49 protein-coding genes and 1 other RNA gene (2 of these 50 running past the window's edge) are annotated in these 57,671 nt (G+C 71.4%); 15 read left to right on the top strand and 35 right to left on the bottom strand.

All coding sequences use genetic code 11. From position 1 onward, the window contains the following. From MJ604_RS15395 to MJ604_RS15385, 3 genes are all read right to left on the bottom strand, one after another. Positions 1 to 1,629, bottom strand: partial view of a nitrate reductase subunit alpha gene (locus tag MJ604_RS15395; RefSeq protein ID WP_243059375.1) — the 5' portion only. It extends 2,037 nt beyond the left edge of the window; the window shows 1,629 of its 3,666 coding nt (coding positions 1–1,629); it begins with the start codon at positions 1,627 to 1,629; the stop codon falls past the left edge of the window. Between the two features lie 63 nt (positions 1,630 to 1,692). Continuing rightward, positions 1,693 to 2,208 carry a hypothetical protein gene (locus tag MJ604_RS15390; protein WP_243059374.1) on the bottom strand — a complete coding sequence of 172 codons (516 nt, stop codon included), beginning with the start codon at positions 2,206 to 2,208 and terminating at the stop codon, positions 1,693 to 1,695. Between the two features lie 26 nt (positions 2,209 to 2,234). Further along, a complete protein-coding gene (locus tag MJ604_RS15385) occupies positions 2,235 to 2,720 on the bottom strand; it encodes a hypothetical protein (RefSeq protein ID WP_243059373.1) in 486 nt (161 codons plus the stop codon). A 72-nt stretch (positions 2,721 to 2,792) separates the two neighbouring features. On the opposite strand from MJ604_RS15385, the gene MJ604_RS15380 reads away from it, so the two are divergent. The 3 genes from MJ604_RS15380 to MJ604_RS15370 are packed head-to-tail and all read left to right on the top strand — an operon-like array spanning position 2,793 to position 5,959. Then, on the top strand, positions 2,793 to 4,016 hold the full coding sequence (locus tag MJ604_RS15380) for an NAD(P)/FAD-dependent oxidoreductase (RefSeq protein WP_243059372.1): 1,224 nt from the start codon (positions 2,793 to 2,795) through the stop codon (positions 4,014 to 4,016). 35 nt (positions 4,017 to 4,051) lie between these two features. Next, positions 4,052 to 4,663, top strand: a complete 612-nt coding sequence (locus tag MJ604_RS15375) for a hypothetical protein (RefSeq protein ID WP_243059371.1) — start codon at positions 4,052 to 4,054, stop codon at positions 4,661 to 4,663. 39 nt (positions 4,664 to 4,702) lie between these two features. Further along, positions 4,703 to 5,959 (top strand): hypothetical protein, encoded by a 1,257-nt coding sequence (locus MJ604_RS15370; protein ID WP_243059370.1) that lies wholly within the window; start codon positions 4,703 to 4,705, stop codon positions 5,957 to 5,959. A 57-nt stretch (positions 5,960 to 6,016) separates the two neighbouring features. Here MJ604_RS15370 and MJ604_RS15365 read toward each other — a convergent pair whose 3' ends face one another. Next, the gene (locus MJ604_RS15365; RefSeq protein WP_243059369.1) at positions 6,017 to 8,953 is read right to left on the bottom strand and encodes a S8 family serine peptidase; all 2,937 of its coding nucleotides are present in this window, start codon (positions 8,951 to 8,953) and stop codon (positions 6,017 to 6,019) included. Positions 8,954 to 9,130: 177 nt separating this feature from the next. Continuing rightward, positions 9,131 to 12,100 (bottom strand): MMPL family transporter, encoded by a 2,970-nt coding sequence (locus tag MJ604_RS15360; protein WP_243059368.1) that lies wholly within the window; start codon positions 12,098 to 12,100, stop codon positions 9,131 to 9,133. A gap of 164 nt (positions 12,101 to 12,264) precedes the next feature. Between MJ604_RS15360 and MJ604_RS15355 the strand changes: the two genes are divergently transcribed. Continuing rightward, positions 12,265 to 13,140, top strand: coding sequence for a hypothetical protein (locus MJ604_RS15355; protein ID WP_243059367.1), 876 nt, complete (start codon positions 12,265 to 12,267; stop codon positions 13,138 to 13,140). 61 nt (positions 13,141 to 13,201) lie between these two features. On the opposite strand, the gene MJ604_RS15350 is transcribed toward MJ604_RS15355, so the two are convergent. Continuing rightward, positions 13,202 to 14,074 carry a sigma-70 family RNA polymerase sigma factor gene (locus tag MJ604_RS15350; RefSeq protein ID WP_243059366.1) on the bottom strand — a complete coding sequence of 291 codons (873 nt, stop codon included), beginning with the start codon at positions 14,072 to 14,074 and terminating at the stop codon, positions 13,202 to 13,204. 237 nt (positions 14,075 to 14,311) lie between these two features. On the opposite strand from MJ604_RS15350, the gene MJ604_RS15345 reads away from it, so the two are divergent. Continuing rightward, positions 14,312 to 16,555: a sensor histidine kinase gene (locus MJ604_RS15345; RefSeq protein WP_243059365.1), complete on the top strand. Its 2,244-nt coding sequence runs from the start codon at positions 14,312 to 14,314 to the stop codon at positions 16,553 to 16,555. Further along, the gene (locus MJ604_RS15340) at positions 16,552 to 17,220 is read left to right on the top strand and encodes a response regulator transcription factor (protein WP_243059364.1); all 669 of its coding nucleotides are present in this window, start codon (positions 16,552 to 16,554) and stop codon (positions 17,218 to 17,220) included. Before MJ604_RS15345 ends, MJ604_RS15340 begins: the two co-directional genes overlap by 4 nt. On the opposite strand, the gene MJ604_RS15335 is transcribed toward MJ604_RS15340, so the two are convergent. From MJ604_RS15335 to ftsE, 12 genes are all read right to left on the bottom strand, one after another. Further along, positions 17,221 to 18,129: an LCP family protein gene (locus MJ604_RS15335; protein WP_243059363.1), complete on the bottom strand. Its 909-nt coding sequence runs from the start codon at positions 18,127 to 18,129 to the stop codon at positions 17,221 to 17,223. Beyond that, positions 18,126 to 18,656: a hypothetical protein gene (locus MJ604_RS15330; RefSeq protein WP_243059362.1), complete on the bottom strand. Its 531-nt coding sequence runs from the start codon at positions 18,654 to 18,656 to the stop codon at positions 18,126 to 18,128. The genes MJ604_RS15335 and MJ604_RS15330 overlap by 4 nt, the downstream gene beginning before the upstream one ends. A gap of 161 nt (positions 18,657 to 18,817) precedes the next feature. Next, complete coding sequence (locus MJ604_RS15325) at positions 18,818 to 20,386, bottom strand: N,N-dimethylformamidase beta subunit family domain-containing protein (RefSeq protein WP_243059361.1); 1,569 nt, start codon at positions 20,384 to 20,386, stop codon at positions 18,818 to 18,820. 197 nt (positions 20,387 to 20,583) lie between these two features. Continuing rightward, positions 20,584 to 20,954, bottom strand: a transfer-messenger RNA (tmRNA) gene (gene ssrA / locus MJ604_RS15320). Between the two features lie 81 nt (positions 20,955 to 21,035). Further along, positions 21,036 to 21,896 (bottom strand): S1 family peptidase, encoded by an 861-nt coding sequence (locus MJ604_RS15315; protein ID WP_243059360.1) that lies wholly within the window; start codon positions 21,894 to 21,896, stop codon positions 21,036 to 21,038. A gap of 113 nt (positions 21,897 to 22,009) precedes the next feature. Beyond that, a complete protein-coding gene (locus tag MJ604_RS15310) occupies positions 22,010 to 22,981 on the bottom strand; it encodes an endonuclease/exonuclease/phosphatase family protein (RefSeq protein WP_243059359.1) in 972 nt (323 codons plus the stop codon). Positions 22,982 to 23,053: 72 nt separating this feature from the next. Then, the gene (locus MJ604_RS15305) at positions 23,054 to 23,428 is read right to left on the bottom strand and encodes a DNA polymerase ligase N-terminal domain-containing protein (RefSeq protein ID WP_243059358.1); all 375 of its coding nucleotides are present in this window, start codon (positions 23,426 to 23,428) and stop codon (positions 23,054 to 23,056) included. Next, positions 23,425 to 24,300 carry an amidohydrolase family protein gene (locus MJ604_RS15300; protein WP_243059357.1) on the bottom strand — a complete coding sequence of 292 codons (876 nt, stop codon included), beginning with the start codon at positions 24,298 to 24,300 and terminating at the stop codon, positions 23,425 to 23,427. The genes MJ604_RS15305 and MJ604_RS15300 overlap by 4 nt, the downstream gene beginning before the upstream one ends. After that, a complete protein-coding gene (gene smpB / locus MJ604_RS15295) occupies positions 24,293 to 24,772 on the bottom strand; it encodes an SsrA-binding protein SmpB (protein WP_243059356.1) in 480 nt (159 codons plus the stop codon). The genes MJ604_RS15300 and smpB overlap by 8 nt, the downstream gene beginning before the upstream one ends. A 128-nt stretch (positions 24,773 to 24,900) precedes the next feature. Next, entirely contained in the window at positions 24,901 to 26,160 is a 1,260-nt protein-coding gene (locus MJ604_RS24320; protein ID WP_243059355.1) for a M23 family metallopeptidase, read from the bottom strand. A gap of 53 nt (positions 26,161 to 26,213) precedes the next feature. After that, positions 26,214 to 27,125 (bottom strand): permease-like cell division protein FtsX, encoded by a 912-nt coding sequence (gene ftsX / locus MJ604_RS15285; RefSeq protein ID WP_243059354.1) that lies wholly within the window; start codon positions 27,123 to 27,125, stop codon positions 26,214 to 26,216. Positions 27,126 to 27,162: 37 nt separating this feature from the next. Further along, a complete protein-coding gene (ftsE, locus tag MJ604_RS15280) occupies positions 27,163 to 27,852 on the bottom strand; it encodes a cell division ATP-binding protein FtsE (RefSeq protein WP_243059353.1) in 690 nt (229 codons plus the stop codon). Between the two features lie 143 nt (positions 27,853 to 27,995). Between ftsE and MJ604_RS15275 the strand changes: the two genes are divergently transcribed. Next, on the top strand, positions 27,996 to 29,909 hold the full coding sequence (locus tag MJ604_RS15275) for a fibronectin type III domain-containing protein (RefSeq protein ID WP_243059352.1): 1,914 nt from the start codon (positions 27,996 to 27,998) through the stop codon (positions 29,907 to 29,909). Here the strand turns inward: MJ604_RS15275 and MJ604_RS15270 are convergent. The 3 genes from MJ604_RS15270 to MJ604_RS15260 form a co-directional block, all read right to left on the bottom strand. Continuing rightward, entirely contained in the window at positions 29,896 to 30,801 is a 906-nt protein-coding gene (locus tag MJ604_RS15270; RefSeq protein ID WP_243059351.1) for an oxygenase MpaB family protein, read from the bottom strand. The genes MJ604_RS15275 and MJ604_RS15270 overlap by 14 nt on opposite strands. A gap of 193 nt (positions 30,802 to 30,994) precedes the next feature. Then, positions 30,995 to 32,113 carry a peptide chain release factor 2 gene (gene prfB / locus MJ604_RS15265; RefSeq protein WP_243059350.1) on the bottom strand — a complete coding sequence of 373 codons (1,119 nt, stop codon included), beginning with the start codon at positions 32,111 to 32,113 and terminating at the stop codon, positions 30,995 to 30,997. A gap of 34 nt (positions 32,114 to 32,147) precedes the next feature. After that, positions 32,148 to 32,861: an ATP-binding protein gene (locus MJ604_RS15260; RefSeq protein ID WP_243059349.1), complete on the bottom strand. Its 714-nt coding sequence runs from the start codon at positions 32,859 to 32,861 to the stop codon at positions 32,148 to 32,150. Between the two features lie 217 nt (positions 32,862 to 33,078). Here MJ604_RS15260 and MJ604_RS15255 point away from each other — a divergent pair, with 217 nt between their 5' ends. Beyond that, positions 33,079 to 33,252, top strand: a complete 174-nt coding sequence (locus tag MJ604_RS15255; RefSeq protein WP_243059348.1) for a hypothetical protein — start codon at positions 33,079 to 33,081, stop codon at positions 33,250 to 33,252. Between the two features lie 22 nt (positions 33,253 to 33,274). Here the strand turns inward: MJ604_RS15255 and MJ604_RS15250 are convergent, their stop codons facing one another. Then, complete coding sequence (locus tag MJ604_RS15250; protein ID WP_243059347.1) at positions 33,275 to 33,745, bottom strand: CAP domain-containing protein; 471 nt, start codon at positions 33,743 to 33,745, stop codon at positions 33,275 to 33,277. 389 nt (positions 33,746 to 34,134) lie between these two features. On the opposite strand from MJ604_RS15250, the gene MJ604_RS15245 reads away from it, so the two are divergent. The 3 genes from MJ604_RS15245 to MJ604_RS15235 all read left to right on the top strand — a co-directional run bounded on the left by MJ604_RS15245 (position 34,135) and on the right by MJ604_RS15235 (position 37,663). Then, complete coding sequence (locus MJ604_RS15245; protein WP_243059346.1) at positions 34,135 to 35,988, top strand: PQQ-binding-like beta-propeller repeat protein; 1,854 nt, start codon at positions 34,135 to 34,137, stop codon at positions 35,986 to 35,988. An 80-nt stretch (positions 35,989 to 36,068) separates the two neighbouring features. Further along, on the top strand, positions 36,069 to 36,425 hold the full coding sequence (locus tag MJ604_RS15240; protein WP_243059345.1) for a YciI family protein: 357 nt from the start codon (positions 36,069 to 36,071) through the stop codon (positions 36,423 to 36,425). Next, complete coding sequence (locus MJ604_RS15235) at positions 36,422 to 37,663, top strand: RNA polymerase sigma factor (protein WP_243059344.1); 1,242 nt, start codon at positions 36,422 to 36,424, stop codon at positions 37,661 to 37,663. The genes MJ604_RS15240 and MJ604_RS15235 overlap by 4 nt, the downstream gene beginning before the upstream one ends. Before the next feature lie 164 nt (positions 37,664 to 37,827). On the opposite strand, the gene MJ604_RS15230 is transcribed toward MJ604_RS15235, so the two are convergent. The 6 genes from MJ604_RS15230 to MJ604_RS15205 form a co-directional block, all read right to left on the bottom strand. Next, positions 37,828 to 38,610 carry an SDR family NAD(P)-dependent oxidoreductase gene (locus MJ604_RS15230; RefSeq protein ID WP_243059343.1) on the bottom strand — a complete coding sequence of 261 codons (783 nt, stop codon included), beginning with the start codon at positions 38,608 to 38,610 and terminating at the stop codon, positions 37,828 to 37,830. Then, a complete protein-coding gene (locus MJ604_RS15225) occupies positions 38,607 to 39,989 on the bottom strand; it encodes an amidase (RefSeq protein WP_243059342.1) in 1,383 nt (460 codons plus the stop codon). Before MJ604_RS15225 ends, MJ604_RS15230 begins: the two co-directional genes overlap by 4 nt. A 302-nt stretch (positions 39,990 to 40,291) precedes the next feature. After that, entirely contained in the window at positions 40,292 to 41,341 is a 1,050-nt protein-coding gene (locus tag MJ604_RS15220; protein WP_243059341.1) for a hypothetical protein, read from the bottom strand. Further along, complete coding sequence (locus MJ604_RS15215; protein WP_243059340.1) at positions 41,338 to 41,838, bottom strand: SigE family RNA polymerase sigma factor; 501 nt, start codon at positions 41,836 to 41,838, stop codon at positions 41,338 to 41,340. Before MJ604_RS15215 ends, MJ604_RS15220 begins: the two co-directional genes overlap by 4 nt. Positions 41,839 to 41,894: 56 nt before the next feature. After that, entirely contained in the window at positions 41,895 to 46,775 is a 4,881-nt protein-coding gene (locus tag MJ604_RS15210) for an NAD-glutamate dehydrogenase (protein WP_243059339.1), read from the bottom strand. A gap of 584 nt (positions 46,776 to 47,359) precedes the next feature. Further along, positions 47,360 to 48,166, bottom strand: coding sequence for a tryptophan 2,3-dioxygenase family protein (locus MJ604_RS15205; RefSeq protein WP_243059338.1), 807 nt, complete (start codon positions 48,164 to 48,166; stop codon positions 47,360 to 47,362). Positions 48,167 to 48,186: 20 nt separating this feature from the next. On the opposite strand from MJ604_RS15205, the gene MJ604_RS15200 reads away from it, so the two are divergent. Beyond that, on the top strand, positions 48,187 to 48,669 hold the full coding sequence (locus tag MJ604_RS15200; RefSeq protein ID WP_243059337.1) for a DUF2505 domain-containing protein: 483 nt from the start codon (positions 48,187 to 48,189) through the stop codon (positions 48,667 to 48,669). Continuing rightward, positions 48,669 to 49,151 carry a DUF2505 domain-containing protein gene (locus MJ604_RS15195; RefSeq protein ID WP_243059336.1) on the top strand — a complete coding sequence of 161 codons (483 nt, stop codon included), beginning with the start codon at positions 48,669 to 48,671 and terminating at the stop codon, positions 49,149 to 49,151. Before MJ604_RS15200 ends, MJ604_RS15195 begins: the two co-directional genes overlap by 1 nt. On the opposite strand, the gene MJ604_RS15190 is transcribed toward MJ604_RS15195, so the two are convergent. From MJ604_RS15190 to MJ604_RS15175, 4 genes are all read right to left on the bottom strand, one after another. Beyond that, positions 49,136 to 49,291, bottom strand: coding sequence for a hypothetical protein (locus tag MJ604_RS15190; RefSeq protein ID WP_243059335.1), 156 nt, complete (start codon positions 49,289 to 49,291; stop codon positions 49,136 to 49,138). The two genes, MJ604_RS15195 and MJ604_RS15190, sit on opposite strands and share 16 nt — an antisense overlap. Next, positions 49,291 to 50,919 (bottom strand): L-glutamate gamma-semialdehyde dehydrogenase, encoded by a 1,629-nt coding sequence (gene pruA / locus MJ604_RS15185; RefSeq protein ID WP_243059334.1) that lies wholly within the window; start codon positions 50,917 to 50,919, stop codon positions 49,291 to 49,293. Before pruA ends, MJ604_RS15190 begins: the two co-directional genes overlap by 1 nt. 751 nt (positions 50,920 to 51,670) lie before the next feature. Next, a complete protein-coding gene (locus MJ604_RS15180; RefSeq protein ID WP_243059333.1) occupies positions 51,671 to 52,009 on the bottom strand; it encodes a hypothetical protein in 339 nt (112 codons plus the stop codon). Further along, positions 52,006 to 53,451 (bottom strand): wax ester/triacylglycerol synthase family O-acyltransferase, encoded by a 1,446-nt coding sequence (locus tag MJ604_RS15175; RefSeq protein ID WP_243059332.1) that lies wholly within the window; start codon positions 53,449 to 53,451, stop codon positions 52,006 to 52,008. The genes MJ604_RS15180 and MJ604_RS15175 overlap by 4 nt, the downstream gene beginning before the upstream one ends. 102 nt (positions 53,452 to 53,553) lie before the next feature. Between MJ604_RS15175 and MJ604_RS15170 the strand changes: the two genes are divergently transcribed. Continuing rightward, positions 53,554 to 53,916 carry a hypothetical protein gene (locus tag MJ604_RS15170; RefSeq protein WP_243059331.1) on the top strand — a complete coding sequence of 121 codons (363 nt, stop codon included), beginning with the start codon at positions 53,554 to 53,556 and terminating at the stop codon, positions 53,914 to 53,916. 1 nt (position 53,917) lies between these two features. Then, complete coding sequence (locus MJ604_RS15165) at positions 53,918 to 55,249, top strand: hypothetical protein (protein ID WP_243059330.1); 1,332 nt, start codon at positions 53,918 to 53,920, stop codon at positions 55,247 to 55,249. Here the strand turns inward: MJ604_RS15165 and MJ604_RS15160 are convergent. The 3 genes from MJ604_RS15160 to MJ604_RS15150 form a co-directional block, all read right to left on the bottom strand. After that, positions 55,246 to 55,920 carry a hypothetical protein gene (locus tag MJ604_RS15160; RefSeq protein ID WP_243059329.1) on the bottom strand — a complete coding sequence of 225 codons (675 nt, stop codon included), beginning with the start codon at positions 55,918 to 55,920 and terminating at the stop codon, positions 55,246 to 55,248. The two genes, MJ604_RS15165 and MJ604_RS15160, sit on opposite strands and share 4 nt — an antisense overlap. 170 nt (positions 55,921 to 56,090) lie before the next feature. Continuing rightward, entirely contained in the window at positions 56,091 to 57,317 is a 1,227-nt protein-coding gene (locus tag MJ604_RS15155) for a hypothetical protein (RefSeq protein ID WP_243059328.1), read from the bottom strand. Position 57,318: 1 nt separating this feature from the next. Continuing rightward, positions 57,319 to 57,671: the 3' portion of a hypothetical protein gene (locus MJ604_RS15150; protein WP_243059327.1), read on the bottom strand. It continues 292 nt past the right edge of the window; the window shows 353 of its 645 coding nt (coding positions 293–645); its start codon lies off the right edge, out of view — the gene reads right to left on this strand; it ends in the stop codon at positions 57,319 to 57,321.

Here is a 57,671-nt window from a genome sequence, read left to right as displayed (position 1 = left end):
GGCGCCCATGATGATCATCGAGCGGCCGCCGGACTCCTCGGCGTTGCGCGCGAACTCGCGGGCGATGCGGATGCACTGCTCGGCCGGGACGCTGGTCCGCTCGGCCTGCCACGCCGGGGTGTACGGCGTGCTCGCGTCGTCGTACCCCGCCGGCCACTCGCCGGGAAGTCCCTCGCGGCTCACGCCGTACTGCGCGAGCATCAGGTCGAAGACCGTGGTGACGCGGTGGCCGCCGACGACCCGCGTCGGCACGCCCCGGCGCAGGACCGAGCCCGAGCCGTCGTCCTCGGTGAAGGCCGGGAGCAGCACCTCGACGTTCTCGACCTCGGTGGTCGAGCCCGTCGAGCCCCCGGCGAGGGTCAGGGCCGGGCTGACGCCCTCGAGGTCGAGGTTCCACTTCCCCTTGCCGGACTCGGCGTAGCGGAAGCCCATCGAGCCGTTGGGTACGACCGGCTGCCCGGTGACGCCGTCCATGAGCACGGTCTTCCACGCGTCCTCGTCGGCAGTCGCACCCAGGTCCCGCGCGGTGAGGAACTTGCCGGGGACCAGGCCGCCCTGCTCGTGCTCCTCGAGCCGGATCAGGAACGGCAGGTCGGTGTACTGCTGGATGTAGTCGACGAAGAACGGCGTGCGCTTGTCGACGAGGAACTCCTTGAGGATGACGTGCCCCATCGCCATCGCGAGCGCCGCATCGGTGCCGGCCTGGGCGGGCATCCACTCGTCGGCGAACTTCGTGTTGTCGGCGTAGTCGGGGCTGACCGTCACGACCTTGGTCCCGCGGTAGCGGACCTCGGCCATCCAGTGCGCGTCCGGCGTCCGCGTGACCGGGACGTTGGAGCCCCACATCATCAGGTACGTCGAGTCCCACCAGTCGCCGGACTCGGGGACGTCGGTCTGGTCGCCGAACACCTGCGGGCTGGCGACCGGGAGGTCGGCGTACCAGTCGTAGAACGACGTCATCACGCCACCGATGAGCTGGATGAACCGGGTGCCGACGCAGTGGCTGACCATCGACATCGCCGGGATCGGCGAGAAGCCGGTGCACCGGTCGGGGCCGTGGGTCTTGATGGTGTGCACGTGTGCCGCGGCGATCATGTCGACCGCGTCGCGCCAGCTGACACGGACCAGGCCGCCCTTGCCGCGCGCCCGCTGGTACTTCCGGCGCTTCTCCGGGTCGCCGACGATCTCCGCCCACGCCTCGACCGGGTCGCCCAGCCGCTCGCGCGCCTCGCGGAACATCTCGACGAGCACGCCGCGCGCGTAGGGGTAGCGCACCCGGGTCGGCGAGTACGTGTACCAGGAGAACGCCGCGCCGCGCGGGCAGCCGCGGGGCTCGTACTCCGGCCGGTCCGGGCCCACGGACGGGTAGTCGGTCTGCTGCGACTCCCACGTGATGATGCCGTCCTTGACGTAGACCTTCCACGAGCAGGAGCCCGTGCAGTTCACGCCGTGCGTCGACCGGACGACCTTGTCGTGGCTCCACCGGTCCCGGTAGAACACGTCACCCGCGCGGCCGCCCTCGCGGAACACGGCGCGACCGTCGTCGGTCTCCTCCCACCTCGTGAAGAAACGTCCGGCCTTGAGGAGCGCATCGCTCCCTGGCCCGTCCACACCGTTGGTCCGAGGCATGCCATCAACGTATGGAGGCCCTCACCGCCATGTAAAGGGACCAAGGTCCCCCGAAGCGGGTGATCACGGGCCGGTGTACCGCACGACCTCGTCCTGGTGGGTGAAGCACCACGTCGCGAAGCCCACCGGGACCTGCTTGCGGCGCAGCTCGGCACACTGCGGCACGTCCTGACCGCCGATCACCGTGCGCCAGCGACCGTCCTTCTTGCCCCAGATCTCCCAGTGCCCGCCCTGCGCGCACTTCTCCTCGGGCTCGGCGAACACGCCCATGTTCGTGATCTGCGCCCAGCCGTCGGAGCGCCACCTCTTGATGACGACCAGCGGCGCCGTCCGGCAGTCCGGGTCGTCGTCGGTCCAGCCCCAGAGCTGGTTCAGCTTCTTCTTCGTGAAGGCGCGGAACTCGCTGTCGGTCCTCGCGAGCTTGCGCAGGTCGCCCGAGGCCCGATGGATCTCGACCCCGTCCCCGCGCCACACGACGCCGCGCGTGCCGGTGCCGGCCGCGGTGGCCGAGCTCGTGACCACCATCGCGAGCAGCACGCCCACGGCGGCGACGTACGCCGTCCACTTCTTCCCGGTCATCGTCATCCCCTTCGTCGACGCGCCGCTCAGCGCTGGTGGTAGTGCCGCAGGCGCTGGGCCCGGATGTCGTAGCACCGGTCGCCCGCGATGCTGCTCGGCACCACGTGCCGCTTCAGGACCCCGCAGCTCCAGAAGTCCTGGGTGCCCGCGATCTCCTTCCAGCGGCCGTCCGCCACGGCCCACAGCGCCACGTAACCACCGCAGTCGTTGACGTCGCCGACGGCGTAGCCGTCGGTGCGCAGGAACTCGACGGTCACGCCGACGTAGCCGTCGGTGCAGGTCGAGTGGTCGGTGAGGCGCTGCGCCTTCTTGCCGATGAAGCGCTTGAAGGCCTTGGGGGCACCGCGCAGGTTCTTGGCGTCGGCGCGCTCCTGCACCTGTACGCCGGGCGACTCGCCGCCGGCGTAGGCGATCAGCCTCGGCTTGTCCGGGTCGGCGGTGGCGTGCGCGGGGGCGGGGGTCAGCGTCAGGGCGACGGCCGCACCCACGAGGAGCGAGAGAGGCAGGTTCAAGGTCCCGAGTCGAAGGTTCATGCTCTGTTGACGCAAGGAGCCGGCCGAAGGTTGCGTCGTAGCATCCGAAGCGTGTCTCCACGGATCGCGGTGCTCGGTGCCGGCCTCGCCGGGCTGGCCGCCGCCACCCGCCTCGCCGAGGCGGGCCTGGACGTGACCGTGCTCGAGGCGCGCGACCGCGTCGGCGGCCGCGTCTGGTCGCACATCCTCGACGTCGGCGGCCGCACCTGCGTGGTCGAGCGCGGCGCGGAGTTCGTGCTCGACGGCTACGACACCTTCCGGGCGCTCGCCGCGGACCTCGGCCTTCCCGTGGTCGACAGCGGGATGTCGTACTACGTTCGCCAGCTCGCGGAGACGCCGGACATCACGGTCGCGATGCTCGCTGACGCCGGCCGCCGGGCAGCGCAGCTCGTCCGCGAGCTCGGGCGGCCCGCCTCCGTCGACGAGGTGCTCACCCTGCTCGGGCTGTCCGGCGACCTCGAGGAGGCGCTGCGGGCGCGCATCGAGATCTCGAGCGCCGCGCCCGCCGACACGGTCGACTCCTCGGCCATCGACCACATCGCCTCCTTCGAGCCCCGGCCGAGCCATCGACTGGGCGGCGGCAACCAGGGGCTGGCGCTCGGTCTGGCCGAGCGGCTGGGCACGGCGGTGCGCTGCGGCGAGGTCGTCACCTCGGTCGCCGAGCACGAGGGCGGCGTCCGCGTCACGACCACGACCGGGGAGGCCGAGTACGAGGAGGTCGTGGTCGCGCTTCCGCTCGCGGTGCTGCTGTCGGGTGATGTCGCCGTACCCACCACCGACGCGAAGCGCGCCGCCATGCGGCGGCTCACGCAGGGGCACGCAGCGAAGCTGCACCTGGCGCTGGCCGAGGCGCCCGGGACCAGCGCCCTGCTGTCGGTGCCCGGCCGGTTCTGGACCTGGACCGCGGTCGACGTCGAGGGCACGGTCGCCCCCGTCCTCTCGAGCTTCGCGGGCTCCGCGCCGGGCCTCGCCGCCCTGGACGTCGCGTCCGGGCCCGACACCTGGCGGGACGCGGTGCACGCGATCCGGCCCGACCTGTCGTTCGCCGACGATGCGCCGCTGCTCAGCACCTGGTCCGACGACCCGTTCGCCCGCGGCGCCTACAGCAGCCGGCCGGCGGACCTGAGCGGCGACGACCACCGGGCGCTCGAGGCGTCGGTCGGGGCGGTGGGCTTCGCGGGCGAGTACGTCGACGCCGAGCACGGCGGCCTGATGGAGGGCGCGCTGCGCAGCGGCCACCGGGCCGCCGACGCCATCATCAGGCGATCGCGCTGACCGTCACCTCGAACCCGTTGACCATCGCGTTGCCCGTGACCGGCACCAAGGGCGGGTACGCCGACCTGGCGAGGACCTCGGCCGCGGTCACCGTCGTCCCCGCCACGCTGACCGGCGGGACGCCGACGATCTCAGGGAACGCCAAGGTGGGCGTCGCGCTCATTGCGGACGCCGGCAGCTGGAGCCCGCAGCCGGTGGCGCTCGCCTACCAGTGGCTCGCCAACGGTGCGCCCATCTCCGGGGCGACCGCAGCGACGTACACCCCGTCGGCGGCGGACGCCCGGAAGACCCTGGCCGTCCGGGTCACCGGCACGAAGGCCGGGTACGCCACGCTCACCCGGACGTCGACCGGGCAGCACGTCGCGACCGGCACGCTGAAGGCGGTGCAGCCGAGGATCACCGGCAAGGCCAGGGTCGGCAAGACCCTCAAGGTCGTGACCGGCGCCTGGAAGCCGGCGCCGGTGGCGCTGGAGATCCAGTGGTACGCCGGCGGCGTCGCGCTCGACCACGCGACCGGGCCGAACCTGCGGCTGACCAAGGCGCTGAAGGGCCAGCGGATCAGTGTGGAGGTCACCGGCTCGAAGGCGGGCTACAGCGAGCGAGCGGTGATGTCGGCGGCGACCGGGAAGGTCGCCGCCCGACGGTGACGATCCGGTTCGGCGCATGCTGTGCCTAGGCTGCACGGCATGCGTCGACTCGGGCTCGTGGTGCTGCTCGCCCTCCTGGTGTTCGGCGCCGGAGCGGTGGCCGCGTGGAGCCTGTGGCACGCGGACGGCGAGTACGACCACGCCCTCGAGCGCTACGGGAACGACCGCGGCGAGCCGAACGTCTACGTCGACCTGCCGGACGGCGACGCCCAGCTCGCGCTCGGATCGCCCGACGGTCACGCGCTCGTCGTGCAGTGGCGCGACCCGGACGGGCACGGCTGGACCGCGCCCGAGACCGTCTGGGACGACCGCGAGAACCTCGCGATCGAGAACACCGTCCGGTACGGCGGCGGCACCGCCGCCATCGTGGAGACCTACACCTCCGACGTCCACGACGACAGCGACGGCAGCGCGTCGTACGTCGCTGTCGTCTGCCGCGACCTGACGTGCGAGGCCACCGGGTCCCGGGCCACGGAGGCGCAGGTGACGCCGGACGGGTCGACGGCCTACCTGGGACAGTCCGTCGAGGGCGTGCTGTTCTGGGACGAGTCGGACGGGTTCCACGAGGAGCGCTGGGAGGACCATCCCGGCTTCGACTACCACCGCGCGTCACCGTCGGAGCCCGTGCTCGCGCCCGACGGATCGCTGCGGATGGTCGGCTCGGCGCCCGACCGCGGGTCCTGCACCTTCGCGCTGTACACGAGCGCACCCGGCTCGGCGAGCCTCACCGTCCAGGACCGGCGTACGGAACCGCTGCGCGGCAACCGGACCTCGGACTGCCGCACCTACCTCGCGACCTGGAGCGACAGCTGGGTGCAGGTGAACCCGTCCGACCACCGCGGCGCGACGTTCTGGTTCGTCGCGGACGACGGCGGCTGGACGAGCACGACCGAGGACGCGAGCGGGTTCGACCTCGTCGACGTACGGCGCGGCTGCTGCGACTCCTCGTCGATCGGGTTCGTGCACTGGCACGACGTCACCTTCGGCTCGCCGGACGGGCAGCGGATCCAGGTGCAGAGTCACCTGCTCGGCGACGAGCACTGGAGCGATCCGGTCCTGCTCGAGGGAGCGCCGGCGGGGGCCCGGTGCACGTGGCAGGACGGCTACGAGTCCGGCCCCGCGGGCTTCGCCGTCGTCATGACGTGCCGCGACGGGCTCGCCGTCGCGGCGTCACCCGACCTGCGCACCTGGACGTCGACGTACCTGCCCGGTGAGACGGGGCAGCCGCTCGGCGACGGCGACGGCCTGACGATCGACGACCGCCTGGTGTGGACCCCCGACGGCGGCTTCCAGTGACGACTCCGGCCCCGCCCCGCTGGGTGCGGGACGGGGCCGGAGTGCGTGCTGTTGCTGCTAGTCGACCTGGACGATCGTGTGCATGTCGCGATCGCCGTAGGTGACGTACCCGAACCAGTTCTTCGCCTCGTCGAGTCCCGTCCAGCTCGCGGTGTACGAGAACGGCTCACCGGTCTCGACCGTGAGCGGGTCGGGGTCGAGGTCGAGGTTGCCGGCGTCGGTGCCGTCGGCGACCACCCACTGGTCGTAGCGCATCGTCGCCGCACCCTCGCCGGCGGCGAAGGCGTTGACGTACACCTCGTAGGTGCCGGCCGGGACGCCGATGCCGGTGACGACCTCGTCGGAGCTCGCCGTGGCCGAGTAGCCGATCAGCTCGCCGTCGAGGTAGACCCACAGGTCCAGGTCGTCATCCGGGTCACCGTCGGTGCGGAACCGCACCGAGGAGCCCTCGGGCACCACCACGGTGGACTTGAAGGTGTCCGCGTCGGCGTTCGGCGCCTGGTAGTCGAACCCACCCGCGGGCAGGTCCTGGACGACCGGCGTCGAACCGACCAGGCCCGAGGGCTTGAGGTCGATCGAGCCGGAGAAGCCCGCCAGGCCCTCGACAGTGGCCGTCCCGTTCGGGACCGTCCCGACGACCTCGTCGTCGGCGACCAGCGCCTCCGGCTTGATCTGCACGGGGAGCTGGACCTTGTGGCCGCGGTTCCCGGTCATGGTCAGCTTGCCGGTGGTGTACTCGCCGAACGCGGCGTCGTTCTCCGCGGTCAGCGTGACCTTGAAGCTCCGGGTCGCGCCAGCCGGGACGCTGATCGACGCCGGCTCGGCGGCGACGGTGACGCCGTCGAGGCCGGTCGAGCCGATCGTGTAGGTCTCGCTCTTGCCCGACACGTTGGTCACCCGACGGGTCACCGTCTGGGTGCCGACGAGGTCACCGATGCCGATCGACGGCAGGTTCAGGTCGCTGGCGTCGATGGGGTTCGGCGTCAGCGGCGCACCGGTGGCGGTGGTGACGCCCTGACCGGACAGGAAGTTCAGGTAGTCGGCACCGCGGGCGTCGAACACGATGCCCGGGTCCAGGAACTTCCGCGGGTCGACCTGACCGGCGCCCTGCGCGAACGGGGACGGGGCCTCGTCCTTGAGGTCGTACGACGTCGTCATCATCGCCGACTTGATCATGGCCGGGCTCCAGTACGGCTCGAGCCGGTGGATGAAGGCGGCCAGGCCCGCGATGTGCGGCGATGCCATCGACGTGCCGGAGTAGAGGTCCCACTTGTGCCCGTGGTTGCTGGGCGGTGCGACCGCGGCGACGACGCTGACACCCGGAGCCGCGATGTCCGGCTTGATGATGTCGCCACCACCGGCGCCGGCGGCGGCCGGGCCGCGCGAGGAGAACCCGGCGATCTGGGGCACCGGCGTGTTGTCGGCCAGGGCCGGGTTGATCCGGGCCGTCGGGTTCGCGTCCTCGGTCACGTAGGCGTAGACCGCGTCGGCGTCCGGCACGTTGATGTGCACGGTCGGGACCGCGTGGAAGTCCGCGTCGATGCTGTTGTCGCTGACGTTCAGCAGCACCATGCCGAGACCTCCGGCACGCGCGACCTCGGCGCTCTTGGCGATCCGGTCGTAGACGCCGCGGTCACAGGCGACGATCGTGCCCTCGACCTTCGACGGGTCCAGCGAGTCCGGGCCGCAGAGGCCGTCGTCCTCGGACTCCGGGACCTCCACGTCGGCGGCATACACGAACGGGCTGGTCGGGACGGCCTTGTCACTGACCATCGCGCCGACGTACTTGGCGCCGTTCCCGAGCACCACGCCACCCTGGTAGTTGTACGACGTGCTGGCCGCCGTCGTGGTCAGCCAGGGGCCGTTGTTACCCACGGTCGTGGCGTCCGGGCCGTCGTTGCCCGCCGAGGTCGCCACGAACACGCCGGCGACGGAGGCGTTCATGAAGGCCAGGTTGCTGGCGTCGGTGAAGGCGTCACCGCCGCCGGTGCTGCCGATCGAGTAGTTGATGACGTCCACGCCGTCGCTGACCGCGTCGTCGATCGCCGCGATGATGTCGACGTCGCTGCCGCCGTCCTGGGAGTCGTCCTCGAAACTCCACAGCACCTTGTAGACCGAGATCATGGCGGCCGGCGCCATGCCCGAGGCCTTGCCGAAGTCCTGACCCTCGATCTTGACCTTGACGCCGTAGTTGCCGGCCGCGGTCGAGGCGGTGTGCGAGCCGTGGCCGCCACCGTCGCGCGGCGAGCGGTACTCGGTCTCGGCGAGCTCCTTGCCCTCGGTGTAGGCGTCGTAGTAGCGGGCGCCGATCACCTTGGAGTTGCAGGTCGTGGCCGGGAAGTCCTCACCGGCCTCGCAGGTGCCGTAGAAGCCCGGCACGCTCACGGGGCCCTTCTTGCCCTTGAACGAGGGGTTCTCGGGCCAGATGCCGGTGTCGATGACACCGACGACGACGCCCTTGCCGGCCTTGGCCGTGCCGCCGTGCTTGGCCCACTGCCCCTTCTTGCCGCTCATGTGCAGGAACTCGGGAGTGTGCACGGTGTTGGCGACCACGTGCTCCTGCGGGTTCACCGTCAGGACGCTGGCGTCCTTGCGGAGCGCGAGCACCTGGGCGCCGGTGAGCTGGGCGGAGAACCCGTTGAGCGCCGTGGTGTAGCGGTAGATCGTGGTCGGGTCGCCGACCCGCTGGAGGAGCCGGTCCTGCTGGTTGGCCAGGAGCCGCTCGTACTGCTGCACCGCGGCCGACCGGGGGCTGAACGACCCGCCGGTAGCCGGCGCGGTCCGGGCGTAGCCCTTGCGGCCTCCGGCGTACGACGCCGAGGGAGGAGCCTTCAGGATGACGTTGTAGACGCCCGCCTCCGGGAGGGGCTCGCTGCCGAACGCGGCGCGGGCCGCGTCGACCGGGGCGACGTCCTTCCCTGCGGACTGTGCGGAGGACGTGGGCGCACCCGCCAGGGCGGTGCTGAGCGCGACGACGGGCGTCAGCGCGAGCACGGCAAGCCTGACCCGCCCGAGATGGAACACAGACAAGATTTCCCTCGATTCCCAGAGCAAACCGGACGATCGGCGGCCGGCCGACCGTGTGCCCCCGGAACACCAGGGACCAGAGTGATCCTGTGTGCCAGGGGCCACCCGGTCAAGGCTTGGAAGGGTGAGGAAAGCAAAAGTCCCTCATCTGCGGGGCACCGCTCCCCTGTCGCCCTCCCCGTCGCCCTCGATCGAGACGTGCGGCAGGAGCCGGTCCAGCCAGCGCGGCAGCCACCAGGCGGCCTGCCCGCAGAGCACGAGCACGGCCGGCGCGAGCGTGACGACCAGGATGCCGGCCAGCAGCACCGCTACTGCCAGGCCGACCCCGAACTGCTTGATCGTCGGGTCGCTCTCCAGGATGAAGCTGGCGAACACCGACGCCATGATCAGCGCCGCCGCCGTGGTGATCCGCGCGCTCGCCCCCAGGGCCGAGCGGACCGCCTCGCGAGCGGCCTCGCCGGCGTGGTGGTGCTGCTGCACGTGGCTCACCAGGAAGACCTCGTAGTCCATCGAGAGACCGAACAGGCCGGCGAACATCATCAGGGGCACGTAGCTCGCGATCGGGACGCTGCTGTCGGCGGTGTCGATCCCGAGCAGGGAGATCCCCCAACCCCACTGGAACGCGGCGGTCAGGACCCCGAACGCCGCCGCTGCCGAGAGCAGGTTGGTGATCGCCGCCTGCAGCGGGATCAGCAGCGATCGGAACGCGATCATCAGCAGCAGCATGCCGAGGCCGATGACGGTCCCGATCACGAGCAGCAGCCGGGCGGAGATGAGCGAGGCCAGGTCGACGTACGACGCCGTGTAGCCGCCGACGTACGACGTGATGCCCGCGCCCGCGTTGGTGTCGGGCAGGACCGTGTCGCGGACGAGGCCGACGAGGTCGGCGGTGTCGTCGGAGGCGGGCGCGGTGACCGGGACGGCCGAGAGCAGGACCACGTCGCCCTTCTCGTTCAGCTGGGGCGGGGTCAGCGCGACCACCCCGGGCGTCGCGGTCAGACCCTGCTGGAGGTTCACGACCCGCGGATCCGTCCCGCGCGGGTCGCCGCCGGCAGCGGTCACCATGTCGGTGAGCTCCTGCTTCAGCTTCTCGGCCCGCTTCTTCTCCTGCTGCGCCTGCTGTTGCTGCGCCTTCAGCTCGTCGGCCTGCGCCTGGAGGGCGGCCGCCTGCTGCTTCAACGAGGCGGCCTGCCGCTGGAGCTCGTCGGCCTGCCGCTGGAGGTCCGCCGCCTCCTGCTCCAGCTCGCCCTTCTGCCGCTCGAGCTCGGCGGCCTGCTGCCGCAGCTGGTCGGCCTCGGCCTCCAGCTGGCGCGCCTCGTCGGCGAGACGGCGCGCCTGCTGCTCCAGCGGCGCCAGCCGCGCGCGGACGTCCGCCTGACGGTCGCGCACCCTGGCGAGCCGCTCCCGCAGCCGAGCGAGCCGGTCCGGGTGGTCCTGGGCTCGGTCGATCCGGCGTTCGAGGACGCGCTCGCGCACGTCGAGCAGCGCCAGGTGCCGTACGAGCGGCCCGGCCCGGTCGGCCAGGGCCTCCGCCTGCCGCTCCAAGGCGGCCTTGCGGCTCTCGAGGCGGGCCTGCTGCTCCTCGAGCGCCGCGGCCTCGTCCTCCAGCGCCGCCTGCCGCGCCCGGAGCTCGTCGCGCTGCTGCTCGAGCTCGGCCTGCTCCGACTGGAGTCGCTCCTGCTCCTGTTCCAGCTGTGCCTGCTGCTCCTCGAGCCGCTGCTTCTGCTTCGTGAGCGTCTTCTGCTTGCTCTCCAGGTCTGCCTGGAGCGACTGCGCCTCGTCGTACTTCTGCGTGTACTCGTCACTGGGCGCGGCTACCGGGTCGAGCTCCGAGGCGACCTGGAGCGGACCGTTGTAGCCCACGCCGAATCCGGCGGTGATCAGGTCGTAGGCCCGGCGTTCCGTGGTCTCGGGCGAGGTGGCGCCCACGTCCTCCTGCCCGAGCTCCAGCGAGAACGCCGGGATGATGAGCGGGACCAGCGCCGCCAGCGACACGACGGTCACGACGACCGGGTGCCGGCGCACGACGCCGGCCCACCGCTCCCACACACCGCCCTTGTGCGTGTGCGTCGAGCGCATGAACCCCGGGAGCGCCAACCAGTTGACCCGGTGCCCGAGCAGCCCGAGCAGCGCCGGCAGCAGCGTGATCGCGACCAGGACCGCCGCCACGACCGCGATCGCGGAGGCGAGTCCGAGGGTGCTCACCAGCGGGATCCCGGCCACGCTGAGCGAGAGGAGCGCGACGACCACCGTGCACCCGGCGAAGACGATCGCGCTCCCCGACGTCGCGACCGCCTGAGCCACGGAGTCGTCGGTCGACGCCCCGCTCCGGAGGTTGTCCTGGTGCCGCGTGATGAGGAACAGCGCGTAGTCGATGCCGACGCCCAACCCGATCATCGTGGCCAGGGTCGGCCCGCTCGACGGGATCGCGAGCACGTGGCCGAGCAGCCCCACGACGCCGAGCGCGACGCCGAGTCCGGCCACCGCCGTCAGGATCGGCAGTCCCATCGCCACCAGGCTGCCGAGCACGAAGCTGAGGATGAACATCGCGGCGACGATGCCGACGATCTCGCTGGTCTCCGAGTCGTCGGTCGACAGGGTGGAGCCGATCGAGCCCGCCGCCTCGACCGTGATGCCCGCCTCCTGGGCGGGTGCGGTCGCGTCCACGACGTCCTGGGCCATCTCGACGGTGAGGTCGCCCGACCCGATGTCGAGCAGCACCGGCGCGAACGCGGTCTGCCCGTCCTCGGCCAGGAGGCCGGCGGTCTGGCCGGCGCTGCTCATCGGGTCGGTGACGCTGTGGACGTGGGCGACCTGCGCGATCGCCGTGACCGAGGCCGAGACCGCCTTGGCGTTCGCCTCGTCGCTCAGCGTGCCCGTCGAGACGTCGAAGACGATCGGGTTGACGCCGTTCTGCTGGGGCGGGAACCGCTCCTCGAGCAGGTCCTTGGCGGCCTGGCTGCCGGTCCCGGGCAGCGACAGGTCGTTGTTCGTCTGCGCGCCGACGGTCGACACCGCGACGCCGACGCCGGCCGCCAGCAGCACCCACACGCAGATCACGACGAGTCCGTGCCGGGCGCAGAACAGGCCGAGGGCGTGCAGGAGCCGCGCCATCGCACCATCCCTCCGGGCCGTCCGGTCCTTCGAGGATGGCGCGGTCGGGGGCCGTGCCGGCATCCCCAATAACAGGTATCCGGCCCCCGCGGCTCTCATCATCGCGCGCCCGTGACCGATGCACCCAGCGCAAGTCCAACACCACACCAGGAGTGACCGCATTCATGAAAAAGGCTCTCGGGGCTCTTCTCCTCTGCTCCACGCTGTCCGTCACCACCGCCGCGACCCTCGCCTCCTCCGGCGCGGCCGTCCCGGCGCCGTCCGCGGCTAAGGCCGCCACCACGACGGACCCGAACCCGTCGCCGCAGACGGCCTCCTTCTCCACCACGGGCTCCACGACGCTGAAGACCACGGCCGGCGAGGCCGTCCACGTCCGCTACCCCACGGTGAACGGCGCGATCGCCCCCAAGCGCCCGGTCGTGCTCATCGGGCACGGGATGGGCATGGGATCGAACATGGCGAACGTCATGAACAACGGCGCGTTCCTCAACAAGGCGGGCTACGTCACGGTGAGCTCGAACATGGACGCGCAGTCGTCGTACACGAACAAGGCCCGCCTCATGAGCCGCGCCCTCGACGCCGTGCTGGCCGCTCCCAGCCTGACCGCCGGCGTCCTGCCGAACCGCGTCGGCTACTACGGCGGCTCCAACGGCGCGATCACCGGCGTCACCATGCAGGACCCGACCGTGCGGGACAAGCGCATCAAGGCCTTCGTGCTCCGCTCCCCGTGGGCGCGTGAGGGCAAGCCGTCGTGGACGGACGCCCCGCCGATCCTCGTGATGCTCGGCACCGCCGACACCACGATCGCTCCCGCCAACTCGCGTGCGGTCTACAACGCCATGACCTTCCCCAAGGGCAAGATCGAGCTGTCCGGCGCGAAGCACGACATGGTGCTGTCCGGCTCGAACATCGTGCAGGACTCCTCGAAGGCGTTCTTCGCTCGCTACCTGGGCGGCGTCGCGACCGGTCTCAACACGATCTCGCCGATGATCACCAAGGACACGCGGCTCAACTACGTGTTCGACTGGACGTCGGACTGATCGAAGCGTGACTGAACGAGACGCCCCCGGCCACCTGGCCGGGGGCGTCTCGTCGCTCAGCTCAGGTGGCGGCGAGCTGCGCGACCGACGCCGTCGCGTAGGCCCGCCGCTGCGCGTGCCGCTGGGCGTGCCGCTCGACGACGGCGCCCGCGTAGGCGGCGCGACGCCGGCCGACCACACCCGCCGGTCGGGCCTCCGGCAGCGGCACCTCCGGGTCGAGCGCCGTGTGGAGCGCGTCGCGCAGGAGCACGAGGGCCTCGGCGCGCAGCTGCGAGATCCGTGACTCGGTGACGCCGAGCTCGGCGGCGATCTCGGCCATCGGGCGCTCCTCGAGGAAGTACCCCCGGACCACGGCCGCGAGCCGCTCCGGCAGCTCGGCGATGGCATCGGCGAGGTACTCGACCCGCTCGGTGCTCAACGCGCTCGCCTCCGGTCCGGCGCCCGGGGCGCGCAGGGTGTCGGCGTACGAGAAGTCGGGGCCGGGCTCGAGCGGGAGGACGGTCGCGCGGGCGATGTCGGCGTCGGTCCGGACGACCTCGTCCACGCTCATGCCGAGCTCCTGGGCGACCTCGGCGTCGTTCGGCGTCCCGCCACCCGCGACGGCCAGCCGGGCGCGGGTGTCGGCGACGTCGCGGCTGCGGCGGCGCAGCGAGCGCGTGGCCCAGTCGGTGGAGCGGAGCTCGTCGACGATCGCGCCGCGGATCCGGGTGGACGCGTACCGCTCGAACGGCACGCCGCGGGCGGGGTCGAACGCCCGGGCGGCAGCGACCAGGGCGAGGTTGCCGGCGGAGTGGAGGGCGTCCTCGTCGACGTACGACGGCACCCGGGACATCGTCTCGCGGACCAGGTACGTCACGATCGGGAGGTAGCGGACGGCGAGCTCGTCGGCGTCGTCGTGGGCAGGGGTCTCGGTGGGTGCGGTGTGCGTCGTCATCGCAGACCAAACGGGCCTGACGACCACCCATGACGCGGCTGGCCGAGGAAAAGATCGCTACTCGTCCGTAATGGTCCGACCCGAGGGTCCGACTAGTCCGAACGGGCCATGACCGTAGCCCGGCACGAGGCACCGGCCACGACCCTGCCGCGTCCCGACCGACCGGGACGAATGCCCATGGCCCGTCGGGACTGCAGCGCCTTCCTCCCTGCCGAGGGGCGGTGCACCATAGCCACAATGGCGCGTACGGCTCAGGTCCTGGTGATCGTCGCGGCCTGGGCGATCCCGGTCGTGTGGATCGGCGCGGAGCTCGGGACCCGCCCCTCGGACGGGACCGTCGTCTGGTCGTCCCCGGTCGCCGGCGGCGACGAGTGGGGATCGGCGGTCACGGTACGCCGGACCTACGGCGACTCCCTGCTGCTCCCGGGCGACGTCCTGTTGAGCATCGACGGCCGGCCGCTCGACCACTGGCTCGCAGGCGAGACGTCCTCGGACGTGTCCGTGGGCGAGACGATCCGGTACCACGTCCGGCGGGTCGAGGACGGCAGCCCTCGGGAGTACGACCGGACCGTGACCGTGACCCACTTTCCGCTGGGCCGGGCCCTCGTGGCCGACCTGCCCCAGGTGCTGGTCGCCCTGCTGCTGCTGGTCGCGGGGAGCGTCGCCTTCTACCTCCGGCCGGGGCTGGTGGCCGCGAGGGCGTTCCTCGGCTTCGCCTCCCTGGTGCCGATCGGTCTGGCGTCGTCCCCGTGGGGCCTGGGCGCACTCGACCTGGCCGGCGGCCGCGGCTACTGGCCGCACGTCGTCGCCCAGGTGGTGTTCGCCCTGGGGCTCGGTCTCGCGGTGCTGGCCGCGGCCACGCTGCCCACCCCTCGAGGCTGGCTCTCGCGCCACCCCTGGGTGGTGCCCGCCGCTCTTGCCCTGCCCTTCGCCGGGTACGCCGTGTGGGTCGCTGCGGTTTCGACCGGCGAGGAGGGGGCGGCCCGCACCCAGGCGCTCCTGGCGGTAGCCGCTCCCGCGCTGGTCGTCGTCGTGCCCGCGGCCCTGGCGGTGCTCATCTTCGGCTACCTGCGGGCGAGCTCCCGCGACACCCGCCTCGCGACGCGGCTCGCTCTCATGGTCCTCACTGCGGGTCTCGGACTCCTCCTGCTCCTCGGCGTCCTGCCCGAGCGGGTGGTCGGAGACCCGGTCCTGCCGTTCGACGTCCTGATGCTCCTGGTCGTCCCTCCGATCCTGGCCGGCGTGGTCGTGGCGCTCGTCGGCTACCGGCTCGACGTCATCGAGCCGAACGTTCGCCGGGCGGTGGTGCAGGGAGCGGTCGCGGCCGTGTTCGGGACCGCCTTCGTGGTGGTCGCGGCGACGGTCGGGCGGGCCGCCGACGTGTCGGTCGGGTCGATCCTGGCCGGCGGCGTGGCGGCCCTGGTGGTGCTCCCGCTCGCCGTTGCCCTCCAGCGCAGGGTCCGCCACGTCGTGTTCGGCGACCGCGAGCTCCCCCGGTCCGTCGTGGCCGAGCTGCGCCGGCTCGACTCCTCCACCGCGCCGTCAGAGGCGCTCACCGAGACCTTGAGCGTCCTGTGCCGGCGCCTGCACCTGTCGCACGCGGCCATCCAGCTGCCCGGGACCGACGGGCCGGCCCTGGCCTCGTACGGCGAGCCGAGCGGCGGTGGACGGGTCGTCGTCGACCTCGTCGCGAGCGGCGCGACGATCGGGTCGTTGCACCTCGAGACCCACCCGCTCCGCGACCCCTTCGGTCGTGGCGATCGCCGGCTCCTCGAGGACGTCGGTGCCCAGGTCGGCGCGCTCGTCCAGGCCGTGCTGGCCAATCGTGAGCTCCAGCGGTCTCGCCAGGCGCTGGTCACCGCCCGCGAGGAGGAGCGCCGTCGGCTGCGTCGCGACCTGCACGACGGCCTGGGCCCGTCACTCGCCACGATGATGATGCGGCTGGAGTCCGCCCAGGAGCTGATCGCGACGGATCCCGACCAGGCCGCCGTGGCGCTCGGAGGACTCGCGGACCTCGCCCACGACGACATCGCGGAGGTCCGCCGTCTCGTCGAGGGCCTGCGCCCCGGCGTCCTCGACCAGCTCGGCCTGGTCTCGGCGCTGCGCCAGCGTGCCGCGCAGCACGAGCAGGCGGCGGGCGGCCACGGGCTCGCGTGGAGGGTCGAGGCCGAGGAGGTGGAGCCGCTGCCGGCGGCGGTCGAGGTGGCGGCGTACCGGATCGTGCTGGAGGCCGTCACGAACGCCGTACGACACAGCCACGCGCGCGAGTGCGTGGTGACGTTGCGACGCGACGACGCTCAGCTGCGGGTTCGCATCGGCGACGATGGCGTAGGGATGGCCGAAGGCCGACCCGCTGGTGTAGGCCTGTCCTCCATGAGGGAGCGGGCCGAGGAGCTCGGCGGCACGTGCACCGTCGCCTCCGACGGTCGCGGCACCGTGGTCGAGGCGCTGCTCCCGCTCCGGGCAGGGGAGGACTCGTGACCGGCGCGGTGCGGGTGCTGGTCGTGGACGACCACGAGCAGTTCCGGCACGGCCTGGAGCTGCTGCTCGGCGCGATGGAGGGCATCGAGGTCGTGGGCCGTGCCGGAGACGGGCGCCGCGCCGTCGAGCTCGCTCTCAACCTGCAGCCGGACGTCGTGCTGATGGACCTGCACATGCCGCAGCTCAACGGCGTCGAGGCGACTGCTCTCATCGTCCAGTCCTCGCCGCACATCGCGGTCCTGGTGCTCACCATGATGGAGGACGACGACTCGGTGTTCGCCGCGGTCCGTGCCGGGGCGCACGGATACCTGCTCAAGGGAGCGCGGCGATCCGAGATCGAGCGCGCGATCGAGGCGGTCTGTGCGGGAGAGGTGATCTTCGGTCCCGGCATCGCCGAGCGCGTGATGACGTACTTCCGGCACGCGCGCAGCCGGCCGACCGAGCAGGCCTTCCCGGAGCTGACGGACCGTGAGCGGATGGTGCTCGGCAAGATCGCGGAGGGCATGGACAACGCGGAGATCGCCCGGGATCTCGGCCTCTCGGTCAAGACCGTCCGCAACCACGCCAGCAACATCTTCGCCAAGCTCCACGTCGCGCACCGCGCCCAGGCGATCGTGCTGGCCCGTGAGGCCGGTATCGAGAACCCCGACACGCGACCCGACTAGCTAGCGCGGCTCGCAGCCGCTCTCGAACGTCGCGTCTGCGGCCGCCTCTCGTCCCAGCCGCTCCGCCAGCTCGTCGTCGGGAACGATGATCTGGTTGCCCCGCGCGTCTACGTCCTCCCTGCCGACGACGATGCAGCCCTCCACCTGGTCGGGATCCACGCCGGTCAGCACGTTGAGCAGGCGGTAGAGGTCGACCGGGGAGGCGTCGGTGTCGAGCCCCTCGAGGGCCGACAGGGCCATCAGCTCGACGAAGCCCCGGTCGCCGTCCTGCCGCTGGAGCTGCTTCAGCAGCCCGAGCAGCAGGGCCTGGTGGTTCTCGGACCGGACGAAGTCGCCCGGTACGTCCGGGAACGCATCGCGTGTCATGGCGAAGTCCAGGGCCTCGTCCCCGGTGAACTCGTTCGGACCCTTGTCGACCTGCATGTTCCTGTCGTCGGTGACGAAGGCCTGGGACGAGACGACCGTGACCCCGCCGAGCGCGTCCACCATCGACACGAATCCGTCACCGGCGGTTGCCAGCACGTAGTCGGCTGTGATCCCGACCAGCTCGCGAACCACCTCGCTCACCCGCTCAGCGTCGGCGTCCTCCCCGTAGGCCTGATTGATCTTCCCCATCTCGCCGCCACCGAGGTCGACCCAGCTGTCCCTCGGGATCCCGATCCCGGCGGCAGCGCCGGTCCGCGCATCGATACCGAGCAGCTGGATGGCGTCGGTGTCGTGGACGCTGTCCTCGCCCAGCACGAGGACCCAGACGACGTCGCTGCCGGCGTCGTACCCCTCCGCGGTGGTGACCTTGGTGAGGGTCAGCGTGGTAGGCTGCACCGCCGAGCCCGGGACCAGGACGACCAGCACCAGCGCGATGGGGAGCAGCTGGAGCGCCGTCCGAAGCGCGCGGAGAGCGTGACTCATGGTGTCGTCGCCTCCACCGGCAGTGCGTCGCTGTCGTCCCGGCGTACGTCGTAGGCGAACACCGACCACCGCTCGTTGCGCCGCTCGAGCACGAGCCGTCCGTCCAGCGCCGCGGTCGTCGTGGACTCGCCGTCGTCGACATCGAAGGCGAAGTCGATCCAGGCGGTGGCGCCGAGCGCCTCCCCGTCGACGACGTAGAACGACAGCGCCGCCCCGAGGTCGGTCGCCCGCACCGAGCTCGCGTTCTCGAAACGGGCCGCCGTCAGCACCTCGAGGTCGCCGACGGCCTGCTCCGCTGCTCCGCTGGTGAAGTCCTCGAAGCCCTGCACGAAGTCGTCACGGGGATAGCCCCCGAGGAAGCCGGCCTCGACGTAGCGGGCGACGACGTCGCTGACCTCGGACTCGAACCGCGCCCGGGCACGTTCGTCGAGGCCGTCGCCGTGGACCGTGGCCACCCGGAGCGCCGTGGACGGGGAGTCCGGGGGCTCGGGCTCCTCCCCCGTGCACGCCGCGACCAGTGTCACCACGACCGCCCCCGCCGCTAGGCACGGCAGCAGGCCCGTGGTTCCGAGACGCCGGTGGCGTGCGGTTCCTCGTCGGGCCATGGCTCCATGATGAGAGGTGGCCGGCGCGGTCGACCCGGGACTGGAGTCCCGGGTCGACCGGGAGTTGTTGATCATCGTCGTCGTCAGCTCGCGCCCACCGAGTTGAGGTCGGGCAGGTGGTACCTGGTCACCGTGTCACGGGCCGGGTGCTCGAAGCCGACGGGGCCGGCGGCGTACGTGCGCAGCAGGTTCAGGGTGACCTGGTGCACGAACCGTTGCACGCGCGCGCCGAGCGGGTCGTCGCACCGGTCGATCAGGGCGCAGCCCCACCGCAGCGTGCCCGCCGTGAAGACCCCGGCGCCCGAGTCCGTGGTGTAGTACACCGACTGACTGGTCGTGGTCACCCCACCGCACGGGTACGACGTGTGGCTGAGCACCTCCATGGGCCGAGGAGTGGAGGCGTTGAGGTAGACCCGGTCGGCCTCCGGCCCGACCAGACCCGGCATCCGGTCACCCGATCGGGCGCCGGTGCCGCGGAAACCCCACCACGTCGGCGATGCGACCACGAAGTCGGCATCGACGGGGTAGCACTCGTACTCCATGCCCACCAGCCCCTGCTCGGACTCTGCGGCCGGAGCGTCCCGGAACCGTGACGTCGCCTCCCGCGGGCGCTCCTCGCGCAGCGGGTCGAGATGCGCGTCGGAGCGGTAGCCGGTCTGCAGCCGCGCCTGGCCCGCGTGCGTCTCGTCCAGCCGGATGCGCCAGTACATCGTGTTGGCGCCCAGGAACGCGAGGTTGGTCCCACCGTCGCGGGCCTTCTCGACCGCGCGGCGCATCGCCGGCGTCCAGTACTCGTCGTGGCCCATCGACACGTAGCCCGCAGCACCCTGGAGCAGACCGGGGTCCTGGTGGAGGTCCACGTTGGTGTAGTAGCTCAGCGGGATGCCCAGCCGCTCGGCTCGGACCACGACGGGGATCGCGGCCGTGCGGTAGTCGTTGGCGCCCGTCGCCCCGTTGAACGGGCGGTCGAAGCTCACCGCCCAGCTCCGGCGGTCGCCGTCGGGGCCGTGGTACAGGCTGTAGCCGCCCCACTCGTTGTAGGCCTGCCAGGTCGTCACGGGCGACACCAGGGCGACGGTGCCCTCGGCGGAGGGCGACGACACGACGTACGGGACGAGCGTCTCGCCGCCCGACCCCATCCGGACCTTGAGGACGTAGAACCCCGGATCCCATCCGGTGGTGTCGACCCACTGGCTGGTCCGCCAGGGGGCCACCACCGTCCGGGTCTCGACGGGCCGGAGGACGGCGTCGGCCTGCTGTTGCCCCTCCAGCACCGGCGAGCGCCACACCAGGGCGCCGGTCCCACCGGGGTACCACCCGATGCGGTACGCCGACACTCGGTAGCGAGGCGCGACGGTCGAGACCTTGAGACCGACGCGCGTGCCGGGCGGAGCACTGATGTGGGTCGTGTACGCCGCGATACGACCGGCGGCTGGCTCCCGCAGCCGCCAGTCCTCGCTCCCGCGGGTCCGTGGAGTCGTGGCGGCCGCGAGCGACGGCGGCCGCGCCGTCGGTTCGATCTGGTCCTCGGGGAGGTCCGCCGGCGGACCCTCGGCAGCTTCGAAGGCCGAGCAGGCGGTCGTGATCAGGGTCAGGGCGAGGACCAGCCCGGCGAGGGACGAGGTCCGGCGGTGGTGTCGGTAGGTGCGCATGCCGCACGTTGCGTCGCCGCCGTGTCCCGACGACCGAGCCTGCGATCACGGACGGAGCAGGAGGAATGACCCGTCGTTCCCGGCGACGGGACCGACGTCCCGTCCCGAGCGGGGACACGTGAGTCAAGCCGCGTCGACGGGATGTCGACGCGGCTTGACCTCAAGAGGTGATCAGCAGATCTCACGCGTGAGAGTGGTGGTGGAGCTGCGGGGAATCGAACCCCGGTCCTCGAGCGTCGATCCAGGTCTTCTCCGGGTGCAGTCCGTGATGTCGCTTTTCTCGGCCCCGGGGCTCGCACGGACACGTCCCCGACAGGCTCAGTCACGGAATAGTCCCGCTCACCCTCCGCGACACGGAGTGAGCAGCAAGTCTCCTAGATGACGCCAGGGTCCGGGCCGGAGACGGATACCCGGTCTGACGCTTCGATCACCGCTCAGGCGGCGAGAGCGAAGGAACTGCGCTTAGCGTTGGCAGTTATTGGTTTCCAGCGATCGTTAACGAGATAACGCTGGCTCCTCGACCCGCTTCCCCTGGAACTAACGTCCCAAGTCGAAACCGATCAGCCCCTCTTGAGTTGTACTTCGAGTGTAGTGGGACAACCACAGGCGGGCACATCGGTATTCCGACATGCCCGCCGCCGTGGTCTCGTCAGCCCCCGAAGGTGAGGCCGAAGTCGTCGAGCCAGTCCTGCACGACCTGGATGTCGACGCGCTGGTAGCCGCCGAGGTACCGGCAGTTGTTGGTGTAGCCGTAGCTGGTGACCGCGACGACCTCACCGTTCAGGAACACCGGACCGCCGGAGTCACCGAAGCAGGTCCCGCCGGTGCCGAACGGGTCCTTCTCGTTCCCGTTCGTCTGCAGGATCTGCGGGGTGAGCTTCTGGCCGGGCATGTCGACGTACCGACGGAGCAGCGGGTAGCTCATCGGCTGCGGCTTCTGCGGACCCGAGTCGGGCTTGCGCACCTCGGTGCCGTAGCCGACCGCGGTGAAGATCGTGCGACGCAGCCGGGAGGACGCGATCGCGTCAAGCGTCCCCAGCTCGGCGATCGTCGCCGGCTCGATGTCGGTGACCGGCTCGTCGAGGACGATGACTCCCACGTCGTTCCAGTTGTCCAGGTCGGTGAAGTCGGAGTACTCCGGATGCGTGTACGCCTGCCCGGACAGGTAACCCGCTGCGGCGAGCTCCGCCTCGGTGTAGCCGACGGTGGGGTCGGCAGCCACCGGGAACGGCGACGGCGGCGCCTCGGCGATCACGGAGTCGAAGGTCACCAGCGTCTTGCCGAGAGTGCCGGACGTGCAGTGTGCCGCGGTGAGCAGCACCGTCGGGCTCACCAGGGTCGCGCTGCAGCGGTAGCGGCCGGTGGCGTCGTAGAACAGGATCAGGCCGACGTTGGGGTGGGTCTCCCCGTCAGGGGTGCCACCGGTACTGGCCTGGGCAGGTGCCGAGACGACGGTGAAGCCGGTCGCAAGAAGTACGGCAGCGACCAGCATGAGCAGACGATTTCGCATGGATCAGACTCCCTCGAGAAAGGTCTGTCCCCGGACCGGCTGCTACTCCATCAGCAATTGGCGTCCGTGGGAAGCCCCCTGCAGCACACCGGCGCCTCGTGCGGTGTGTCCGGTCAGCCCTCGAGCGAGAAGCTCGCGAGGACCGCGTCGTGGTCGGAGGTCAGCTCGCGCGTCGACTGCGCGGTCGGGGTGAGACCGGCCGTGTGGAAGACGTAGTCGATGGTGTGGCCGCCGTGGTCGCCGGTGCCGCCGTCCGGCACCCCGAAGGCGTCGTACGTCGAGGTCAGCCCCGCGGTCGCGAGAGCGTCGCCCGGCCAGAGCGGGCCGTGGTAGCCGGCGTTGAAGTCGCCACCGACCAGGACCGGGCCGCGCGATCGGAGCTCGCGGACCAGCACCGCGAGCCCGTCCATGAAGACGGGCAGCAGCCCCGCCGTGCGCCGCAGCGTGGGCGCGGGGTGGGCCGAGACGACGCTGAGGACCTGGCCGGCGGTGGAGCGCAGGGTGACCCAGTTGACCGCCCGTTCCCCCCACTTGACCTTGCGGGTGGTGAGCCAGCGGCTGCCGGCGTCGACCTGGGTCCAGCGGTCGGTGCGCCACAGCACGGGCGTCTCCGCGAGGTACGGCGAGCCGGTGGTCCGGAAGGAGGCGTAGCCCGGCGGCCGGATCTCCGCGTCGCCGCGGTGGCCGGCCTCGTTGAGGGTGATGAAGTCGGGCTCCGTGGAGGCGACGGCGGCCAGGTCCTGGGCGAAGAGCGCCGCGGACATCCCCTGGTAGAGGTTGGCCTGGGTGATCGACACGCTCGTGGGCGTGGGGGCGGCCGGCGCCTTCGCGACGGCCGGCGGTACGACGACGGGCTGGGTGGGGAGCGTCACGACCCGCTTCTCCACCCTCTCGGGGGCAGCCGGAGGCGCCGTCGGGGTCGGGCGGAGCCGGAGGGTCGCGGCCGACCGGACGGGTGCGGGGTCGGCCGGCGGGGGCGGGACCGCGAGGGCGACCGTCGGCTCGGGAGCGAGCACCGCCTGCTGCTCGACCGCCGTGGACGCGACGCGCCAGTCGACGACGTTGCCGCCGACGACGCCTGCCACCGTCACCGTGGAGGCGACGAGGACAGGGAGGAGTACGCGGTCCAGCACATCTTCGACATCGGCAGGTGCGGCTCAGACTTGAGGATCGGCGACCTTCACCAGGATCCAGTTCCGCGGGTCGCCGTTCATCGAGGTGCGGGTCAGCGCGAAGACACCGTCGAGCCGGGCGCCGTGGAGGCGGACCTTGAGGTGCCCGGCCGCGATCGCGCCGGCGGCGTCCGGCTCGATCAGGTTCTCGTACGTGCCGTGGTCCCAGATCGTCTTGTCCGCGTCCTCGTACGTCGCGTGCTCGAGCTCGTGGTCGTCGACCTGGACGGCCAGCCGCTTCACGCGCGGGTCCGTCGTCGGCTCCTTCGGCACCGCCCACGACACGAGGACGCCGTCGACCTCCAGCCGGAGGTCGAAGTGCAGCGTGGTCGCGCGGTGGCGTTGCACGACGTAGATCACGGCCGCGCCCCGAACAGACGGCTGCCGTTCTCCCAGCACACCGCGCGCAGCCAGTCGTCGCCGAGGTCGAGGCGGGCCAGGCCCTCGAGCTGGTGGGCGTAGGGGTACGGGATCGTCGGGAAGTCGCTGCCGAGCAGGACCTTGTGCGCGACGTCGCGCAGCCGCGGCACGAGGTCGGCGGGGTACGCCGGGAAGAAGTCGGTGAACACCATCGTGGTGTCGAGGCGGACCTCGTCGTACCGCTCGGCGAGCGCGAGGAACTCCGCACACTCCGGAGCCCCCATGTGCGCGAGCACCAGCGCCAGCCGCGGATGGCGGCGCAGCAGCCGCTCGGTCGACGCTGGACCGGTGAACTCGTTGCCGACCGGGCCGGAGCCCGCGTGCAGCACGACCGGCGTCCCGGAGTCCTCGAGCTGGCCCCAGACGCCGTCGAGCAGCGGGTCGTCGACGTGGAACTCCCCCACCTGCAGGTGCAGCTTGAAGACCTCGACCCCGGCCTCGACCGCGGCGCCGACGTACGACGCCGCGCCGTCCTCGGGGTAGAACGTCGCCGACCACAGCGACTCGGGCACGTCGCGCTTGAAGCCCGCGGCCCAGTCGTTGAGGTACGCCGCGACGCCCGGCTTGTGGGCGTAGGGCAGCGTCGGGAAGTGCCGCACCCCCATCGCGCGCAGGATCTCGACCCGCTCGGCGTGGTCCTGGCGGTAGCGGATCGGCCACTCGCGGCCGATCTTCGGGCCGGCGGCGTCGAAGACGGCGTACACCGCGCGCTGGATGTTCGGCGGCAGGAAGTGGACGTGCACGTCGAACAGCCCGGGCAGCCCGAGCCCCTGCCAGAACTCCCGGACAGCAGGGACGTCGGGGTCAGTCACGCATGCCCTTCATCCGCCGGCCGATCGCCTGCTGGGTCTCGCGGTCGGCCGTCCGCTCGGCGATGGCCTGCCGCTTGTCCCACGACTTCTTGCCCTTGGCGAGCGCGATCTCGACCTTGGCGCGGCCGTCCTTGAAGTACAGCGCGAGGGGCACGACGGTGAGGCCCTTCTCGTTCACCCGGCGCTCGATCTTGTCGATCTCGTCGCGGTTGAGCAGCAGCTTGCGCTTGCGCCGGGCGGAGTGGTTGGTCCAGGTGCCCTGGGAGTACTCCGGGATGTGCACGCCGTGCAGCCACGCCTCGTGGTTCTCGATGTCCACGAACCCGTCGACCAGGGAGGCGCGACCCTGCCGCAGCGACTTCACCTCGGTGCCCATCAGGACGAGACCCGCCTCATAGGTGTCCTCGATGAGGTAGTCGTGTCGCGCCTTCTTGTTCTGCGCGACCATCTTCTGCCCGGTCTCCTTGGCCATTCCGCCATTCTCTCAGGAGCGGCAAGGTGGTTTCGAGACGGTTGCTTCACAACCACCTCGACCACCGGGCACGGTGGTCGAGGAAGGCGCCCTGGCGCCTGTCTCGAGACCTCCGTGCCTGGGAGGGCCTACGACAGCCAGCCCATCGGGTCGACGGCGTCGCCGTTGACGAGGATCGTGAAGTGCAGGTGGCAGCCGGTGGACCAGCCGGTGTTGCCGACGTACCCGACGGTCTCGCCCTGGGCGACGCGGTCGCCGACCCCGACGCGGTACGACGTGGCGTGGTTGTAGACGGCGGTGACGTTCTTGCCGTTGATCTGGCCCAGGCTGAGGTAGAGCCGGTTGCCGTACACCGCGGAGTAGTACGCCGCGATCACGGTGCCGCCGGCGACGGCCTTCATCGACTCGCCGCAGGAGACGCCGAAGTCGGTGCCGTCGTGCAGGCCCCAGTAGTGGTAGATCGGGTGCTCGCGGTAGCCGAACGGCGACGTCACGGAGCCAGGGACCGGGCGGATCAGCAGCCCGTTGGTCGAGCCGGTGTACCCGCCCTTCGCGCGCGCCGCGGCCGCCAGGATCAGCTGCTTGATGCGGGCCTCGCGCTTCTTGGCCTCGCGCAGGTCGGCGAGGTCCTGCTGGCGCGCGGCGACCGCCTCGACCTGGGCGCCCCGGCGGTTCTCGACCTGGGTGCGGACCGACTCCTTCGCCGTGGCCGCCTCCGCGGTCAGCGTCTGCATGGTCTTCAGGTGCTCGGCCGCGGCCTCCCGCTGCTCCTCGACGTCGTCGCGAGCGGCCTGGACCTCGTTCTCGCGGACCTGGAGCAGCACCTCGGCGGCGTGCAGGTCGTCGTACGCCCGCGCCTCACGGCCGACGATCACGCTGCTGAGCTCGGCCTGACGGGTGAGGTCGGCGGTGGTGCGGGACTCGAGGATGGTGGCGAACGCCAGCAGCTGCGGGTCGCCCTGCTCGTAGATGTCCGTGACGGTGTCGGTGAGCTCGATCCGCTGGTCGGCGAGGTCCTGCTGGCCCTGCTCCAGGTCGGCCTGCGCCTCCTCGAGCCGCTGCTCGGCCTCCTCCAGCTGCAGCTGCATCTCCTGGTCACGGACCTCAGCGGCGTCGAGCTTCGCCCGGGCGGCCCAGTACTGCCCGCGGGCCGACGCCAGGTCGGTGACCGCCTGCTGCAGGGCGCTGCGCGCCGCCTGGAGCCGGCCGCTGGACTCGTCCAGCGCGTGCTCGGCGTGCTCGACCTGCTCCTGGGCCTCGTGCTGCTTGTGCTTGAGGTCCTTGGGGTCGGCACTGGCGAGGGGGACAGCCAGCGCACCGAGCGCGAGCGTGCAGGCCGCAGTGGCCGCCGCAAGACGCTGGCGTGCGGTACGGGGGAAGTGACGCACCGTGTTGCCTTCGTGTTCGGGGAAGTGAACGCGAAGACGTTAACCCGCGCGGATCAGACTTTGAGGTATTTGCGCGTCAACACGAGTGTCGGAAGCAGCGTGAGCACCGGCCCCAGGATCGCGACGACGATCGCGGCGTAGGTGAACTCCTCCATCCCGATCCACGGGATGAAGCCGACGAGGTCCTCCAGCTGCTTGTGCACGCCGAACCACATGAACGCCCCGAGGGCGCCGACGGCGATGCCCACCGCGATCGCCGCGGTCACCAGCGCCTCCATGAGGAACGGCAGCGCGATGTAGAGAGTGGAGGCGCCGACCAGCCGCATGATGCCGATCTCGCGGCGACGGGCGAACGCCGCCAGCCGGATCGTGTTGGCGACCAGCAGCAGGGCCGCGACCACGAGGAACGCCGCGATCCCGAGCGCGCCGATCCGCATCACGTTCAAGCCCTGGAGCACCGGCCCGACGATCTGGCGCTGGTCCCGGACGCTGGAGACGCCGTCGAGCCCGATGATCGCGCTCTCGATGCCTTCGTACTCGTCCGGGTCCTTGAGCGTGATCCAGACCGACTCCGGCATGTCCTCGGCGGTCGCGGCCGGGTTCGGACCCTCGAACTTGTCGGCGCCGAGCAGCTCCTTGATCTTCTCGAACGCCTCCTCCTTGGTCTCGAAGCGGTAGCTGTCGACCTCGGGGTTCTCCTCGACGACCGCCGCGATCCGTTCCTTCTGCGCCTCGGTGACCTCACCGGCACAGGCGGGGTTGTCGTCGCGGTCCTTGCAGAGGAACGCCGTGATCTGCAGCTCCGAGCCCCACTGCTCGGCGGCCTTCTCGGCCTGCTGGTTGAGCAGCACGCCCAGGCCGACCAGGGTCAGCGAGACGAACAGCGTGAGGATGACGGCCACGTGCATGGACAGGTTGCGGCGCAGGCCCTGCCCGAGCTCGGAGAAGACGTAGCGAAGCTGCATGGGTGCGGAGACTCGTTTCGGTGGAGTACGTCGTACGTCAGTGCTGGAAGCCGTAGCTGCCCTGGACCTGGTCGCGCACGACCCGGCCGTCGTCCAGCTCGATGACGCGCTTGCGCATCTGGTCGACGATGCCGGCGTCGTGGGTGGCCATCAGCACGGTGGTGCCGGTGCGGTTGATCCGGTCCAGCAGCTTCATGATGCCGACCGAGGTGGTGGGGTCGAGGTTTCCGGTGGGCTCGTCGGCGATGAGGATCATCGGCCGGTTCACGAACGCCCGTGCGACCGCGACCCGCTGCTGCTCGCCGCCGGAGAGCTCGTCGGGCATCCGGTCGCCCTTGCCGTCGAGGCCGACCAGCTCGAGCGTCTCGGGGACCAGCTTGTTGATCTCGGAGCGGGACCGGCCGATCACCTGGAGCGCGAAGGCGACGTTCTCGCTGACGGTCTTGTTGGGGAGCAGGCGGAAGTCCTGGAACACGGTGCCGATCTGGCGGCGCATCCGCGGGACCTTCCAGCTCGCGAGCCGGTTGATCTCCTTGCCTGCGACGTAGATCCGGCCGGAGGTGGCGCGGTACTCGCGGAGCACCAGGCGGAGGAAGGTCGACTTGCCGGACCCTGACGTGCCGACGAGGAAGACGAACTCCCCCTTGTCGATGTCGACCGACACCTGGTCGAGGGCGGCGCGCGCCTGGCCGGGGTAGGCCTTGACGACCTTCTCGAAGCGGATCACCGGATCGAGGGTAGTCGGTGACCCCACGCCCCCGGCGAACCCGTCCCGGCCGGGAGTGCCGGGTGAAGACTGCTCCGTTCCGGGGACGCACCGTCGATGACACCGCTAGCGTCCCGGGCGGAGGTGGGTCGATGAACCGGAGGATGGGGCGGACTGTGGCGTGCGCCACGGCGATCGCCGCGGCGCTGGCCGCCGTCGGTGTGACGAGCACCTCGAGCCAGGCGGTCGGGAGCGACCGGAAGGCCGCGCGGTACGCCGCGATCGTCCACGAGGACCCCACCGCGTCGCTCGACAGCGACGGCAACCTCTACTACACCGAGCCGGTGCCGAGCGCGGCCGCCGTACGCGCCCGGCAGGCGGTGCCCGCGCTGGCGCCGCAGTTCCCGCTGAGCCAGACGTTCCAGCTGCACAGCCAGCCCGGGTCGGACCGCACGATCCTCCTCGACTTCGACGGCGCGACCGTCTCGGGCACGGCCTGGAACAGCGAAGGACTGCCGAACGGCAGCCACCCCGCCTGGACGCTCGACGGCAACGCGTCGACGTTCAACAACAACGAGCGCACGCTGATCCAGGAGATCTGGCAGCGGGTCGCGGAGGACTTCGCGCCGTTCGACGTCGACGTCACCACCGAGGACCCGGGCACCGCCGGCATCGTCCGTAGCGGCGCCGGCGACCAGGTGTTCGGCGCCCGCGCGCTGATCACGCCGAGCAACGCGGTCGACCAGCTCTGCGACGGCGATTGCGTGGGCATCGCCTACCTCGACGTGTTCGACCAGGTCGGCGGGGACTCGCAGCCGGTCTGGGTCTTCCCGCAGTACTACGAGGACAACGCCAAGGGCATCGCGGAGACCGTCTCGCACGAGGTCGGCCACAACCTCGACCTCGAGCACGACGGGAACAGCCAGGAGGGCTACGACTCCGGCCACGCCCCGTGGGCGCCGATCATGGGCAACTCGGACTTCGAGCCGATCAGCCAGTGGAGCAAGGGCGACTACGACGACGCCGACAACCAGCAGGACGACTTCGCGGTCATCGCGGGGGCCGGGCTGAACCTCCGCACCGACGACGCCGGCAACAGCGTCGGCGCCGCGTCGGCGCTGCCGGACGGCACGGCGTACATCGCCAGCCGCACCGACAAGGACTTCTGGGCGCTCGGCCAGTGCTCGGGCTCCGTGAAGGTCACCGCCACCGGTGCGGCCGTCGGCACCAACCTCGACATCGAGCTGCGGCTGTACGACGCCGGCGGCACCCAGGTCGCGGTCAACAACCCGCTGTCGGCGAAGGTCGACGCCGACGTGGCCTCCGGCATGAACGCGGCGATCACCACGTCGGTCGGCGCCGGGCAGTACGTCGCCGCCGTCGACGGTGTCGGCAACGGCAGTCCCAAGACGGGCTACGACGACTACGCCAGCGTCGGTGCCTACACGCTGACCGTCACCGGCTGCGAGGGCGGACCGGTCGACCCGGGCGGTGAGACGCCGAGCGCTCCGCAGAGCCTGTCGGCCTCGCCCGACCCGTCCGGTACCTCGGCGCTGATCAGCTGGGACGAGCCCGCCGACGAGGGCGGGAGCGCGATCACCGGCTACGAGGTCACCGTCGGTGGCGTCACCGACAGCGTCTCGGCGGCCACGTTCTCCTATGAGGCGACCGGGCTCAGCCGCGGTGAGACGTACGACGTGAGCGTCGTCGCGGTCAACGACGCCGGCGCCGGCGCCGCGGCGACCACGTCGTTCTCGACCGGCGACGTACCGGGACCGCCGGTCATCACCGGCGCCGGCAGCGGTGCGCTCGGCGGCAAGGTCACCGCGAGCGTGCGCTGGGCACCGCCGGCGGACGACGGTGGATCCGCGATCACGGGCTACGTCATCAAGGCGACCCGGTGGAGCGTGCTCGGGTCGGCGCTCTGGTCCGGCTCGACCGACGTGCTGCCGGCCAGCCAGCTGTCGTCATCGCTGCAGCTGCCCAAGGCCGGGATCTGGAGCTTCCGGGTCCGCGCCTTCAACGACATCGGCACCGGCCCCCTCAGCAAGGCCTCGAAGAGGGTCAGGGGCCGCTGACCCGCTCGACCGGGTCCTCGTGCCGCACCGGGCAGCCCTTCACGCCCGGGACGGGGAACGTGCCGAGCTGCTCGACGTCGTAGCCGTCCGGGTAGCTGCGGATCCAGGAGATGTCCTCGATCAGCTTCGGCCTCCGCCTGGCCGGGAAGGCGCGCAGCGCCACTCCCCTGGCCTTGAGCGCGGCCCGGCTGAGACTCTGCACCGCGAGCGGCGGGGCGTCGTACCGGAAGGCGTCGCGCAGCGGCTGGTCCATCAGCGCCCGCGCGAAGAGGCCCGCGGGCTTCTGCAGCGGCTTGGCGTAGAACGTCTGCATCAGCGCCAGCGTCGAGTCGGCCACCTGGCGCGCCCCCTCGTCGTACGCGAAGTGCTCGGCCTCGTAGGAGTCCATCAGCTCCTCGAACCCGGCGTAGGTCTCCGGCACGTCCTTGATGTTCATGTGCCGGCCGAGGACCCGGTAGTACTGCACCGACGCCTCGATCTCGTTGGCCGTGAACGGCCGCTTGCCGTAGTCGTCCATCCACCGCTTCGGGACCACCACGAACGTGCTCAGCACGTAGCGGAACTCGTCGTTGGGGATGTCGTAGGCGCGGTGCATCGCGTTGATCCGGCGGATCGCCGCCTTCGCCTCCGGGTGCTCGAACCCCACCCGCGTCGGCGGCTCGAGCAGCAGCGCCGTGTCGTCGTACCGCTTCTGCACGGCCTCGGTGAACTGCCCCGTCTCGTAGAGCAGCCGCCCGATCCCCGGCACGGCGTAGGTGCGGAACAGCGCGAAGCTCAGCGCCTGGTTCATGTCCCACGGGAACTCGTGCATCACCACGTTGCGGCTGATCTCGACGTAGTCGGTCGCCGGATCGAGAGCGTCGTTGCGGGACTTCCAGTGGTCGCGCCTCATGGCCCGACCCTAGAACAGGTTCCGGGTCCGTGTGAATGCTGACTAACATCGGTGGTCGAGCAGCGAGCGCCAGCGAGCGTCGTCGAGCCCCCGCAACCGACGAGACCACCGTGGTCGTTCGGCTCACCGGGTCTCGACACGCCGGTCGCGGCTTGCTCGACCACCATCATCGCGCCCGCTGTCGCGGCCGCGATCAGTTCTCGGCGGCCTTCTCGGCGCCGCGGCGCCAGCGGATGCCGGCCTCGATGAAGCCGTCGACGTCGCCGTCGAAGACCGCCTGCGGGTTGCCGACCTCGAAGCCGGTGCGCAGGTCCTTGACCATCTGGTACGGGTTCAGCACGTAGTTGCGCATCTGGTCGCCCCAGGTGGCGGCGACGTCGCCCTTGAGGTCCTTGCGGAGCGCGGCCTCCTCGGCCTTCGCCTTCGCGAGGAGCTTGGCCTTGAGGACCACCATGGCCGAGGCCTTGTTCTGCAGCTGCGACTTCTCGTTCTGGCAGCTGACCACGATGCCGGTCGGCAGGTGCGTGAGGCGGACGGCGGAGTCGGTGGTGTTGACCGACTGGCCGCCGGGGCCGCCCGAGCGGAAGACGTCGACGCGCAGGTCGTTCTCGTCGACCTCGATCTCGTCGGTCTGCTCGAGCACCGGGACCACCTCGACTGCGGCGAACGAGGTCTGCCGGCGGCCCTGGTTGTCGAAGGGCGAGATGCGCACCAGGCGGTGGGTGCCGGCCTCGACCGACAGGGTGCCGTAGGCGTACGGCGCGTGGATCGCGAACTCGGCGGACTTGATGCCCGCCTCCTCCGCGTAGGAGACGTCGAAGACCTCGACGGGGTACTTGTGCTGCTCGGCCCAGCGCGTGTACATCCGCATCAGGGTCTCGGCGAAGTCCGCGGCGTCGACGCCACCGGCGCCGGAGCGGATCGTGACGATCGCCTCGCGGGCGTCGTACTCGCCCGACAGCAGCGTGCGGACCTCGAGCGCCTCGACGGACTTCTGCAGGCGGGCCAGCTCGGTCTCGGCGTCGGCGAGCGCGTCGGCGTCGCCCTCCTCCTGGGCCATCTCGACCATCAGCGCGAGGTCCTCGATGCGGCTCCGCAGACCGGTGAAGCGGTCCATCTCGCCCTGGAGCGCGGAGAGCCGGCCGGTCACCCGGGTCGCGTTCTCCTGGTCGTCCCACAGGTCGGGCGCGGCGACGCGCTCGCCCAGGTCGGCGATCTCCCGGCGCATGGCGTCGACGTCCAGGACCTGCTCGATGGTGTACATCGTCGCCTGGAGCTGCTTGATCGCTGCGTCGTAGTCCGTGCCCGCCACAAGGAGCAAGGTTACGGGTCCGCGCCCGGTGGGCCTACTCGGCCTCGCCGACCCTCCGCGGCGAGGGGAGCGCGAGCTCGGCCCAGACCCGCTTGCCGCCGCCCTCGGCGGCCCCCATCCCCCAGGACGTCGCCAGCGCGCTGACGAGGTAGAGCCCGCGGCCGTGCTCGTCGGTCTCGGTCAGCGGCTGCGGCTCCGGTGTGCCGGCCCCGTCGTCGTCGACCTCGATCCGGAGCGCCTGCGCGGTCGCCGACAGCCGCACGCGGTACGACGACCCCGCGTGGGTCAGCGCGTTCGCGGCGAGCTCGCTGACCACCAGCAGCGCGTCGTCCAGCGGGTCGGCGATCCCCCACTCGGCCGAGCGCGCCCGCACGAACTCCCGGGCCCGGCTCACGCTGCTCAGCTCGTGCGGCAGGTCGATGACCGCCGCGGTCTCGTCGACCTCGTCGGGCTCCTCGAGCGACTCGATCAGCTCCACGAGGCGGCCCAGGTCGCCGTCCTCGGGCAGCACGATCTTCGCCCCCGGCGCCGCGGTGCGCACCTGGCCGAGCAGGTCGTCGCCGGCGAATTCGGGCAGGTCGAGGTCCAGGACCACGACGTCGGGACGCAGCAGCGAGGCGAGCCGGACGGCTTCTGCACCGTCGGCGGCCTCGCCCACGACCTCGAACCCGCCCCGGAAACGGAGGGAGGTGCGGACCTGCCGGCGTACCTCGACGACGTCATCCACCAGGAGGACGCGGATCGGCACGATGGGCAGCCTAGGCGTCATCACGGGCCCAAGCACGCACCGTCGGGGGGTCAAAATGGCTCCGGCTGCAGTTTTCTGCAGTTTTGTGCAGCGCATTTACCTGAGCCACGGATTTCGTCCGAAATTGTTGCGGCCCTGCCAATCTCTTCTCACCGGCCCTCCCAGGGTCGCCAGATCGACCCCCGACATTCCCCACCACCGCTCTCGGGAGCACGCCATGATCATCGAAGTCCGCCCCACCCCCGCGTTGCGACGCCACCGCGCGCGCATCGTCGGCGCGGTCGCGGTCGCCGGGCTCGTGGCCGCCTCCCTGCTCTCCGTGGCCCAGCTGGCCAACGCGAGCGACGTCGGACGACCGGACGTCACCGTCTCCGACCGCTCGCACGACTGACCCCCGGTACGCCGCTCAGCCCTCAGCGAGTCCTGCCGCCGAAGACCTGCGCGGCGTACCAGGTACCGTCCCGGCTCTGCCGGGCCCCCATCCCCATCAGCCGGAACCCCGGGTTGAGGATGTTCTCGCGGTGGCCCTCGGAGTTCATCCAGCCGTCGTTCACCACCGAGCGGCCGCTCGGGTAGCCGTACGCGACGTTCTCCCCCGCCGTGGTCAGGTCGCACTGGCGCAGGATCGGGCGCAGCTCCTGGTGGAACATCCGGTCCTGGCGCGCCATCCGTCGCGCCTGGCGCTCTGCGAACCTCTGCAGGCAGTCCTGTGTCCGGAACCCGGCCCGTTCGTGGTGGTGCCGGACCCGGTTCGTCGCCTGGACCGCCTGGTTCTGGTAGCGACCGGCGGTGAGGCCCGTCGGTGGGGCCGATCCGGCCGGGATCGGCGCCAGCGCGAGGGCGGCGAGCAGGGTGGTGGGCAGGGCGACAGCGATGCGGTTCATCAGGCTCCTCCGAGACTTGGCCTAGACCGTTGACACTGTTGTCCCCGTAACCGGCGTGCGCCAATCCATGAGCCTTTACCGTCGCGGCATGGCCCCCCGCCGCGTCCTTCTCACGTTGCCCGTCGTCCTCGCGCTCGGCCTCAGCCCGACGGCCTCCGCCCAGCCCGCTCCCCCGGCCGTACAGGCCGCCGAGCAGGTCCCGGACACCGCCGACGACCTGCCCGCCGGCGCGGTGGTCGCCAACGAGCAGATCTTCCAGATCGCCCGCGCGGGCGACCGGGTCTACGCCTATCGACACCGTCGGGCGGTACGCCGGCCCGGGGGCGGCCCTGAGCGCCGCGGACGGCTCGGCCGAGCCGAGCCCCCAGATCGCCGACGGCCAGGTCTCCGTGGCGGTCCGCGACGGCGCCGGCGGCTGGTACCTCGGCGGCGACTTCACCCGGATCGGGGGCCAGCCCGCCGGCGGCCTCGCGCACGTGCTCGCCAGCGGCGAGCTCGACACCGACTTCCTGCCGGTCACCAACGGCCTCGTGAGCGCGATGGTGCTGGTCCAGGACACGCTGTACGTGGGCGGTTCCTTCTCGTCCGTCGACGGCACCGCGCGCGGACGCCTGGCCGCGCTGTCGACCGAGGACGGCTCACTGCTGCCGTTCGACGCCCCGCAGGCGAGCCGGGTCACCGAGATGGTGTTCAGCCCGCCCGCCGACGGCCCCGGCCGGCTCTACGTGGCCTCCGACGGCATCCACGCGCTGGATGCCACCTCCGGCGCGCCGGTCCCCGGCTTCTCCGCGCCGCCGGACAGCCCCGTCCAGGCGCTCGCACTGGGCGCCGACCGGCTGTACGTCGGCGGCGCCGAGGTGATCGCCCTCGACCCGGACACCGGCGCCGTGGATGCCGGGTTCGACACCGGCACCCCGATGGCGGTCGACGCGAACCACCGGGTCCACACCCTGCTCCCCACCGCCGACCGGCTCTACATCGGCAGCGACCGCACCCTGGTCCAGGGCCAGGCCGGCCGGCTGGTCGCGGTCGACCCCGAGACCGGCCACCTCGACCCGACGTTCGCCCCGGTCATCCCCTCGAAGGGCAACCTCCCGTACGTCGCGGCCGGCGTCTACGACCTCGCGCTGAACGGCGACGAGCTCTGGGCCGGCGGCAGCTTCGAGGGCGGGCTGGCCGTCGTCGACGCGGCGACCGGCGCGGCCGCCGACATCGACGTGCCGTCGTACGACCTCCAGGTGAACGCCGTCGAGCAGTCGGCCGGCTCCATGTACGTCGGCGGCCACTTCTACATGTCCGACGTCGTGAAGACCCGCGGCGTCGCGGCGTTCGACGCCGAGACCCTCGACCCGGTGCCGAGCTTCCGGTCCACCGAGAACGCCTACGGCGACCTGTTCGTCGGCGCCGGCGCGGTGTGGATCGCCGGCACCAACCACATGGGCTACGACCCGTCCGCGCTCGCGGCCGAGAGCAGCACCTACTTCTACGACTGGACCCGCGACGTGGTCGCGCTCGACCCCGAGACCGGGGCGCGGATCGCGGCGCGGTCGATGAAGGTCAAGAACCTCACCGGCATCACGACCATCGGCAACCGGCTCTACGTCGCCCGCCGGTTGGAGAACGACCAGCGCTTTCCGCTCAACCGGGTCGACGTCTACGGCCCGAGCGGCAAGAAGGTGGACTCCTTCCAGGTGCAGCGCCGCGGGTACATCACCGAGCTGAGCAGCCTGGGCGGCGACCTGGTCGCCGCGGGCAGCTTCGAGGGCCGCTACCTCCGGTCGGCGATCGTGAAGATCGACCCGGCGACCGGCAAGGTCCGCCACCGGTTCGACCCGAAGATCAACGGCCCCGTGTACGACGTGGCCCGGTCGGGCAACGGCATGGTCGCGGCCGGCCTCTTCAAGGAGGTCTGGGGCGGGTACGACGCGACGTGGAAGCGGCCCGGCCTCGAGCGGATGCGTCCTGACGGCGTCACCGACACCGGGTTCCTGCCCAAGGCGTTCGACGGCAACCGGGTCCTGCTGCACGTCGAGGCGATCGGCGACCTGCTCTGGGTGGACGGTGCCTCGCGCGCGTTCCTCGATGCGAAGACCGGCAAGCCGGTCGCCGACCCGACCGGCGGCGACGCCCCCTGGTGGGTCGCCGGCGTGTCGAGCGACGACCTGGCCTACACCTCGCTGATCTTCCCGAACCTCGGCGGCCGGACCGGCTTCAAGCTCGCGTACGTCGCCGCCGGGCGCTGAAGGTCCGTGACGTCCCCTGTCGAAACGGGAAGAGTTCATCCGACGCGTGGGTGAAAGTGACCCGACCACAGGAGAACCAGATGCGCTACATCACGTTCGTGAAGATGACCGAGGACGTCGGCGACCCGCCGCCGGCCCTGGTCGAGGCGATGGGCAAGGAGATGCAGGCGGCGTTCGCGGACGGCTCGATGATCGAGGCGGGCGGACTCTCCGGCATGCGTGACAGCACCGAGATCCGGCTCGCCGACGCCACGATCACCCAGACCGACGGCCCGTACGCCGAGGGCAAGGAGGTCGCGGGCGGGTACGCCATCACCGAGGTCCGCTCCCACGAGGAGGCCGTCGAGGGCGCCCGCCGGGTGCTCGAGCTGCACCTCGAGCACTGGCCGGGCTGGGAGGGCTCCGTGGAGATCCGGCAGATGTTCAGCAGTCAGTGACCGCACCACCGACGCACGACGCGATCACCGCCGTCTGGCGGCGCGAGTCGGTGCGCCTGGTGGCGGCGCTGGCACGGATGACCCGCGACGTCGACCTCGCGGAGGACCTGGCGCAGGACGCCCTGGTCGCGGCTCTCGAGCAGTGGCCGGACCAGGGCGTCCCCGCGAACCCGGGCGCCTGGCTGATGTCGGTCGCCAAGCGCCGCGCGATCGACCAGTTCCGGCGCAACGAGACGCTGCGCCGGCGTACCGCCGAGCTGGCGCACGAGCTCGACGAGGCCGAGGTGCCCGACTTCGAGGCGGCCGTCGACCACATCGAGGACGACGTGCTGCGCCTCGCGTTCCTGTGCTGCCACCCGGCGCTGCCGCCGGAGTCGCGCGCGGCGCTCACGCTGCGGCTGGTCGGCGGCCTCACGACCCAGGAGATCGCGCGGGCGTACCTCGTCAAGGACGCGACCATGGGCCAGCGCATCTCGCGCGCCAAGCGCCAGCTCGCCGACAGCGGGGCGAAGCTCGAGATGCCCACCGGCGCGGAGCGGCAGCGGCGGCTCGCGGACGTGATGGCGGTCGTCTACCTGATCTTCAACGAGGGGTACGCCGCCACCGGTGGCGACGACTGGACCCGCCCCGACCTGTGCCTCGAGGCGATGCGGCTGGCCCGCATGCTGGCCCACCTGGTGCCCGAAGAGCCGGAGGTGCACGGCCTCCAGGCGCTGCTGGAGATCCAGGGCTCACGGCTGCGCGCGCGGTACGACGAGGCCGGCGACCCGGTGCTGCTGGAGGCCCAGGACCGGCGCCGCTGGGACCAGCTGCTCATCGAGCGCGGTCTCGCGGCCCTCGGCCGCGCCGAGGAGCTCGCCCAGCGCGGCGCGCCGGTCGGCAGCTACGTCCTCCAGGCGGCGATCGCGGCCTGCCACGCCCGGGCCCGGCGCGCCGAGGACACCGACTGGGTCGAGATCGCCGGGCTGTACGACGTGCTCGCGCGGACCTTCCCCGGCCCCGTGGTGGAGGTGAACCGCGCGGTCGCGCACGGGCGCGCGTTCGGCCCCGAGGCCGGGCTGACGATCATCGACGCGGTCGACAGCGTGCCGGGGTGGCACCTGGTGCCGGCGGTGCGCGGCGATCTGCTGGAGCGAGCCGGCCGTCAGGAGGAGGCCGCGCGGGCGTTCCGCGACGCGGCCGCGCTCACCCGGAACGAGGCGGAGCGCCGGATCCTGCTCCGCCGCGCCGGCCTCTAGCGGCGGGGTGACGGCTCGGCCGCTGGTTGCGCGTCGTCGCAGGTTCACCATGTGATGGTGCTGAACCTGCACTTCACATGGCCTGCACGCCGTGTGAAGTGCAGGTTCGACTGCATCACATGGTGAACCTGTGGCAGCCGGCTCCACCACCGAGCACGCCCGGCCTACCCGCCGCGCGCCGCCCGTGAGTCCGGGAACCTGCGGTCGAACCGGTGGAACAGCCACTCGGTCAGCCGCGGGGCCAGCAGGTTCATCAGCTCGCCGACGTTGCCGGCGAACGTGTTCACGTGGATCGGGCGCTTCTGCAGGGCTCTGAGCACCTTCTGGGCCGCCTGCTCGGGAGTCGCCCCGTGCCCGGAGTACGCCTCGGTCGGCGCGGTCATCGCGGTCTGCACCAGCGAGAACCGCATGTTCGTGAACGTCACGTTGTCGGCGTACGCCTCGCGCGCCGCGACGCGGCTCCACGAGTCCAGGGCGGTCTTGGAGGCGATGTAGGCACTGAACTTCGGGGCCTTCATCTGCACGCCCCACGTCACGATGTTCACGACATGGCCGAACCGCTGCGCCCGCATCGCCGGCAGCAGCCCGAGCGTGAGCCGCACCGGGCCGAAGAAGTTGATCGCCATGCTGCGCTCGACGTCGTGGAACCGGTCGTAGCTCAGCGCGACCGACCGCCGGATCGAGCGGCCGGCGTTGTTGACCAGGTAGTCGACCGCTCCGTGCTCGGCGAGCAGCCGTGCCACCAGGGCGTCGATCGCCTCGTAGTCCGTCAGGTCGCAGGGGTACGCCGTCGCGCGACCGCCCGCGGCCTCGATCTCTACCTGGACCCGGGCGAGCTCGTCCGCCCGCCGGGCGACGAGCAGGACGTGAAGACCCTCGGCCGCGACCAGCCGGGCGGTCGCCTCGCCGATGCCCGAGGAGGCACCGGTGACGAGGACGGTCCTCACGGGGCGGTCAGCGGCCACGGCCGCGCGGCCTCGAGCTGGGCGGACAGCGAGAACAGCGTGGCCTCGTCGTCGGTGCGACCGACCAGCTGCACGGCGACCGGCAGTCCGTCGGCCGCGATGCCGCACGGGACGGAGGCCGCCGGGTTGCCGGCGACGTTCCAGAGCGCGACGTACGCGATCGACGGCATCGAGCGCAGCGAGGCGCGGACGGTGCCGATGCCCGTCAGCCGGCCCACCTCCGGCGGCCGGTGCGCCAGCGTCGGGGTGAGGAGGACATCGACGACGTCGAAGACACGGTTCGCCTTGCGCGAGACCTTCTCGGACTGCTTCAGCGCCCACTGGATGACCTTCGGCGTCACCCAGGAGCCGAGCCGGTACGTCTCGCGGGTACGCCGCTCCAGCCGGTCGTAGTGCTCGACCAGGTCGGCCTCGGTGCGGATGCCGGCGAAGAACTGCGGGATGAACGCCGCGGTCGGGTCCGGGTAGCGCGGGTCGACCTCGCGGACGTCGTGGCCGAGGGTCGCGAGCAACCGCGCGGTCTCCTGCACGGCCTCGACGTGCAGCGGGTCCGGCTTCACGCCGAGGGTGACCGCCTTGGTGCTCCACCCGATGCGCAGCCGGCCGGGCTCGCGGCCGACCGCGTCGACGAACGGCTCGTCGCCACCGGCCTTGTACAGGTCGCCGTCCACGTTGCCGCGGATCGCGTCGTACACGAGGGCGCTGTCGAGCACGCTGCGGGTGAGCGGGCCGGCGGTGCCGAGCGCCCACCAGAGGTGCGGCTGCGGGGCCGTCGTGACCCGGCCGCGTTGCGGCTTGAGACCGAACAACCCGCAGCTGGCGCTGGGGATCCGGATCGAGCCGCCCCCGTCACCACCGATGCCGGCCGGAACCATGCCGGTCGACACGGCGACAGCCGTACCGCCGCTGGAGCCGCCGGGGGTGCGGGTCGGGTCCCACGGGTTGCGGGTGATGCCGAACGAGTCGCCCTCGGTGAACGGGAACGCGCCGAACTCCGGCATCGCGGTCTTGCCGACGATCACCGCGCCCGCGGCGCGCAGTCGGCGCACGACCTCGCCGTCGGCAGCCGCCGGCGTCGAGTTGGCCTCGCCGCCGAACGTCGTCACCGTGCCCGCGACGTCGACCTCCTCCTTGATCGCGATCGGCACGCCGTGCAGCGGACCGACGGGCCCAGGCGCCGCGTCCCGCGCACTCGCCTCGGCCAGCGCCTCCTCCGCGAGCAGCACGGAGAACGCGTTGAGCTCGTCGTCACGGTCCGCGATCCGCCGCAGCGCCTGCTCGGTGACCTCACGCGCGGTGCGCTCCCCGGAGGCGATGAGACGGACGGTGTCGGCCACTCCGGCCCGGGCGAGATCGGTCACGCGCCGACCCTAGCGACCCGCTCTCGTCGCATCGGCTGATCCAGCCGGACCGCTTGACGGCCTTTCCTGTCACTTGACGGCCGTTGCAACCCCCGACAAGCGACCGAGTACCCGGTCGACCGGGTATTCAGACCACAGGGCACCAGCAGGACGACCGTCTCGGCGATCGACACCACCACCGGGTCAAGACCTTCACCACCTGGGCTACCGCCCCACCGGACCCCGCACCTCAACCACCGAAGCCGTCTCGACGCTGACCACGACGGTCGACCCGCGCAGACCACAGGCGCCACTCCGGGTCGTCACATGTCGTTGCCCATGAACATCGGGTCACCACCGGTCAGCGGGAGGTGGCCGAGGGGCTCGCAGCGCCCCGACGGGAGCTCGCAGTCGTAGACCTCGGCGCCGCCGCCCTTCGCGAAGGCGGCGGCCAGGATCGAGCCGTCGGTGTCGACGTTGAAGAACGTCGCCTTCTCGTCGAGGACGATCGGCGGGCTGCCGTCGGTCGACTCCAGCTTGTTCGACCAGTACAGGATGTGGCCGCCGTCGAAGGTCAGCTGCGCGTCGATGGCGCCGGGCACCAGGCGGAGGTCGGCCGCGGCGGGACCGTCGGGCGCGGGACCGTCGTACAGGAGCACGCCGTTGCGGAAGTCGGCGATGCGCGTTCGTGGTCCACCGAGGTCGACGGGGTCGCCAGCACGCGGGTCCCAGAGCCGGCTTCCGTCGGAGGTGCTGAGGATGACGAGGCCGCCGTCGATCGCCTCGATCTGCGTGTTCCCAGGCACCCGCATGACCGCGACCGGGTCCTCCGGCTGCTCGAGGTCGCGCACGACGACGTGCGGCTTCCCGTCGATCGTCGCCCCGTAGGCGACCAGCGGCTGCTGCGAGTCCGCCATCGGGGTCGGCCAGTAGTCGCCGCGAGCGGAGTCCGGCTCCAGCGCCGTGATCTCGCCCGACTCCTCCAGCAGGCTGGGGAGGCCGCGGTCGGAGAACACCACGCCGTACGGCGTCGCTGTGCCCTGCGTGTCCAGGTCGCCGAGCTGCTCGCGGGTGAGGGTGCGCCCACCGAGGTGGATCTCTCCGCCGGGGTCGGCGTACGCGCGCAGGCCGTGGCTGTAGTCGAGGGGGCCGATGGGCTGGATCTCGCGGCCGCTGCCGGGCCCGCTGTCGTCGGCGGCCGGCCAGAGCGCGAAGGCTGCGGCGCAGACGACGGCGGCGACACCGGCGCCCGCGGCCACCCGGCGGCGGGTGCGGATCCGGCCGCCCGAGCGGCGTACGGCGTCGAGATCGCCCGGCGGGACCGGCAGGGCGTCGACACGGGTGCGGATCTGGTCGATGAGATCGGTGCTCATGCGTTGTCTCCTCCGGACGAGTCAAGGGTGAGTCCGGCGTGCTCCCGGAGCTTCGTGAGGGCGGCGGAGGCCTGTGACTTCACGGTGCCGCGGGAGCAGCCGAGCGTGTCGGCGATCTCCTCCTCCGAGAGGTCCTCGTAGTAGCGCAGGACGACGACCGCGCGCTGCCGTGGTGGCAGCTCGAGCACGGCGCGCCACAGCCGATCGCGTTCGACGTACGCCGCCTCCGAGGAGGGCACGGCCGTCGCGGGAACGTCGCCGGTGGGTCGCTCCCGCTTCCACCACGCCCGGCGCCGGGTGCCGAGGATCTCGTTGACGACGATCCGCCGGACGTACGCCTCCGGGTGGTCGGCCGTGCTGACCCGCCTCCAGGACGCGAACGCGCGGGCGTACGCCGCCTGGAGCGCGTCCTCCGCCGAGGCCGCGTCACCCGCGACGGCGCACGCCGTACGGAAGAGCCGCGGCCACGTGGCGCGGAAGAACTCGTCGAACTCCATCACTGCTTCCACACCCCTCAGATGCGGCCCGAACCGCCCCGGGTTGGGTCAGCGCCCTAACCGGTGGCCAGCAACCCGCGCACCACCCGTAGCGCCACCGACAGCCGGGCGAGGTCGGCCTGCTCGTCGGCGCAGATCTCGTCGAGGGTCGCGGCCGCGCGCGGGACCACCACGTCGTCGGCCGCCTCCCACGCCGCGATCCGGGCCGGCGCGGGGTCCTCGGACGACGTCGTCGCGAGCACCTGGGCGGTGAGCTGGGCGTGCACGGCGTGCAGGTCGTCGCGCAGGGCGGCCCGGGCCATGGTCTGCCAGCGGTCCGCGCGCGAGAGCCCCAGGATCCGCTGCACCAGGCTGGGCAGCCCGAGCCGCTCGCCGAGGGTGAAGTGCACCCGGGCTACGTCCGCGGGATCCAGGCCCTCGCGACCCGCGGTCTCGATGACGCCGAGCAGCATGTACGCCGTCGGCAGCACCGCGACCCGGCTGGCGAGGTCCTCGGACACGCCGCCGGCGACCAGCCGCCGCATGCGCTCGCGGTAGTTCTCGAGCTCGCGACCGGTGATCAGGTCTGGCAGGTCGGCCATCACCTTCTGCACCGGCCCCGCGAACTGCTCGACCGTCGCCTGGCTGTCCATCGGAGGACGGCGGTTGTTGACCAGCCACCGCGACGCCCGCTCGACGAGGGTGCGCATCTCCAGGCGCATCCGGGTCTGCACGGTAGCGTCGAGCTTGTTGTCCAGGGCGTTCAGCTCCTGCCGCATCGCCAGCGAGCCGAAGATCTCGCGCGCCACGAAGTTGGCCCGCGTGAGCTCGGCGGCGGTGGTCCCGGTCTCCCCCGCCAGCCGCGGCCAGAACGTGATGCCAGCGCCGTTCACGAGGTCGTTGACGACCTGCGTCACGATGATCTCGCGGCGCAGCGGGTGCTCGTGGATCTGCGGCTCGAAGCCCTCGCGCACCGCAGTCGGGAAGTACGCCCGCAGGTCCAGGTCGAGGTACGGGTCGTCGGGCAGGTCGGACTCGAGCAGCTCCTCCGCGAGCACGATCTTGGTCCAGGACATCAGCACCGAGAGCTCGGGGTTGCTCAGGCCCTCGCCCTGCTCGAGGCGGCGGCGTACCTCCTTGCTGCTCGGCAGACCCTCGAGCTCGCGGTCGAGGACGCCGTCCTGCTCGAGCTTGCGGATCCACGCCTCGTGCACGTGCAGCATCGAGGACGCGTGCGCGCCCGCGTTGGCGAGGGCGATGTTCTGGTCGTAGTTGTCGCGCAGGACCAGGTCGGCGACCTCGTCGGTCATCTCGGCGAGCAGGCTGTTGCGCTGCTCCTGGGTCAGGTCGCCGGCCTTCACCACCCGGTCGAGCAGGATCTTGAGGTTCACCTCGTGGTCGGAGGTGTCGACGCCGGCGGAGTTGTCGATGAAGTCGGTGTTCATCCGGCCACCGGCGCCGCCGACGCCCTCGCGGGCGTACTCGATCCGGCCGCGCTGGGTGCAGCCGAGGTTGCCGCCCTCGCCGATGGCCTGGGCGCGTACGTCGCGGCCGTCGACGCGGATCGGGTCGTTCGCCTTGTCCCCGGCGTCGGCGTGGGTCTCGTCCGACGCCTTCACGTAGGTGCCGATGCCGCCGTTCCAGAGCAGGTCCACCGGCGCGACGAGGATCGCCTTCATCAGCTCGGCCGGGGTCATCGACTCCACGGACGCGTCGATGCCCAGCGAGCTGCGCACCGAGTCGTTGAGCGTGATCTTCTTCAGCGAGCGCGAGTAGACGCCGCCGCCCTCCGAGATCAGCGAGCGGTTGTACTCCTGCCAGCTCGACCGGGGCAGCTCGAACATCCGCTGCCGCTCGGCGAACGAGACGGCCGGGTCGGGGTTCGGGTCCAGGAAGATGTCCCGGTGGTCGAAGGCGGCCACCAGCTTGATGTGCTCGGAGCAGAGCATGCCGTTGCCGAACACGTCACCGGACATGTCGCCGATGCCGACGCAGGTGAAGTCCTCGGTCTGGCAGTCGATGCCGCGCTCGCGGAAGTGCCGCTGCACCGACACCCACGCGCCGCGCGCGGTGATGCCCATCGCCTTGTGGTCGTAGCCGACCGAGCCGCCGCTCGCGAACGCGTCGCCGAGCCAGAAGCCGTAGTCCTCCGAGACGCCGTTCGCGATGTCGGAGAACGTGGCGGTCCCCTTGTCGGCGGCCACCACGAGGTACGAGTCGTCCCCGTCGTGACGGACCACGTCCGACGGCGGCACGGTCGCGCCGTCGACGAGGTTGTCGGTGATGTCGAGCAGGCCGGAGATGAACGTCTTGTACGACGCCACGCCCTCGGCCAGCCACGCGTCGCGGTCGACGCTCGGGTCGGGCAGCTGCTTGGGGAAGAAGCCGCCCTTCGCACCGACCGGCACGATCACGGTGTTCTTGACCATCTGCGCCTTCACGAGCCCCAGCACCTCGGTACGGAAGTCGTCGCGGCGGTCGGACCAGCGCAGGCCACCGCGCGCGACCGCGCCGTACCGCAGGTGGACGCCCTCGACGCGCGGCGAGTACACGAAGATCTCGTAGCGCGGCCGCGGCTGCGGCAGGTCCGGGATGCCGGACGGCTCCATCTTGAACGAGATGTAGGACCGCACTCCCCCGTCCGCCGCCGGCTGGAAGTAGTTGGTGCGCAGCGTGGCCCGGATGTGCGCGAGGTACGAGCGCAGGATGCGGTCGTGGTCGAGGCTCGCGACGTCGTCGAGAGCCTGCATGATCCGCTGCTCGATGTCGGCCTGGCGGTCGTGGTCGGCGCGCGGGTCGAAGCGGATCTCGAACAGCAGCGCGAGCAGCCGCGTGATGTCGACGTTCTGCAGCAGCGCACCCTCGATGTAGTCGAGGGCGAACGGCGAGTTCCCCTGCCGCATGTACTTCGCGTACGCCCGCAGCACCGTCGCCTGGCGCCAGGTCAGCCCGGCGCCGAGGACCAGCGCGTTGAAGCCGTCGATCTCGTTGCGGCCGTCCCAGATCGCGCGGATCGCCGCCTCGACGAGCTCGCGGGAGTCGTCGGGCAGCGCGGCGCGGTGGTAGCGCAGGCCGAACTCGTAGATGTGCGTCGACCGCTCGAGCCCGTCGAGCTCGTAGGGTCGCTCGTCGACGACCTCCACGCCCAGCGAGGACAGCATCGGCAGCAGCTGAGAGAGGGACAGCGACGGGCCGATCCGGTAGACCTTGAGCCGGGCGTCACCCCGGCCGGGGTCGAGGTCCTGGTACAGCGACACCAGGATCCCTGCGCCGTCCTCGTCGACCGGGACCTCCTCGAGGCGGCCGAGGTCGAGCGCGGCGATGCGCGGGGAGAAGTCCTCCTTGAACCCCTCGGGGAACGAGTCCTGGTACTGCCGCGCCATCCGGGTGCCGGCGACCTCGCCGAACTCGGCGAGCAGCGCGGACGCCAGGTCGTCGCGCCAGGACCGGGAGGCCTCGGCCAGCCGGCGCTCCAGCTCGACGGTGTCGACGTCGTGGATCGCGGAGCCCTTCGGCGGGTGCACCACGAAGTGGACGCGGGCAGTCGTCGACTCGGTCAGCCGCACGGTGAACTCGACGGAGTCGCCGCCCAGGCTCTCCTGCAGGATCTGGGAGAACCGCTCACGGACCGCGGTGTTGTAGCGGTCGCGCGGCAGGTAGACGAGCACCGAGACGTAGCGGCCGTAGGTGTCGCGGCGGATGAACAGCCGCAGCCGGCGGCGCTCGCGCGCGTGCATCGCGCCCATCGCCATCGGCGCCAGCTCCTCGACCGGCGTGTGGAAGAGCTCGTCCCTCGGGTAGGTCTCGAGGGTGTCCATCAGCGCCTTGCCGTCGTGGCTCTGCGGCGGGAACCCGGCCTCCTTGAGGACCGCGGCGGCGCGCTCGCGCAGCAGCGGGATCCGGGTCAGCGACTCGGTGTACGCCGCGCTGCTGTAGAGCCCGAGGAAGCGGCGCTCGCCGACGACCTGGCCGTTCTCGAACTTCTTGACGCCGACGTAGTCGAGGTACGCCGGGCGGTGTATCGTCGAGCGCGAGTTGGCCTTGGTGAGCACCAGCACGGTCTGCTCGCGCGCCTTGGCCGCGGCCGTCGCGGGCAGCCGCCCCGACGTGCTCGCGAGGTCCTGGTCGGCGCGGAGGATGCCGAGTCCGGTGCCGGGCACGCCCCGCAGCAGCTCGTCGTCGCCCTCGCGCTCGAGCGCGTACTCGCGGTAGCCGAGGAAGGTGAAGTGGTCGTCGGCCAGCCACTGCAGCAGGGCCGCCGCCTGGCGGGCCTCGTCGCTGTCGACGGTGGCCGGGGCGTCGGTCTGCAGCTCGGCCACGATCGCGGAGACCTGGCTGTGCATCTTGTCCCAGTCCTCGACGGCCTCCCGGACGTCGCGCAGCACCTTCTGGATCGAGGCCTCGATCTCGGCGACGTCGTCGCCGTCAGGGATCCGGTCGATCTCGACGTGCATCCAGGACTCGCGGCCGTCCGCGAGGTCCCGGTCCCCGCCGGGCCCGCCGTCGTGCGCGACCGGGCGCGCCTTCTGGAGGGTCCCGGTGATGTCGCGGGTGACGTCGAACAGCGGGTGGATCACCAGGTGCACGTCGCGCAGCTGGCGCGACAGCTCCATGGTCAGCGAGTCGACGAGGAACGGCATGTCGTCGACCACGACCTCGACCACCGAGTGCCCACCGGCCGACCAGCCGTGGTCGCTGGGCGACGGGGTGAGCACCCGGACGCGGGCGGTGCCCTGCGGTCGGTTCGCGGCGAGCTCGTAGTGGGACGCGAAAGCGGCGTACACGTCGACCGCGGAGCGGTCACCGACGTCCTCGGCCGCGAGGTGCCGGTAATAGGCCCGGAGCAGGGCAGCCACCTCGTCGGGCGGCGGGCCACCACTGGTGCTCCTGGAGCGGGCCACCTCGACGGCCTCGGACAGGAGCTCGGACAGGTCTACTTCATGCGTCGTCGTTGACACGCTTCCGACAGTAGGTCCCCGGGTGCGTTACTCACCAGTCGGCACCTCGATACGTCCGTCACTCGTTCCTCGCGACGAACACTCGGCAACCGGAATTCCGATCCTCGGTGGTCGAGTAGCGAGCGCCAGCGAGCGCATCGAGACCTCAGCTCGCTGTGACCTCAGAGCTCGCTGCGCAGATCCCAGAGCATCGAACTCGGTGGTCGAGTAGCGAGCGCCAGCGAGCGTATCGAGACCTCAGGTCGCTGTGACCTCAGAGCTCGCTGCGCAGATCCCAGAGCATCGAACTCGGTGGTCGAGTAGCGAGCGCCAGCGAGCGTATCGAGACCTCAGGTCGCTGTGACCTCAGAGCTCGCTGCGCAGATCCCAGAGCATCGAACTCGGTGGTCGAGTAGCGAGCGCCAGCGAGCGTTTCGAGACCTCACAGCCCGCCGCGACCATCGGTGGTCGAGTAGCGAGCGCCAGCGAGCGTATCGAGACCTCACAGCTCGCTGCGCAGATCCCAGAGCGACAACTCGCTGCGCAGATCCCAGAGCAGCGAACTCGGTGGTCGAGTAGCGAGCGCCAGCGAGCGTATCGAGACCTCAGAGCTCGCTGCGCAGATCCCAGAGCAGGGGGTAGTAGCGGACCGGGAGGCGGGAGCGGAGGTACGTCGAGCCGCTCGAACCCCCCGTGCCGGACTTGCTGCCGATCATCCGCTCGACCATCACCACGTGCCGCGCGCGCCAGTTCGCCGCCAGCTCGTCGTGCTGCAGCAGAGCCTCGGCCAGCGCCCAGACGACGGCGTACTGGTCCCGGTCGTGCGCGACGGTGCGCATCGACGCGGAGATCTCCGCGTCGGAGCCGGAGGCCAGCCCGAACGACGCGAGCGTGGCGACGAACGCGTCCCAGAGCGTCGGCTCGGCGAGCCGGGCGTCGAGGTGCTGCCTCTCGGCCTCGGTGATCCCCTTGAACCGGTCGAGGTAGCGCGGGTCCTTCGCGCCGGACATGAACTCCAGCTCACGGAACTGCACCGACTGGAAGCCGCTCGCCGGCGCCAGCCGCTGCCGGAACTCCAGGAAGTCCTGCGGGGTCATCGTCTCGAGGACGTCGACCTGCTGCACCAGCGTCCGCTCGATCACGTGGACGCGGGTCAGCAGGTGCTGAGCCCACCACAGCCGGCCGCCCTCCTGGCCGCCCAGCATCGCGTCGCGCGCGGCGGAGACCTCGTGCAGCAGCTGCTTGAACCACAGCTCGTAGACCTGGTGGATCGTGATGAACAGCAGCTCGTCGTGGGCAGGCGGGTCGGATTCGAGGTGTTGGGAGTCCAACAGCTGGGGAAGACGCAGGTACGACCCGTACGTGAGCTGGGCACCCTGCTCGCCGAAGGAGACGAAGTTCTCGACCGTCATGAGCAGGAGACTATGTCCGCATGAAGTTCCGACACGAGCTGACGTACGACGCGTCACCTGCCGACGTCTTCGAGATGCTGGCCGACCCGAAGTTCCGCGAAGCCGCCTGCGCGGCCCAGGAGGTCATCTCCGCCGACGTCCAGGTGGTGCGCGACGGCACCGGATTCTCGCTCACCATCGACCAGGAGCAGCGGACCGACGACCTGCCGGCGTTCGCCCGCACGTTCGCGGGCGAGTCGACCCAGGCGATCCTCCACGAGGAGTGGCCGGACCCGCTGGGCGGCACGCTCCGCATCGAGGCGCCCGGCAAGCCGTCGGAGGTGAAGGGCAGGGTCACCCTGTCCCAGGTCGGTGACGGCACTCGCGAGGTGGTCGAGCTTGACCTCAAGATCAAGGTGCCGCTGATCGGCGGCAAGCTCGAGAAGCTGCTCGCGGAGCGGATCGCGGCCGGCCTGGAGGCCGAGCACGCCGTGGGCACCGCGTGGCTGGCGGGTGAGCGCTGATGGGCACCCGGCTCACGCACACGATGGCGTACGACGCCTCCCTGGCCGACGTCTCGGCGATGCTCGACGACGCGTCGTACCGCGAGGAGGTGGTCACGGCCCAGGGCGGCACGGACGGCTCGGTGTCGTTCGAGCAGGTCGGCGACACCGTGGTGGTCGTGATCTCGCAGCTGCAGCCGTCGGAGGGCATCCCGGGCTTCGCCAGGAAGTTCGTCGGCGACGAGATCAACCTGCTGCAGCGCGAGGCCTGGACGTCGGCGGACCACGCCGACCTCGAGGTCACGATCCCGGGCAAGCCCGGGCAGATGGTGGGGTCCATCGACCTCAGCGAGGACGGCGGCACCACGACGGAGACCGTCGACGTGGAGATCACCGTCAACATCCCGCTGGTCGGCGGGAAGATCGAGAAGCTCATCGCCGACCTGCTCCGCAAGGCGCTGCGGGCCGAGGAAGGGGTCGGGCGCGACTACTTGTCGCGCTGAGCCTCGGCCTCCGCCTCGGCGTCCTCCTGCCGGCGGCGCCACCAGATGACGCCGCCGAGCACGAGGAACGGACCGATCGCGAGCACCACGGTCACGGCCTGCTCGACCGGGTGCAGCGCACCGAGGTGCAGAGGGACCATCAACCGAGGAACGGGTAGCGGTAGTCGGTCGGCGGGACGAACGTCTCCTTGATCGAGCGCGGCGAGGTCCAGCGCAGCAGGTTGACCGCGGCGCCGGCCTTGTCGTTGGTGCCGCTGGCCCGGCCGCCGCCGAACGGCTGCTGGCCGACGACCGCACCGGTCGGCTTGTCGTTGATGTAGAAGTTGCCGGCGGCGAAGCGCAGCTCGTTCTGGGCCCACGCGATCGCGCGGCGGTCCTGGGCGATGATCGAGCCGGTCAGGGCGTACGGCGCGATGGACTCCATGCCGCGCACGACCTTCTCGAAGTCGCCGTCCTCGTAGACGTGCACCGCGAGGATCGGGCCGAAGTACTCGGTCGTGAACATCTCGTCGGTCGGGTCGCCGCCCTCGACGACGGTCGGGTGCACGAAGTAGCCGACCTTGCTGTCGGTCGTGCCGCCGACCAGGATGTCCAGCTTGCGCTGGCGCTTCGCGCGGTCGATCGCCTTCTTGTGCTTGGCGAACGCGCGGTCGTCGATGACGGCGCCCATGAAGTTGGAGAAGTCGGTCGGGTCACCGATGGTGATCGACTCGATCTCCTGCAGCAGCGAGTCGCGCATCTTCTTCCAGACCGAGCGGGCGACGTACGCACGCGACGCGGCCGAGCACTTCTGGCCCTGGAACTCGAACGCGCCACGGATCAGCGCCGTACGCACGACCTCGGGGTCGGCCGACGGGTGGGCGACGACGAAGTCCTTGCCACCGGTCTCGCCGACGATGCGGGGGTAGGAGCGGTAGTTCGAGATGTTGTTGCCGACCTCGCGCCACAGGTGCTGGAACGTCGGGGTCGAGCCGGTGAAGTGGATGCCGGCCAGGTCCGGGTGGGACAGCGCGACCTGCGAGACCTCCAGGCCGTCGCCGGGGAGCATGTTGATGACGCCCGGCGGCATGCCGGCCTCCTCGAGCAGCTCCATCGTCAGCGACGCGGCGAGCTGCTGGGTGGGCGACGGCTTCCAGATGACCGTGTTGCCCATCAGCGCCGGGGCGGTGGGCAGGTTGCCCGCGATCGCGGTGAAGTTGAACGGCGTGATCGCGTAGACGAAGCCCTCGAGCGGGCGGTGGTCGGTGCGGTTCCACACGCCGGGGCTGTTCGCGATCGGCTGGTCGCTGAGGATCTCGCGGGCGTAGTGGACGTTGTAGCGCCAGAAGTCGATGAGCTCGCAGGCGCTGTCGATCTCGGCCTGGTACGCCGTCTTCGACTGGCCCAGCACCGTGGCGGCGTTGAGCCGCTGGCGCCACGGACCCGCGAGCAGGTCGGCGGCCTTGAGCAGCACGGCGGCCCGGTCGTCGAAGTCCATCGCGCGCCACTCCGGAGCAGCGTCGCCCGCAGCCTTGATCGCGGCGCGCGCGTCGGCCTGCGTGGAGTTCTTCAGCGTGCCGAGCACGTGCTGGTGGTCGTGGGGCTGGACGACCTTGATCTCCGCGCCGCCACCGGCCTTCTTGCGCCCACCGATGTGCGCCTTGAAGTCGCGCTGCTTCTTCTCCAGCCTCGCGATCTCGGTCTGCAGGGCCTCCCGCTCGGGAGTGCCGGGGCCGTAGGTCAGGACCGGCTCGTTGATCGGGGCGGGAGGGGTGGTGACAGCGTCCATGCCGTCGATGTTCTCACTGCGCCGCGCGGGCACCCAAACCAATGGTCTCGATACGCCGCCTCGTTCCTCGGCGGCTACTCGACCAACGAGCGTCATCGGTCGAGCAGCGAGCGCCGACCGGGGGCTTCGTCGGTCGAGCAACCAAACCCATGGTCTCGATACGCCGCCTCGTTCCTCGGCGGCTACTCGACCAACGAGCGTCATCGGTCGAGCAGCGAGCGCCGACCGGGGGCTTCGTCGGTCGAGCAACCAAACCCATGGTCTCGATACGCCGCCTCGTTCCTCGGCGGCTACTCGACCAACGAGCGTCATCGGTCGAGCAGCGAGCGCCGACCGGGGGCTTCGTCGGTCGAGCAGCCAAGCCCATGGTCTCGATACGCCGCCTCGTTCCTCGGCGGCTACTCGACCAGCGAGCGTCATCGGTCGAGCAGCGAGCGCCGGCCAGCGGGCCTCGTCGGCGAGTAGCGAAACCAATGGTCTCGATACGCCGCCTCGTTCCTCGGCGGCTACTCGACCAGCGAGCGTCGTCGGTCGAGCAGCGAGCGCCGGCCAGCGGGCCTCGTCGGCGAGTAGCGAAACCAATGGTCTCGATACGCCGCCTCGTTCCTCGGCGGCTACTCGACCAGCGAGCGTCGTCGGTCGAGCAGCGAGCGCCGGCCAGCGGGCCTCGTCGGTCGAGCCGCCGGCGAGCAGCGAGCGTCGTCGGGGTTCGTTGGTCGAGTAGCGAGCGCCAGCGAGCGTATCGAGACCCCTAGATCAGGTAGGGGATCTCCTGGGTCGCGAACCAGCCGAGGTCGTCGTCGGGGTCGGCGCCGTCCTCGGTGTCGGCGTGGACGGCGACGACCCGCTTGAGCGGGATCGTCCAGCCCGGCTCGGGGGCCTTGTCGAGCTCGGCGACCACGACGACGCGGCGGCCCGGGCCGGACACCAGCGCGGCCGAGGACTCGGCGGCCGTCATCAGCGCGTCGTACTCCGCCTCCTCGTCGTCCTCGGTCGCGACGACGACCTCGTCGGTGGCGAGGAACTCACCTTGGGCGTGCTGCTCGGCGAGCAGCGCGAGGGTCAGCGGGAGGTAGGCACGAATCGTCACGAGGTCTCCGTCGGCTTGCGCTTCTTGCGGCCGCGGGGAGCCCGCGACCGTCCCCCGGACGCCGACTCCAGGAGCTCGTCGAGCGCCTCCTGCAGGCACGGTCCGAGCAGGTCGGCGTCGGCGATCATGTCGCGGTCCGCGGTGATGCCGTAGTAGACGAAGCCGTCGTACGACGTCACGCCGATCGCGATCGGGTGGCCCTCGTGCAGCGGCGGCACGGGATACGTCGCGACCATCCGCGCACCGGCGGCGTACAGCGGGACCTGCGGTCCGGGCACGTTGGTGACGCACAGCCCGTAGCTGCGGCGCTCGGCCGCGGCGACCCGCGAGCCGAGCGCGTGGAACGTCGCCGGCGCGAAGCCGGACAGGCTCGCCAGCCGGGCCGCCGTCACACTGCGGCCGGACTCCTTGTGGGCCTGGAAGGAGTACGACACCTGGTGCAGACGGACCACCGGGTTGGGCTCCCACACGGGCAGGTCGACGAAGTGCGCCGCGACCTGGCTGCCGAGCGAGGTCGCCTCGAGCTCGTCGTCGATCACCGACACCGGCACCAGCGCGCGCACCTGCTTGATGCCACGCATCGACTCGCCGCGGGTCATCAGCCACGCGCGCAGCCCGCCGGTGACCGTCGCGAGCACGACGTCGTTGATCGAGCCGCCGTGCGCCTCCCGGATCTTGCGGTGCGCGGCGAGGTCGGTGCGCACGGTGACCACCCGGCGCTGCTGCGAGAGCGCCCCGATGATCGGCGAGTCGGGGCTCGGCGTGCGGTTGGCGAGCGCGTCGACGACGTTGCCGGCGGTTCGCGCGCCGGCCGCCGCGGCCCGCAGCACCGCGCCGGTCGCGCTGCGCATGGTGTCGACCACGGTGTCGGGCTCGGTGACCGAGTCGCGCACGGCTCCGGCCATCAGCATGAACGGCGACGGGCGACCCTGCGCGCGCCACGCGTCAGGGCCGAGCTCCTTGGTCTCCGGGGACTGGTCGAGCAGCACCTGGCCGAGGTCGACGGTCTCGATCCCGTCGACCAGCACCTGGTGGGACTTCGACAGCAGCGCGACCTGGCCGTCGGCGAGCCCCTCGACGACGTAGATCTCCCAGAGGGGGCGGCTGCGGTCCAGCGGTCGCGACACGATCCGCGACACCAGCTCGCGCAGCTGGTCCAGGGTCCCGGGACGCGGCAGCGCGGAGCGGCGTACGTGGTAGCCGATGTCGAAGTTGTCGTCGTCGACCCAGACGGGGTTGGCGAGCCGGCCAGGAACCACCTGGACGCGCTGCCGGTAGCGGGGCACGAACGAGATCCGCTCCTGCACCAGCTCGACGAGCCGGGCGTAGTCGAACCCCGAGCTGCCGACCTCGAAGATCTCGACGGTCGCGTTGTGTCGGGGCGCTGACGGGGACTCCTCGGCCAGGAGGGCCACGTCCCGCGGCCGGAGCCGCTCACTCATCTCTCGCCCTTTCGTCGATCCACCGGGGCTGAATGCCGGAGTTTCGTACAACGTGGGATTCTGGCAGACGTGATGGTCCACCGAGCAGAAGGAACGACGACGATGCGCCGAGTCCTGGCGAGTACGGCGGTGCTGCTGAGCGCCCTCACCCTGGCGACGGCGTGCGGGAGCGACGAGGAGCCCTCGTCGGGGAGCACCGATCCCAAGGTCATCGAGGTCACGTTCGAGGGCGACTCCGTGACCCCGAACGGCGACCGCGTCGAGATCGAGCGCGGGCAGGACGTCGAGCTCGAGGTCACCGCCGACGAGCCCGGCGAGATCCACGTGCACTCCGACCCGGAGCAGGAGCTCGCGTACGCCGAGGGCACCACCACAGTGACGATCCAGGGCATCGACCAGCCCGGGACCGTCGACGTCGAGTCACACACGCTCGACAAGGTGATCGTCCAGCTCGAAGTGCGCTGAGGTGCCGTCGCCTGACGGCATCACGATGGCCCACGGGCTCGGCGGCGCGAAGGACCTGCCGATCTCGCCCGAGCTGGCGATCGCAGGTGCCACCGCAGCCCTGGTCATCTCGTTCACGGTCCTCGCGATCGCGTGGCGCACGCCGCGGTACGACGCCGCGACCAGCGGCCGTCTCGCTCCGCGGGAGCTCGCCGCGATCGTCGACTCGCGTGCGTGGCGGATCACCTGGCGCGTCGTCGGGTTCGCGATCTTCCTGTACGCCGTCATGGTCGCGGTGTTCGGCAAGGACCTCGCGATCAACCCGATCCTCGGCATCGTCTACGTGTGGTGGTGGGTCGGCCTGGTGCCGCTCTCGCTGTTCTTCGGCCCGGTGTGGAAGGCGATCAGCCCGGTCCGCACCATCAACATCGGCTTCGCGAAGATCTCCGGCAGCGACCCCGACCGCGGCCTGTTCGAGTACCCCGAGCGGCTCGGCAACTGGCCCGCGGCGCTCGGCCTGTTCGCGTTCGTCTGGCTCGAGCTGGTCTACCCGTACCCGACCGAGCTCGGACCGGTCCGGCTCTGGGTGGCGGCGTACGTCGCGGTGATGCTGGTGGGCGGCGCGCTGTTCGGCAACCGGTTCTACGAGCGCGCGGACCCGTTCGAGGTCTACTCCACGCTCGTGTCCCGCCTGTCGATCTGGGGCCGGCGCGGCGACCAGCTGGTGATCCGCAGTCCGCTGGCGAACCTCGACACCACGCCCGTGGTGCCCGGCCTGGTCGCCGTGGTCGCGGTGCTGTTCGGCAGCACGGCGTTCGACTCGTTCAAGGACTCCACGCGCTGGGTGAAGTTCGTGCAGGGCGGCGACACCTCGCCGTACCTGCTCAACAACCTCGCGCTGCTGGTGTTCTGCGTCGCCGCGGGCGCGGTCTTCGCGCTCGGCTGCGTGCTCACCGGACTCGGGGACGACCTGCGCCGCGTCGAGCTGCCCAACCAGTTCGCGCACTCGATGATCCCGATCATCGTCGGCTACATCGTCGCCCACTACCTGAGCTACCTCGTCGAGGTCGGGTGGCTGACGCTGATCTACGCCAGCGACCCGTTCAGCAACGGGAGCAACTGGTTCGGGACCGCCGACCTGCCGCTGTTCACGTGGCTGAGCTACCACCCGACGTTCCTGGCGAACACCAAGGTGCTCGCGGTCGTCATCGGGCACGTGCTCGGCGTGATTGCGGCGCACGAGCGCGCGATCCGGATCCTCCCGAAGCGGCACCAGCTGACCGGCCAGCTGCCGCTGCTGTTCGCGATGGTCGCGTTCACCGCAGGCGGGCTGTACCTGCTGTTCGCGGCCTAGGCGGCCTCGCGGCCGGCGTCGAGGCCGGCGTCCCACGGGGCGCTGGCCGCGGCGACGACCGCGCCGTCGAGGACGTCGGCGAGGATGATCGCGGCGGCGCGCAGGCGGGCGGAGCGGAACACCGCGCTGCGGCGTACCGACTCGCTGGAGACGCCGGTGACCCGGTGCACCATCCGCAGCGACACCTGGCGGTGGGTCATGGTGGCGGCGGCGAGCAGCTGGTCGGCCATGCCGTCCCAGTAGCGCAGCGGGTGGGCCAGCCAGGCGCGGCGGACCGCCTCGGTGCGCTCGAGCTCGGTGGTGGTCTTGATGATCCCGCCCAGGACGTCGAGCACCCGGCTGAACTCCGGGCCGAAGCCGAGCTCCTCCTCGGGCCCGACCATCTGGCGCAGCGGACGCAGCGTCTGGCTCATGACCGCCGGCTCGGTCCACGGCTCGAGGTGCAGCACCGTGGCGATGTCGCAGACCGCGTCCACGCCGGCCCGCTCCTGCTCGTCGAGCACCGGGAACTGGTCGATGTAGTAGTGCAGCAGGCTCCGGCGTACCCGGATCTGGCGCACCAGCATGTCGCCGGGCGCGCCGGGCGGGAGCACGGTCGTGCTGACCGGTCCCCGCAGCTGGCCGAGCAGGGTCAGCTCCTCCCGCGACAACCGCGGCAGGAGCGCAGGCACGACGGACCCCAGGAGCGGAGAGACCGCCCTGGTCCGCCCGTCCGGGTAGAGCAGGGCACTCTCCATCTCCGAGGCCATCGGCTCGAGATCGTCTAGGTGCCACACGGAGACAGAAATCGGCAGGTAAGGGCCACCTATGAGTGGATCCGGACACCCGATTTCGGACGCGTTCAGGCCGGTATCGGGGCGAGGACGTCGGCGAGCCGGCCGAGCGCCCGGCCGAGCGGGGTCTCCCCCACCTCGACCAGCGTCCGCCCGGCGACCAGCGCGCGGTCGACGGCGGGCTGGTCGTCGGGCAGGAAGTGCAGCCCGGCGACCCGGGCGAACCCGGTCACCATGCCTGCAATGTCGCGCTCGGACCACCCCAGCGTGGGGCGCATCCGGTTCACGACCACGTGCACCGGTCGGGCGCCGGTGAGCTCGCGCAGCTCCACCAGGGCGCGGCCGAGCCGGGACAGCCCGACCGGGTCGGCGCTGCCGACCACGAGGACCTCGTCGGCCACCTCCAGCGCCTCGAGCGTCAGGTGGTTGCGCCCCGGCCGCGAGCCGTAGTCGGAGCCGGGGTCGTCCTCCACGCAGAAGCCGGTGTCCACGACCACCTCACCCTGCTCGCGGGCGAGCTCGAGCAGGTGCTCCAGCGCCCCCGCGCGGACCTCCACCCAGCGGTCGCCGCGGGGCAGCCCGGTCACCACGCTCAGGTGCCGGTCGAGCCCGCGCTGGACCGACGAGAGCCGGTCCGCGAGCTGCCCCGACCCGGCCAGCCGGGCCGCGGCGAGCAGCCCGGAGACCTCGTCGAGGATGCCGAGCTGCTGGGCGACGGCCCCGCCGTACGGGTCCGCGTCGACGAGGATCGTGCGGCGCTGCCGGTGGGCGATCTCGGCGGCCAGCCCGATCGCGACCGTGGTGCGACCCGGCGCACCGGCAGGGCCCCAGACGACGGTCACCCGACCCCCCTGACCCGCCACCGGTCCGTGTTCCGGTGGCGGGCCGACCGGCGGCGGACCGTCCGGCAGCGGGCGGACGACGGTCGCCGGCGTCTCGGGGGTGGTGACGGCCTCGGGCAGCGCCTCGAGGTCGTCGTCGGTGACGACGCGGTGGATGCCGATCCGGGCGGCGCGCAGCCGACCGCCGTCGAGGGTCGGGCCGCCGGCCGCGATCGCGACCGGCCGGATCCCGTGCTTGCGCAGGTGGTCGACGGCCGCCCGGTCCAGCCCCGGTGCGTCGATGCCGAGCACCGCGGCGTCGGCCTGCCCAGCGGTGGCCGCGGCGAGCAGGTCGTCGACGTCGACGCAGCGCTTGAGCACGACGACGCCGGGGTGCTCGCCGAGGACCCGGAGCGCGCCGGTCTCCCAGGCCGCACCGGAGGCCACGATCAGCACGAGCGAGCGGTCGGCCACGTCAGCTCCGGCGTACGACGGTCAGCACGGGGTTCTCGATGCGCCCCAGGGCGGCGAGGAACGCGGTCGCGTCGGCCGCGGGGACCGCCACCACCAGCTGCCGCCGGCCGGTCACGGTCCCGAAGCCCTCGTCGAGCGCCGGGGCGTCCACGACAGTCGCCTCCTCGAGCACCGGGCCGGTGGTCTCGGAGCGCGCGCTCGGGTCGCGCAGGTAGACGTCGACGACCGACCCCGCGCGCACCGACGGCGGGACCTGGTCGGCCTCCACCGCCACCGGCAGCTCGACGGCGTCGGTGGGCGTCGCGCCGGTGCCGAGCGCCGCGCGCGGGAGCAGCTCGCCCGCCGCGACCCCGC

The organism is Nocardioides sp. SR21 (genome assembly GCF_022761125.1).
In the GTDB taxonomy this organism is placed as follows: Bacteria; Actinomycetota; Actinomycetes; order Propionibacteriales; family Nocardioidaceae; genus Nocardioides.
The sequence above is the reverse complement of the archived record's forward strand: the minus strand, read 5'-3'. Positions and strand labels throughout refer to the sequence as shown.

Bases quoted from the DNA above. Each gene is read 5' to 3' on its own strand.
- MJ604_RS15370 (WP_243059370.1), top strand. From the start codon at position 4,703: ATGCGTCGACTCGGGCTCGTGGTGCTGCTCGCCCTCCTGGTGTTCGGC.
- MJ604_RS15240 (WP_243059345.1), top strand. From the start codon at position 36,069: ATGCGCTACATCACGTTCGTGAAGATGACCGAGGACGTCGGCGACCCG.
- MJ604_RS15205 (WP_243059338.1), bottom strand. From the start codon at position 48,166: ATGACGGTCGAGAACTTCGTCTCCTTCGGCGAGCAGGGTGCCCAGCTC.
- pruA (WP_243059334.1), bottom strand. From the start codon at position 50,919: ATGGACGCTGTCACCACCCCTCCCGCCCCGATCAACGAGCCGGTCCTG.
- MJ604_RS15175 (WP_243059332.1), bottom strand. From the start codon at position 53,451: ATGAGTGAGCGGCTCCGGCCGCGGGACGTGGCCCTCCTGGCCGAGGAG.
- MJ604_RS15215 (WP_243059340.1), bottom strand. From the start codon at position 41,838: ATGGAGTTCGACGAGTTCTTCCGCGCCACGTGGCCGCGGCTCTTCCGT.
- MJ604_RS15335 (WP_243059363.1), bottom strand. From the start codon at position 18,129: ATGAGTCACGCTCTCCGCGCGCTTCGGACGGCGCTCCAGCTGCTCCCC.
- MJ604_RS15390 (WP_243059374.1), bottom strand. From the start codon at position 2,208: ATGACCGGGAAGAAGTGGACGGCGTACGTCGCCGCCGTGGGCGTGCTG.
- MJ604_RS15350 (WP_243059366.1), bottom strand. From the start codon at position 14,074: ATGACGACGCACACCGCACCCACCGAGACCCCTGCCCACGACGACGCC.
- MJ604_RS15200 (WP_243059337.1), top strand. From the start codon at position 48,187: ATGAAGTTCCGACACGAGCTGACGTACGACGCGTCACCTGCCGACGTC.
- MJ604_RS15170 (WP_243059331.1), top strand. From the start codon at position 53,554: ATGCGCCGAGTCCTGGCGAGTACGGCGGTGCTGCTGAGCGCCCTCACC.
- MJ604_RS15195 (WP_243059336.1), top strand. From the start codon at position 48,669: ATGGGCACCCGGCTCACGCACACGATGGCGTACGACGCCTCCCTGGCC.
- ftsX (WP_243059354.1), bottom strand. From the start codon at position 27,125: ATGCAGCTTCGCTACGTCTTCTCCGAGCTCGGGCAGGGCCTGCGCCGC.
- MJ604_RS15275 (WP_243059352.1), top strand. From the start codon at position 27,996: ATGGGGCGGACTGTGGCGTGCGCCACGGCGATCGCCGCGGCGCTGGCC.
- MJ604_RS15325 (WP_243059361.1), bottom strand. From the start codon at position 20,386: ATGCGCACCTACCGACACCACCGCCGGACCTCGTCCCTCGCCGGGCTG.
- MJ604_RS15220 (WP_243059341.1), bottom strand. From the start codon at position 41,341: ATGAGCACCGATCTCATCGACCAGATCCGCACCCGTGTCGACGCCCTG.
- MJ604_RS15345 (WP_243059365.1), top strand. From the start codon at position 14,312: ATGGCGCGTACGGCTCAGGTCCTGGTGATCGTCGCGGCCTGGGCGATC.
- MJ604_RS15270 (WP_243059351.1), bottom strand. From the start codon at position 30,801: ATGAGGCGCGACCACTGGAAGTCCCGCAACGACGCTCTCGATCCGGCG.
- MJ604_RS15190 (WP_243059335.1), bottom strand. From the start codon at position 49,291: ATGGTCCCTCTGCACCTCGGTGCGCTGCACCCGGTCGAGCAGGCCGTG.
- MJ604_RS15250 (WP_243059347.1), bottom strand. From the start codon at position 33,745: ATGAACCGCATCGCTGTCGCCCTGCCCACCACCCTGCTCGCCGCCCTC.
- MJ604_RS15315 (WP_243059360.1), bottom strand. From the start codon at position 21,896: ATGCGAAATCGTCTGCTCATGCTGGTCGCTGCCGTACTTCTTGCGACC.
- smpB (WP_243059356.1), bottom strand. From the start codon at position 24,772: ATGGCCAAGGAGACCGGGCAGAAGATGGTCGCGCAGAACAAGAAGGCG.
- MJ604_RS15360 (WP_243059368.1), bottom strand. From the start codon at position 12,100: ATGGCGCGGCTCCTGCACGCCCTCGGCCTGTTCTGCGCCCGGCACGGA.
- MJ604_RS15355 (WP_243059367.1), top strand. From the start codon at position 12,265: ATGAAAAAGGCTCTCGGGGCTCTTCTCCTCTGCTCCACGCTGTCCGTC.
- MJ604_RS15255 (WP_243059348.1), top strand. From the start codon at position 33,079: ATGATCATCGAAGTCCGCCCCACCCCCGCGTTGCGACGCCACCGCGCG.